This is a genomic window from Amycolatopsis sp. N2S4-7, from assembly GCF_058119595.1.
In genome coordinates this window covers 112,291-167,330 of the sequence record NZ_CP172299.1, presented here as the reverse complement: position 1 = coordinate 167,330, position 55,040 = coordinate 112,291, and the positions used below count along the sequence as shown (strand labels likewise).

Annotated in this window: 53 protein-coding genes and 1 pseudogene (1 of these 54 running past the window's edge); 22 read left to right on the top strand and 32 right to left on the bottom strand. The window is 73.0% G+C overall.

Going from position 1 to position 55,040, the window contains the following annotated elements:
* Nucleotides 1–13 precede the first annotated feature (13 nt).
* Both ACH54P_RS00840 and ACH54P_RS00835 read right to left on the bottom strand, forming a co-directional pair.
* The gene (locus tag ACH54P_RS00840) at nucleotides 14–1,360 is read right to left on the bottom strand and encodes a hypothetical protein (RefSeq protein ID WP_489910352.1); all 1,347 of its coding nucleotides are present in this window, start codon (nucleotides 1,358–1,360) and stop codon (nucleotides 14–16) included.
* 113 nt (nucleotides 1,361–1,473) lie between these two features.
* A complete protein-coding gene (locus ACH54P_RS00835) occupies nucleotides 1,474–2,124 on the bottom strand; it encodes a TetR/AcrR family transcriptional regulator (RefSeq protein WP_489910351.1) in 651 nt (216 codons plus the stop codon).
* Between the two features lie 44 nt (nucleotides 2,125–2,168).
* Between ACH54P_RS00835 and ACH54P_RS00830 the strand changes: the two genes are divergently transcribed.
* Nucleotides 2,169–2,993 carry an alpha/beta fold hydrolase gene (locus ACH54P_RS00830; RefSeq protein ID WP_489910350.1) on the top strand — a complete coding sequence of 275 codons (825 nt, stop codon included), beginning with the start codon at nucleotides 2,169–2,171 and terminating at the stop codon, nucleotides 2,991–2,993.
* Here ACH54P_RS00830 and ACH54P_RS00825 read toward each other — a convergent pair.
* The gene (locus ACH54P_RS00825; protein ID WP_489910349.1) at nucleotides 2,990–3,862 is read right to left on the bottom strand and encodes an LLM class F420-dependent oxidoreductase; all 873 of its coding nucleotides are present in this window, start codon (nucleotides 3,860–3,862) and stop codon (nucleotides 2,990–2,992) included. The two genes, ACH54P_RS00830 and ACH54P_RS00825, sit on opposite strands and share 4 nt — an antisense overlap.
* Nucleotides 3,863–4,049: 187 nt before the next feature.
* On the opposite strand from ACH54P_RS00825, the gene ACH54P_RS00820 reads away from it, so the two are divergent.
* Nucleotides 4,050–5,588 (top strand): hypothetical protein, encoded by a 1,539-nt coding sequence (locus ACH54P_RS00820; RefSeq protein WP_489910348.1) that lies wholly within the window; start codon nucleotides 4,050–4,052, stop codon nucleotides 5,586–5,588.
* 4 nt (nucleotides 5,589–5,592) lie between these two features.
* Here the strand turns inward: ACH54P_RS00820 and ACH54P_RS00815 are convergent, their stop codons facing one another.
* From ACH54P_RS00815 to manD, 6 genes are all read right to left on the bottom strand, one after another.
* Nucleotides 5,593–6,717, bottom strand: a complete 1,125-nt coding sequence (locus ACH54P_RS00815; protein ID WP_489910347.1) for an adenosylhomocysteinase — start codon at nucleotides 6,715–6,717, stop codon at nucleotides 5,593–5,595.
* Between the two features lie 114 nt (nucleotides 6,718–6,831).
* On the bottom strand, nucleotides 6,832–7,389 hold the full coding sequence (locus ACH54P_RS00810) for a PfkB family carbohydrate kinase (protein ID WP_489917077.1): 558 nt from the start codon (nucleotides 7,387–7,389) through the stop codon (nucleotides 6,832–6,834).
* Between the two features lie 32 nt (nucleotides 7,390–7,421).
* Nucleotides 7,422–8,543 (bottom strand): L-idonate 5-dehydrogenase, encoded by a 1,122-nt coding sequence (locus tag ACH54P_RS00805; protein WP_489910346.1) that lies wholly within the window; start codon nucleotides 8,541–8,543, stop codon nucleotides 7,422–7,424.
* Nucleotides 8,540–9,907 (bottom strand): MFS transporter, encoded by a 1,368-nt coding sequence (locus ACH54P_RS00800; protein WP_489910345.1) that lies wholly within the window; start codon nucleotides 9,905–9,907, stop codon nucleotides 8,540–8,542. Before ACH54P_RS00800 ends, ACH54P_RS00805 begins: the two co-directional genes overlap by 4 nt.
* 31 nt (nucleotides 9,908–9,938) lie before the next feature.
* Nucleotides 9,939–11,210: a mannitol dehydrogenase family protein gene (locus ACH54P_RS00795; protein ID WP_489910344.1), complete on the bottom strand. Its 1,272-nt coding sequence runs from the start codon at nucleotides 11,208–11,210 to the stop codon at nucleotides 9,939–9,941.
* A 5-nt stretch (nucleotides 11,211–11,215) separates the two neighbouring features.
* Nucleotides 11,216–12,424, bottom strand: coding sequence for a D-mannonate dehydratase ManD (manD, locus tag ACH54P_RS00790; protein WP_489910343.1), 1,209 nt, complete (start codon nucleotides 12,422–12,424; stop codon nucleotides 11,216–11,218).
* Between the two features lie 60 nt (nucleotides 12,425–12,484).
* Between manD and ACH54P_RS00785 the strand changes: the two genes are divergently transcribed.
* From ACH54P_RS00785 to ACH54P_RS00775, 3 genes are all read left to right on the top strand, one after another.
* A complete protein-coding gene (locus ACH54P_RS00785) occupies nucleotides 12,485–13,198 on the top strand; it encodes a GntR family transcriptional regulator (protein WP_489910342.1) in 714 nt (237 codons plus the stop codon).
* Between the two features lie 68 nt (nucleotides 13,199–13,266).
* Nucleotides 13,267–13,668 carry a hypothetical protein gene (locus ACH54P_RS00780; RefSeq protein WP_489910341.1) on the top strand — a complete coding sequence of 134 codons (402 nt, stop codon included), beginning with the start codon at nucleotides 13,267–13,269 and terminating at the stop codon, nucleotides 13,666–13,668.
* A gap of 27 nt (nucleotides 13,669–13,695) precedes the next feature.
* Complete coding sequence (locus tag ACH54P_RS00775) at nucleotides 13,696–14,694, top strand: choice-of-anchor D domain-containing protein (RefSeq protein ID WP_489910340.1); 999 nt, start codon at nucleotides 13,696–13,698, stop codon at nucleotides 14,692–14,694.
* A 15-nt stretch (nucleotides 14,695–14,709) separates the two neighbouring features.
* Here ACH54P_RS00775 and ACH54P_RS00770 read toward each other — a convergent pair whose 3' ends face one another.
* The 5 genes from ACH54P_RS00770 to ACH54P_RS00750 all read right to left on the bottom strand — a co-directional run bounded on the left by ACH54P_RS00770 (nucleotide 14,710) and on the right by ACH54P_RS00750 (nucleotide 20,368).
* Nucleotides 14,710–15,975, bottom strand: a complete 1,266-nt coding sequence (locus ACH54P_RS00770) for an alpha/beta hydrolase (protein WP_489910339.1) — start codon at nucleotides 15,973–15,975, stop codon at nucleotides 14,710–14,712.
* Between the two features lie 40 nt (nucleotides 15,976–16,015).
* On the bottom strand, nucleotides 16,016–16,243 hold the full coding sequence (locus ACH54P_RS00765; protein WP_489910338.1) for a hypothetical protein: 228 nt from the start codon (nucleotides 16,241–16,243) through the stop codon (nucleotides 16,016–16,018).
* Between the two features lie 77 nt (nucleotides 16,244–16,320).
* Entirely contained in the window at nucleotides 16,321–17,115 is a 795-nt protein-coding gene (locus ACH54P_RS00760) for a hypothetical protein (RefSeq protein ID WP_489910337.1), read from the bottom strand.
* A 176-nt stretch (nucleotides 17,116–17,291) separates the two neighbouring features.
* On the bottom strand, nucleotides 17,292–19,253 hold the full coding sequence (locus ACH54P_RS00755; protein ID WP_489910336.1) for a WD40 repeat domain-containing serine/threonine protein kinase: 1,962 nt from the start codon (nucleotides 19,251–19,253) through the stop codon (nucleotides 17,292–17,294).
* A gap of 119 nt (nucleotides 19,254–19,372) precedes the next feature.
* Complete coding sequence (locus tag ACH54P_RS00750) at nucleotides 19,373–20,368, bottom strand: glycoside hydrolase family 113 protein (RefSeq protein WP_489910335.1); 996 nt, start codon at nucleotides 20,366–20,368, stop codon at nucleotides 19,373–19,375.
* Nucleotides 20,369–20,427: 59 nt separating this feature from the next.
* Between ACH54P_RS00750 and ACH54P_RS00745 the strand changes: the two genes are divergently transcribed.
* Nucleotides 20,428–21,006: a TetR/AcrR family transcriptional regulator gene (locus ACH54P_RS00745; protein WP_489910334.1), complete on the top strand. Its 579-nt coding sequence runs from the start codon at nucleotides 20,428–20,430 to the stop codon at nucleotides 21,004–21,006.
* On the opposite strand, the gene ACH54P_RS00740 is transcribed toward ACH54P_RS00745, so the two are convergent.
* Complete coding sequence (locus ACH54P_RS00740; RefSeq protein ID WP_489910333.1) at nucleotides 20,982–21,761, bottom strand: helix-turn-helix transcriptional regulator; 780 nt, start codon at nucleotides 21,759–21,761, stop codon at nucleotides 20,982–20,984. The two genes, ACH54P_RS00745 and ACH54P_RS00740, sit on opposite strands and share 25 nt — an antisense overlap.
* 81 nt (nucleotides 21,762–21,842) lie before the next feature.
* Between ACH54P_RS00740 and ACH54P_RS00735 the strand changes: the two genes are divergently transcribed.
* Nucleotides 21,843–22,916: an alcohol dehydrogenase catalytic domain-containing protein gene (locus ACH54P_RS00735; protein ID WP_489910332.1), complete on the top strand. Its 1,074-nt coding sequence runs from the start codon at nucleotides 21,843–21,845 to the stop codon at nucleotides 22,914–22,916.
* Nucleotides 22,917–22,929: 13 nt separating this feature from the next.
* Entirely contained in the window at nucleotides 22,930–23,862 is a 933-nt protein-coding gene (locus tag ACH54P_RS00730; RefSeq protein WP_489910331.1) for a hypothetical protein, read from the top strand.
* On the opposite strand, the gene ACH54P_RS00725 is transcribed toward ACH54P_RS00730, so the two are convergent.
* Entirely contained in the window at nucleotides 23,814–24,992 is a 1,179-nt protein-coding gene (locus ACH54P_RS00725; protein ID WP_489910330.1) for a lipase family protein, read from the bottom strand. The two genes, ACH54P_RS00730 and ACH54P_RS00725, sit on opposite strands and share 49 nt — an antisense overlap.
* A 28-nt stretch (nucleotides 24,993–25,020) precedes the next feature.
* Nucleotides 25,021–26,583, bottom strand: coding sequence for a GMC oxidoreductase (locus ACH54P_RS00720; RefSeq protein WP_489910329.1), 1,563 nt, complete (start codon nucleotides 26,581–26,583; stop codon nucleotides 25,021–25,023).
* A gap of 107 nt (nucleotides 26,584–26,690) precedes the next feature.
* Here ACH54P_RS00720 and ACH54P_RS00715 point away from each other — a divergent pair, with 107 nt between their 5' ends.
* Nucleotides 26,691–27,263: a TetR family transcriptional regulator gene (locus ACH54P_RS00715; protein WP_489910328.1), complete on the top strand. Its 573-nt coding sequence runs from the start codon at nucleotides 26,691–26,693 to the stop codon at nucleotides 27,261–27,263.
* A gap of 277 nt (nucleotides 27,264–27,540) precedes the next feature.
* Here ACH54P_RS00715 and ACH54P_RS00710 read toward each other — a convergent pair whose 3' ends face one another.
* Complete coding sequence (locus ACH54P_RS00710; RefSeq protein WP_489910327.1) at nucleotides 27,541–28,428, bottom strand: LysR family transcriptional regulator; 888 nt, start codon at nucleotides 28,426–28,428, stop codon at nucleotides 27,541–27,543.
* A gap of 133 nt (nucleotides 28,429–28,561) precedes the next feature.
* Between ACH54P_RS00710 and ACH54P_RS00705 the strand changes: the two genes are divergently transcribed.
* The 4 genes from ACH54P_RS00705 (at nucleotide 28,562) to ACH54P_RS00690 (ending at nucleotide 34,268) form a co-directional block, all read left to right on the top strand.
* Nucleotides 28,562–29,473: an SDR family oxidoreductase gene (locus tag ACH54P_RS00705; protein ID WP_489910326.1), complete on the top strand. Its 912-nt coding sequence runs from the start codon at nucleotides 28,562–28,564 to the stop codon at nucleotides 29,471–29,473.
* Nucleotides 29,470–30,321, top strand: a complete 852-nt coding sequence (locus tag ACH54P_RS00700) for an LLM class flavin-dependent oxidoreductase (RefSeq protein ID WP_489910325.1) — start codon at nucleotides 29,470–29,472, stop codon at nucleotides 30,319–30,321. The genes ACH54P_RS00705 and ACH54P_RS00700 overlap by 4 nt, the downstream gene beginning before the upstream one ends.
* Before the next feature lie 293 nt (nucleotides 30,322–30,614).
* Nucleotides 30,615–33,758 carry a family 43 glycosylhydrolase gene (locus ACH54P_RS00695; protein WP_489910324.1) on the top strand — a complete coding sequence of 1,048 codons (3,144 nt, stop codon included), beginning with the start codon at nucleotides 30,615–30,617 and terminating at the stop codon, nucleotides 33,756–33,758.
* 171 nt (nucleotides 33,759–33,929) lie between these two features.
* Nucleotides 33,930–34,268 carry a hypothetical protein gene (locus tag ACH54P_RS00690; RefSeq protein ID WP_364454109.1) on the top strand — a complete coding sequence of 113 codons (339 nt, stop codon included), beginning with the start codon at nucleotides 33,930–33,932 and terminating at the stop codon, nucleotides 34,266–34,268.
* Between the two features lie 95 nt (nucleotides 34,269–34,363).
* Here the strand turns inward: ACH54P_RS00690 and ACH54P_RS00685 are convergent, their stop codons facing one another.
* The 5 genes from ACH54P_RS00685 to ACH54P_RS00665 all read right to left on the bottom strand — a co-directional run bounded on the left by ACH54P_RS00685 (nucleotide 34,364) and on the right by ACH54P_RS00665 (nucleotide 39,974).
* Entirely contained in the window at nucleotides 34,364–35,368 is a 1,005-nt protein-coding gene (locus ACH54P_RS00685; protein ID WP_489910323.1) for a hypothetical protein, read from the bottom strand.
* Nucleotides 35,355–37,529 (bottom strand): xanthine dehydrogenase family protein molybdopterin-binding subunit, encoded by a 2,175-nt coding sequence (locus tag ACH54P_RS00680; RefSeq protein WP_489910322.1) that lies wholly within the window; start codon nucleotides 37,527–37,529, stop codon nucleotides 35,355–35,357. Before ACH54P_RS00680 ends, ACH54P_RS00685 begins: the two co-directional genes overlap by 14 nt.
* A complete protein-coding gene (locus ACH54P_RS00675) occupies nucleotides 37,526–38,527 on the bottom strand; it encodes an FAD binding domain-containing protein (protein WP_489917075.1) in 1,002 nt (333 codons plus the stop codon). Before ACH54P_RS00675 ends, ACH54P_RS00680 begins: the two co-directional genes overlap by 4 nt.
* Nucleotides 38,524–39,009 (bottom strand): (2Fe-2S)-binding protein, encoded by a 486-nt coding sequence (locus ACH54P_RS00670; RefSeq protein ID WP_489910321.1) that lies wholly within the window; start codon nucleotides 39,007–39,009, stop codon nucleotides 38,524–38,526. The genes ACH54P_RS00675 and ACH54P_RS00670 overlap by 4 nt, the downstream gene beginning before the upstream one ends.
* 89 nt (nucleotides 39,010–39,098) lie before the next feature.
* Nucleotides 39,099–39,974 (bottom strand): helix-turn-helix domain-containing protein, encoded by an 876-nt coding sequence (locus ACH54P_RS00665; RefSeq protein WP_489910320.1) that lies wholly within the window; start codon nucleotides 39,972–39,974, stop codon nucleotides 39,099–39,101.
* Between the two features lie 118 nt (nucleotides 39,975–40,092).
* On the opposite strand from ACH54P_RS00665, the gene ACH54P_RS00660 reads away from it, so the two are divergent.
* From ACH54P_RS00660 to ACH54P_RS00650, 3 genes are all read left to right on the top strand, one after another.
* On the top strand, nucleotides 40,093–40,599 hold the full coding sequence (locus ACH54P_RS00660) for a MarR family winged helix-turn-helix transcriptional regulator (protein WP_489910319.1): 507 nt from the start codon (nucleotides 40,093–40,095) through the stop codon (nucleotides 40,597–40,599).
* A gap of 161 nt (nucleotides 40,600–40,760) precedes the next feature.
* A complete protein-coding gene (locus ACH54P_RS00655; RefSeq protein WP_489910318.1) occupies nucleotides 40,761–41,351 on the top strand; it encodes an RNA polymerase sigma factor in 591 nt (196 codons plus the stop codon).
* The gene (locus ACH54P_RS00650) at nucleotides 41,344–42,225 is read left to right on the top strand and encodes a CU044_5270 family protein (protein WP_489910317.1); all 882 of its coding nucleotides are present in this window, start codon (nucleotides 41,344–41,346) and stop codon (nucleotides 42,223–42,225) included. Before ACH54P_RS00655 ends, ACH54P_RS00650 begins: the two co-directional genes overlap by 8 nt.
* Before the next feature lie 19 nt (nucleotides 42,226–42,244).
* Here the strand turns inward: ACH54P_RS00650 and ACH54P_RS00645 are convergent, their stop codons facing one another.
* The 3 genes and pseudogenes from ACH54P_RS00645 to ACH54P_RS00635 form a co-directional block, all read right to left on the bottom strand.
* Entirely contained in the window at nucleotides 42,245–42,946 is a 702-nt protein-coding gene (locus ACH54P_RS00645) for a nitroreductase (protein WP_489910316.1), read from the bottom strand.
* A gap of 5 nt (nucleotides 42,947–42,951) precedes the next feature.
* Entirely contained in the window at nucleotides 42,952–43,461 is a 510-nt protein-coding gene (locus ACH54P_RS00640) for a DUF4863 family protein (protein ID WP_489910315.1), read from the bottom strand.
* 166 nt (nucleotides 43,462–43,627) lie between these two features.
* A pseudogene (locus ACH54P_RS00635) lies at nucleotides 43,628–43,942 on the bottom strand (arylamine N-acetyltransferase); the annotation flags it as partial.
* Between the two features lie 72 nt (nucleotides 43,943–44,014).
* On the opposite strand from ACH54P_RS00635, the gene ACH54P_RS00630 reads away from it, so the two are divergent.
* Both ACH54P_RS00630 and ACH54P_RS00625 read left to right on the top strand, forming a co-directional pair.
* Nucleotides 44,015–44,662 carry a TetR/AcrR family transcriptional regulator gene (locus ACH54P_RS00630; RefSeq protein WP_489910314.1) on the top strand — a complete coding sequence of 216 codons (648 nt, stop codon included), beginning with the start codon at nucleotides 44,015–44,017 and terminating at the stop codon, nucleotides 44,660–44,662.
* Between the two features lie 176 nt (nucleotides 44,663–44,838).
* On the top strand, nucleotides 44,839–45,705 hold the full coding sequence (locus tag ACH54P_RS00625; protein ID WP_489910313.1) for a S1 family peptidase: 867 nt from the start codon (nucleotides 44,839–44,841) through the stop codon (nucleotides 45,703–45,705).
* 42 nt (nucleotides 45,706–45,747) lie between these two features.
* Here ACH54P_RS00625 and ACH54P_RS00620 read toward each other — a convergent pair whose 3' ends face one another.
* Both ACH54P_RS00620 and ACH54P_RS00615 read right to left on the bottom strand, forming a co-directional pair.
* Complete coding sequence (locus ACH54P_RS00620) at nucleotides 45,748–49,431, bottom strand: CARDB domain-containing protein (RefSeq protein WP_489917073.1); 3,684 nt, start codon at nucleotides 49,429–49,431, stop codon at nucleotides 45,748–45,750.
* A gap of 171 nt (nucleotides 49,432–49,602) precedes the next feature.
* Entirely contained in the window at nucleotides 49,603–50,229 is a 627-nt protein-coding gene (locus tag ACH54P_RS00615) for a TetR/AcrR family transcriptional regulator (protein WP_489910312.1), read from the bottom strand.
* 94 nt (nucleotides 50,230–50,323) lie between these two features.
* Here ACH54P_RS00615 and ACH54P_RS00610 point away from each other — a divergent pair, with 94 nt between their 5' ends.
* Nucleotides 50,324–50,914 carry an SRPBCC family protein gene (locus tag ACH54P_RS00610; protein WP_489910311.1) on the top strand — a complete coding sequence of 197 codons (591 nt, stop codon included), beginning with the start codon at nucleotides 50,324–50,326 and terminating at the stop codon, nucleotides 50,912–50,914.
* 62 nt (nucleotides 50,915–50,976) lie between these two features.
* Nucleotides 50,977–51,306 carry a hypothetical protein gene (locus ACH54P_RS00605; RefSeq protein WP_489917071.1) on the top strand — a complete coding sequence of 110 codons (330 nt, stop codon included), beginning with the start codon at nucleotides 50,977–50,979 and terminating at the stop codon, nucleotides 51,304–51,306.
* On the opposite strand, the gene ACH54P_RS00600 is transcribed toward ACH54P_RS00605, so the two are convergent.
* Nucleotides 51,284–52,039, bottom strand: coding sequence for a ZIP family metal transporter (locus ACH54P_RS00600; RefSeq protein ID WP_489910310.1), 756 nt, complete (start codon nucleotides 52,037–52,039; stop codon nucleotides 51,284–51,286). The two genes, ACH54P_RS00605 and ACH54P_RS00600, sit on opposite strands and share 23 nt — an antisense overlap.
* Before the next feature lie 341 nt (nucleotides 52,040–52,380).
* Between ACH54P_RS00600 and ACH54P_RS00595 the strand changes: the two genes are divergently transcribed.
* Together ACH54P_RS00595 and ACH54P_RS00590 are read left to right on the top strand one after the other, a co-directional pair.
* Entirely contained in the window at nucleotides 52,381–53,871 is a 1,491-nt protein-coding gene (locus tag ACH54P_RS00595; protein WP_489910309.1) for a hypothetical protein, read from the top strand.
* 2 nt (nucleotides 53,872–53,873) lie between these two features.
* On the top strand, nucleotides 53,874–54,428 hold the full coding sequence (locus tag ACH54P_RS00590; RefSeq protein WP_489910308.1) for a hypothetical protein: 555 nt from the start codon (nucleotides 53,874–53,876) through the stop codon (nucleotides 54,426–54,428).
* On the opposite strand, the gene ACH54P_RS00585 is transcribed toward ACH54P_RS00590, so the two are convergent.
* The 3 genes in view from ACH54P_RS00585 to ACH54P_RS00575 are tightly spaced (at most 20 nt apart) and all read right to left on the bottom strand, a layout consistent with a single transcriptional unit that may run on beyond the window.
* Nucleotides 54,425–54,847 (bottom strand): VOC family protein, encoded by a 423-nt coding sequence (locus tag ACH54P_RS00585; protein ID WP_489910307.1) that lies wholly within the window; start codon nucleotides 54,845–54,847, stop codon nucleotides 54,425–54,427. The two genes, ACH54P_RS00590 and ACH54P_RS00585, sit on opposite strands and share 4 nt — an antisense overlap.
* Nucleotides 54,847–54,975 carry a hypothetical protein gene (locus ACH54P_RS00580; RefSeq protein WP_489910306.1) on the bottom strand — a complete coding sequence of 43 codons (129 nt, stop codon included), beginning with the start codon at nucleotides 54,973–54,975 and terminating at the stop codon, nucleotides 54,847–54,849. Before ACH54P_RS00580 ends, ACH54P_RS00585 begins: the two co-directional genes overlap by 1 nt.
* Before the next feature lie 20 nt (nucleotides 54,976–54,995).
* A protein-coding gene (locus ACH54P_RS00575; protein WP_489910305.1) for an SDR family oxidoreductase crosses the window boundary here: on the bottom strand, nucleotides 54,996–55,040 show its 3' portion. It continues 675 nt past the right edge of the window; 45 of the gene's 720 nt are visible here — the last part of the coding sequence; its start codon lies off the right edge, out of view; it ends in the stop codon at nucleotides 54,996–54,998.

The following is a 55,040-nucleotide window of genomic DNA, read 5'->3' as shown; positions in this document are numbered from 1 at the left end:
CCCCCTCCGGGTCTCACTTGCCCGCGGTGGCTGTCGCGGTCGCGCCCTCCGCCGCGGCGGCGACGCACTTCTCAGCGACGGCTGCGGCCGCCTGCTCGGCCGCGTCGGCCTTGTTCTTGCCCTTGGCCTTCTGCTGCTTCTCTTCCGTGGCCATGCCCTGCTGCTCCGCCATCGCGGCGGGGTCGGCGGCCGCCTGAGCGACGCACTCGAGGATGGCGCCGCAGTCCTGCTCGGCTACTTCGGCCTTGGCCGCGTCTTGCTGCTGGTCGGCCATGCCGTCCTGGTCAGCCGCGCCCTGCTCGGCGGCCATCCCGTTCTCGTCGGCCATGCCGTTCTCGGCGGCCATACCGTTCTGCTTGGCCATGCCGTTCTGGTCAGCCGCGCCCTGCTCGGCGGCCATCCCGTTCTCGTTGGCCATGCCGTTCTCGGCGGCCGCACCCTTCTGGGCGGCCTTGCCGTTCTGCTTGGCCTTGCCGTTCTGGTCGGCGGCCTCGTTCTCTTCGGCCTTGCCGTTCTGGTTCGCCATGCCGTTGGCATCGGCCACACCGGCGGCCTGGGCCAGGCATTCCTGGACCACCGCGCAGGCCTGGGCGGCAGCGTCGTTCTGGTCGGCCGCGTCCTGCTGGGCGGCCATGCCGTTCTCGGCCGCCTCACCCTTCTCCGCGGCCATGCCGTTCTCGTCGGCCGCGCCGTTTTCGGCGGCCATGCCCTTCTGCTGGGCCTTGCCGTTGCGGGCGCCGGATCCGTCCTGGTCGGCGGCTTCCTTCCGGGCCGCCGCACCCTGCTGGGCGGCCATGCCGTTCTGGTCGGCCATGCCGTTCTCGGCGGCCATCCCGTTCTCGGCGGCCATCCCGTTCTCAGCCATGCCGTTCTCAGCCTCGCCGTTCTCGGCCATGCCGTTCTGCTCGGCCTTACCGTTCTCGGCCTTGCCCTTCCGATCCGCGGCAACCTCCTGATCGGCCGCCGCCAGAGCCGCGCATTCCGCCGCCGCCGCGTTGACCGCTACCTCGCCGTCGCAACCCGCCGCCTCGCGGCGCTGCTGGATCTGGTCGACCACCGCCTGGCGGTTCGCGATGCGGGCCGCGGACTGGGCGTCCGGCGCCTGCTGCTGGCTCTTGATGAACGTGAGGTTGTTCTGCAGCGCCGTGTCCAGACCACCGCAGTTCTCCGTGGCCGCGTTGCTCGCCGGGCTGCTCAGGGCGATCGCCGTGGCGGTCGCCCCCGCGACTCCCAGCAGGGCCGCGAGCCCGATCGTCGCCGGTTTGCGGTGTCGTCCTGCCGTGCGCTTGTGGGGCATCAGCCCCTCCTCTCTGGTCGCCACCTCACCAGGGCACACGGCGCGGCGACCGAAGCGGTTCAACGGAAAAAGCCGGAATGTCCACTATGGACGGCGGCGGAATCGGGCGCGCGGCGCACCGGACCGGCGGTCCGCCGGTCCGGCCCCTGCCTACCAGGGCCCGTGTGATCCGGGGGTTAACCCACGCTCCCGGGACCGGCGAACAGCTGGTCGAGCCGGTAGTCGACGAGGGCGAACGCCCGCTCGGCGGTGTACGCCCCGACGAGGATCCCGGTGACGAGACCGGCAGCCATCGTCGCGAGGGCGTCGGCCTCGAGCGTCGCGTCCAGGTCCGGGTCGACGCGGTTTTTCCGCTGCGCCAGCCCGAGCTGCTCCGCCAGCCCGCGCACGAGGTGCGGGAGCAGCGCTTCCTGGTCCGGCTGCGGGCCGCCGCGGGTGACGTCGGCGGCGAAGTACGCGATCTGCACCGCGCAGAGCAGCCGGCTGCGTTCGTCGGACGGCAGCACGGCGGCCAGGTAGGCGCGCACGACCGCCCGTTCGTCGCCGGTTTCCAGCGCGCGGCCGACTTCGACGGTCCCTCGCTCGATGCCCAGCTCGACCATCCGCTGCCAGGCGAACCGCAGCATGTCGTCCTTGGCCGGGAAGTAGTACTGGACCAGGTTCATCGAGATCCCGGCTTCGGCGGCGACGGCACGCAGCGTCACCGCACCCAGCCCCGCGTGGGCGGCGATCCGGAACAGCGCCTCCGCGATCTCCCGTCGGCGTTGCTGGTGGTCGACGCGTTTCGGCACGTGATCACTCTGCCACAGCTCGACAGAATCGGACACCCACTGTTATCGTGCATCTGCACTATAAACCCTGGGGAGGGACGATGATCGGAGCGTTCAAGGACCACCGGGCCGAAACCCGCTACCTGGCCGCCTACGACGGGATCGCCGCGCGCTGGCCCGTGCCGGTGCTGGATCTGGACGTCGCGACGCGCTACGGGCCCACCCGCGTCCGGGCGAGCGGGCAGACGGGGCCGCCGGTGGTGCTGCTGCCGGGCCTGATGGGCACGTCGCTGTCGTGGTACCCGCACGTCGCGGACCTGGCCGCGCGCCACCGCGTGTACGCCGTCGACACGATCGGCGAACCCGGGCGCTCACGCCAGACCCGGCCGGTGCTGACCGGCGACGACTGCGCGAACTGGCTGAGCGACGTCCTCGACGCCCTCGGCCACGCGAAGTTCCTGCTCGCGGGGGTGTCCCGCGGCGGCTGGCTGGCGCTCAACCTGGCCGTCCGCACGCCGGACCGCATCGCGGGCGTGGTCGCGATCGAGCCGGCCGGCTTCGCGCTGATCGGGCGCGGCTTCCTCTGGTGGAGCCTGCGGGAGATCGCGACCTGGTTCGACCCCCGTCCCCGGGCGGCGGTGCGGCGCACGCTGCGCCCGCTGCTGTTCGGCGGGCTCACCTACCGCGCGCACCACCCGCCACAGCACGTGTTCACCGACGACGAGCTGCGCGCGGTGACCGTCCCGGTCCGGTTGCTCCTCGGCGAGCGCAGCGTGATCCACCCCGCGCGCGACGTCGAACAGCGCGTGCCGAAGCTCAACCCGCTGTTCGACGTCGAAGTCGTGCCGCGCACGACCCACGCCCTGCCGCTGCAGCGCCCGGAGCTGGTCACCGAGCGGATCCGGACCGCCGTGGTGGCCGGCTAGAGCTCGGCCAGCTGCGGCACGGCCGGGGCCATGCCCTCGATCCACGCGGCGGGCGCGCCCGTCGTCGGGGTGACGATCGCCGTCTGGACACCGAGCTTCGCGTAGCCGGCCATGCTGCGGACGAACTCGTCGCGGGTTTCCGGCGTCGGACGCGGGTTGTTGGCGAGGATCGTCTTGCGGATCGTGTCGTAGTCGCGGCCGACGTCGTCGCAGTGACGGCGCAGCACGTCCAGCTTGTGCGCGACGTCTTCGGGGGCGCTGCCGAAGAGGTTGCACGCGTCGCCGTACTGGGCGACCAGCCGCAGCGTCTTGCGTTCTCCCCCGCCGCCGACCAGGACCTTCGGCCGGCGGATCGGCTGCGGCGAGCAGAGCGTCTCGGCCAGCCGGTAGTGCTGGCCTTCGAACGGGCCGTTGTTTTCGGGGTCCCACATCTGCCCGCAGACGCGCAGGGTCTCCTCCAGCCGCTCGAACCGCTCGGCGATCGGCGGGAACGGCACGCCCATGCCGCGGTGCTCGCGCTCGAACCAGGCGGCGCCGACACCGAGCACCGCCCGCCCGCCCGAGAGGACGTCGAGCGTGGTGACGATCTTCGCGAGCAGCCCGGGGTGCCGGTAGGTCACGCCGGTGACGAGCAGGCCGAGGTCGAGCCGGGACGTGTGCGCGGCGAGGTAGCCGAGCGTGGTGTAGCCCTCGAGCATGTTGGACTCGGCGGGGAGGCCGGTCGGCTCGATCTGGAAGTAGTGGTCCATGAAGGACAGCCAGGTCGCCCCGGCCTCCTCCGCCGCGGCGCCCACCCGGGCGAGCTCACCGGCGATGGCGGTGGTCCCGCCGTCGATGTCGAAGATGGGGAGGTGGAAACCGAGTTCCATGAAGCGTGCTCCTGACGTGTGGTCGGCGTGCCCGCCACGGTAGGACCTGGAGCGGGCTCCAGGGCAAGTCCCGGATTACTCCGCACGCGTGAACGCCACCCCCGGACGGGTTCGCGCTGTAACCGGGCTTCGGGAACGGGCGACTACGACATACGGGACAACGCCGTTCCTCCGAAAGGCGGCAGCCATGGCCGAACCACGTGAACCTGTGTGGGATCCCACGCTGGGCGAAAAGGTGCCGCGCACCTGGAAGGAAACCGACCACCCGCCGCACCGCCTGGTCACGATCGGCGATTCATTGACGCACGGTTTCCAGAGCGGCGCCATCTTCCACACCGACGTTTCCTACCCGGCGATCATCGCCCACGAACTCGGCTGGCTGGACAGTTTCCGGTATCCCACCTACAACGGTTTCGGCGGTCTTCCGCTCAACGTCGAACTCCTGCTGCGGGAGCTCGAGCACGCGTGCGGCCGCGCCGTCGACTGGTGGGAGATCCCGCTCGCCCTCTACCGCGGGCGCCAGTTCCTGGACCAGGTGGAGGACTACTGGGAGCGGGGCCCCGGCGCGACGAGCTCGTCCCCGACGGCGATCAACCACAACCTCGCGGTGTACGGCTGGAATCTTCGGGACGCCCTCGACCTCGACGCCGCGACGCTCTCGGAAAACCTGGAGCAGCCGTCCGACAATTGGTTCAGCCCGGTCGAGAACAGCAGCGAGCGCGCCGCCCTGCGCGTCTACCCGTCCGGCAAAGCCAACGCGAACCTGACCCTCTTCGACGCCGCGGCCGCCCTCGGCGCCGAAACCGGCGGGGCCGAGGCCGGAATCGAAACCCTCGTGGTGTTCCTCGGCGCCAACAACGCCCTCCGCAGCGTCGTCGACCTCAAGGTCGTCTGGAGTGACACCGGGTACGACACGGTCGCCGGAGCCGGCCGGTACACCGTCTGGCGACCGGAACACTTCAAGGCGGAGCTCGCCCTGGTCGCCGGGAAGGTCCGCGAAATCAAGGCCCGTCACGTCATCTGGTGCACCGTGCCCCACGTGACGATCGTGCCCCTCGCCCGCGGGGTCGGCCCCAAGATCGCGCCCGGGTCCCGCTACTTCCCGTACTACACGCGCCCGTGGATCTCCGGCGACCGCTTCGACCCCACCCGCGACCCGCACATCACCGCCGACGAGGCTCGCGAGGTCGACTCCGCGATCGACGAGTACAACGACGAGATCACCAAAGTCGTTTACGAAGCCCGGACCGGTAAGAAGCCGCGTGACTGGTTCCTGCTCGACACCGCCGGTCTCCTCGACCGGCTCGCCCAGCGCCGCTACATCGAAGACCCGCTCGCCCGGCCGTCGTGGTGGAAGCCCTACGTCCTGCCCGCGGAACTGCGAGCCTGCACGCCTCCCCTGAGCTCGCAGTTCCTCAGCAGCGACGGCACCCGCCGCGACGGCGGCGGGCTGTTCTCCCTCGACGGCGTGCACCCGACCACCGTGGCCTACGGCATCCTGGCCCAGGAACTCATCAACGTCATGCGGCTCGCGGGCGTGGAGTTCAGGTCCGCCAACGGCGCGGTCCGGCCGGATCCGGTGCTGGTCGACTTCGACCGGCTGCTGCGCCGGGACACGCTGGTCAACACGCCACCGGCGATCATCGACTCGGGCCTGTCCATCCTGTCGTGGGCCGACGAGGCCCTCGACGTGCTCCGCCGGGCGATGACGTTCCACCGCACCTGACCCGCTAGCGCAGCCGGGCCACGAGGTCCGTCGCGATCCGGTGTTCCACGGGCGCCGGGACCGGCTGCACCTCGGCCGGCAGCCCGCCCGCGGCCACCGCCGCCAGGCTGCGGACCTGCAGCGTCAGCCCCAGGTCCATGGCCTGGATCGGGTTCCCGTTCGCCGCGGTCAGGTTCAGCATCCGGCCGCGGTCGAGGACGACGACCTCGCGGCCGTCCCCCAGGACGTGCCCGGTGCGACGGCCGGGCTCGCCGTACTCGACCGTGCGGGCGGTCGCCGCCTGCAGGGCGGCCGCGTCGATCTCCCACGCGAAGTGCCCGACCCCGGCGATGAGCGCGCCGTCGGGCAGGGCAGCCAGCTCGTCCGCGCCGACGACACCGGGAGCACCCGTCGCCGTGAAGACCGCCTGCGCGTCGGACAGCACCTCGACCGACGAGCCGATCCGGTGACCGTCCAAAATGGCCTGCAGCGCCCGCATGGGGTCGGTGTCGCACACCGCGACCCGCGCGCCGAGGCGGGACAGGGTGTCCGCGACGCCCTTGCCGCACGGCCCATAGCCGAGGACGGCCGCGCGCATCCCGGGCACCATCAGGTTGGTGGCGTTGAGGAAACCCTGCACGACGCTCTGGCCGACCCCGAACTCGTTCTCCACCAGCAGTTTCAGCCGCGAGTCGTTGATCACGACGACCGGGTGGCCGACGCGCGCTTCCCGGAGCCGCAGGCCGCCGGTGGTCGTCTCTTCGGTGCCGCCGAGGTAGCCCGCCGGCGTCCCGGACGCCAGCAGCGACAGCGTCAGGTCGGCGCCGTTGTCGAGCGTGAGGTCCGGCTCGCACTCGAGCACCGCGGCGACGTTCCGGGCGTGGCCGGCGTCGTCGTCGGCGCGCCGGGTGTGCACGACCACGCCGATGTCCCGCAGCGCGTCGGCGACGTCGTCGTGGGTGGTGCCGGGCGAGCCGGTCAGCGTGACCTCGACGCCGGCGCCGGCCAGCAGCGTGACCAGCGCCGCGGTCTTCGGCTCCACGTGCAGGCACATCGCCAGGCGGCGCCCGCTCAGCACGGGCGCGACCTCCTCGACGGCGGCGGCGGTCAGCGGCATGTGGTTGAGCGCCCACTGGGTGCTGGAAGACATGACCATCCTTACGGTTGAACGAAAAAGGGGTCCCGGAGCGGGGAACCGTCAACCGTGGAAGTCGCTGCGGTAGGAGTGATCGCCGAAGATCGCCCGTCCGCTCATGCCCCCAAGCTACCGCACGACGGCGAGGTCCGGCGCGGCCAGTTCGGCGCGGGTCGGGATGCCCTCCCAGTCGCCCGGCACCGTGCACACCGCCGTCCCGAGCGCGGTCGCCGTGGTCAGGCACTCGCCGAGGGAGCGGCCGGCGGCCAGCTCGGCCAGGTAGCCGCCGACGAAGGCGTCCCCGGCGCCGACCGTGTCGACGACCTCGACGGCCCGCGCCGGAACGTGGACCGGCTCGCCCCGGTGGACGGCGACCGCGCCCAGCTTGACCACCGCGGTGGCGGGCCCCAGCTCCGCCAGCCGGACGGCCAGGCCGGCGCCTTCGGCCACCGTCGAGTCGTCGGAGGCGGGCCAGCCACCGGTGAGCACCGGCTCCGCTTCCGCCGGACCGGCGAACACCAGGTCGGCGGCCGCCACCAGCCGCGCCAGCACCGGGGCCGCTGCCGCTTCGGACCACAGCGACCGGCGGTGGTTGACGTCGAACGAGACGAGCGTCCCGTGCGCGCGGACGACCGGGACCGCCCGCTCCACCGCGGCCAGCGGCCCCGGGCCGAGCGCGGGCGTGATGCCGGTGACGTGCAGGATCGCGGCCGAGGCGATCAGCGTCTCGTCGACGTCGTCCGGCGAGAGCCATGACCGGCTCGGTCGTCACGCTCGGCGAGACCATGGCCCTGCTGACCACACCGCCGGCCGGCCGGATCACCGGCGGCGCCGGACTCGCCGTCGGCATACCGGTCCGCCCCGATCCGCAGCAGCACCTTGCCGGGCCCGTCGGAAGCCGCTTCCAGTGCTTCCCCGGCCTGGTCCACGGCGAAGACTCGCGTGATCAGCGGCGTGACGTCGAGGCCGTCGCCCAGCGCCACCAGCGCGTCGTCGAGCTCACCGGCGAACCGGTACGACCCGGTCCACGTGATCTCGCGCGTGACGAGGGCGCCGAGCTCGGCCGGGGCGGGCTGCCCTGGCAGGTTGCCGACCTGCACGAGCGTGCCGCCGCGCGCGGTCGCCCGCAGGACGCCGCCCAGCGCGGCCGGGGCACCGGAAGCCTCGAAGACGATCTCGACGTCGTCCGGGAGCCGGTCACCGGCGCCGAGGTCCCGCACGTCGTCGGCGCCCATCGCGCGGGCGACGGCCAGGGGCGCGGCGGCGACGTCGGCCGCGACGACCGTGCGGGCACCCCGGTGCTTCGCGGCCGCCACGACCAGCGCGCCGATCGGCCCGGCGCCGTTGACCAGCACGTCGCGGCCGCGCACGTCGCCGGCGCGGTGGACGGCGTGCAGGGCCACGGCCAGCGGCTCGGCCAGCGCGCCTTCGCGCGTTCCGACCCCTTCGGGCAGCGCCCGGACCTGCGCGGCCCGGACCACCTTGAACTCGCAGAACGCGCCGTCGGTGTGCGGGTCGAAGGCCGCCGAGCCGAAGTAGCGCACCTGCCGGTGCAGGTTGGTGCGCCCGGCGAGCCGGGGCGGCAGGGGTTCGTCGCCGACGGCCTGCGCGGGGTGGACCGTGACCGGGCGCCCGTCGATCCGCCCGGCGACCTCGTGGCCCAGGACCAGGGGGTGCTTGAGCACCGCGGTGCCCGACGCGCCGTGGCGCCAGTAGGCCAGGTCGGAGCCGCAGATCCCGCCCCACTCGACGGCGAGGAGCACTTCGCCCGCCCCCGGCACCGGGGCCGGGACGTCGTCGACCCGCACGTCGCCGGGCCCGTGCACGACCACCGCCTTCACGCCGCGTCCTCCAGCCGGACCAGGTCGCGGCCGCGCATCTCCGGCGACAGGACCGTCGCCACGAGCGTGATCAGCGAATACACGACGAGCATCGCCGCGACGGGCCACCAGTGCCCGGTCGCCGCGGTGAGCGTCGCGGCGACCACCGGCCCGACGGCGGTGGCGAGGATGCCGCCGATCTCCTTGGCCAGCGCGAGCTGGGTGAACCGGGTGCGGGCGCCGAACAGCTCCGCCATCGCGACGCTCTCCAGCGAGAACAGGCCGAGCACGCCGACGTTGAGCGCGATGATCATCCCGACCTCCAGCGCGAGCGTGGTGCCGCTGGTGATGAGGAACATCAGCGGGAACGCGAGCGCGGCGGTCAGCAGGGTCAGCGCGAGGTACACCGGACGCCGTCCGAAGCGGTCGCCGAGCACGCCGACGAGCGGGACGGTGAGGAACCCGAGCAGGGAGCCGTAGACGATCGCGGTGGTCGGCACCGACTTGCTCACGGCGAGGGTCGTGGCGACGTAGCCGACGAGGAACGTCTGCACGACACCGGAGTTGCCCGCCTGCCCGAACCGCAGGCCGAGGGCGAGGAAGAACGCCTTGCCCTTGCGCTGGCGCAGTCCCGCTTCCAGGACACCGCGGTCTTCGAGCTCGGCGCGCGACAGCGCGACGCCGTCCACGACGTCCGGCCGTTCCTCGAAGACCGGGCTTTCCTTGAGGTTGCGGCGCAGCCACACGGCGAAGACCATCAGCACGAAGCTGAGCAGGAACGGCAGCCGCCAGCCCCAGGACAGCAGCTGCTCGTCCGACAGCACGCCGATGAGCAGGGCCCACAGCGCGGACGCGGCGAGCGTGCCGGAGTTGGTGCCCAGCGAAACCAGCGACGCGATCAGGCCGCGGCGGCGCACCGGCGCGTACTCGGCGAGCATCACGGTGGCGCCGGCGATCTCCGCGCCCGCGCCGAAGCCCTGGACCAGGCGCAGCGCCACGAGCAGGATCGGCGCGAGGATGCCGACGGCCTGGTACGTCGGGAGCGCGCCGATCAGCGTGGTGGACACACCCATCAGGGAGATGGTGATGAAGAGGACCTTCTTGCGGCCCAGCCGGTCGCCCATCCGTCCGAAGTAGATCGCGCCGGCGAGGCGGGCGACGTACCCGACGCCGTAGGTCGCCATCGCGGCGATCAGGCCGATGGCGGGGCTGACGTCCGGGAAGAAGATCTTGTTGAAGACGATGGCCGCGGCGAGGGAGTACAGCTGGAAGTCCATGAACTCCATGGCCGTGCCCAGCCAGCCGGACATCGCCGCGCGGACGAGGTCGCGGGTGGTGCGGTGCTGCTGCGGTTGCACGGCCACCGCCGGTGGGTTGTCCGTCATCACTGTGCTCCGTTGCTCGTGATCGGCAGGGTCAGAAGCCGACGCGCCCGGCCCGCAGGGCGGGCAGGTGGCGGGCGATCGCCTTCGGGAGGGTGTCGTCGTCGGGGGCGCCGATAAGGCGCAGCAGCCGCCGGACGGCTTCGACGTCGTCCGGCGCGCGCCAGCACGCGGCCAGCTCACCGGCGAGGGGGTCGGTCATGCCGGTGCCCGCGTCCGGCTCGGTGGCCCGCGCCCAGGCGGCCAGGGCGAGTTCCAGCGCGGGTTTGCTCTCGGCGTCGCGGAGGGTGCCGAACCAGCGTTCGGGCAGTTTCAGCGAGCCGTCGGAGCCGATCTGGCTCAGCAGGTGCCGGATGTCCGGGTTCCGGAACCGCTCGACGAGCTGATCGACGTACGCGCTGTGGTCGCCGGGCAGAACCGCGGCGGCTTCGGCGCCGAAGCGGCGGACGAACCGCTCGCCCCATGCGCTTTCCACGACTTCGGCGATCGTCTCGTGCCCGGCAGCGGACCCGAGGTAGGCCAGCGCGGAGTGCGTTCCGTTGAGCAGCCGCAGTTTCTGCTGCTGGAACGGCGTGACGTCGGGCACGACGTGGACGCCGTCCCACGGCGGGATTTCGGCGGCGAAGGCGTCCTCGAGAACCCATTGGCGGTACGGCTCCGCGAACACCGGCACGGCGTCGTCGAGACCGAGCGCTTCGGCGGCTCTCGCGCGGTGGTCCGGGGTGGTGGCCGGGACGATCCGATCGACCACGGTGGACGGGAACGCGACCGACTCCGCCAGCCACGTCAGCACCCGGTCGCGGTCGGGCCAGGCCGACCCGGCCACGAAGTCCGTCACGACCCGCTCCAGCACGCGGCCGTTGGCGGTCAGGTTGTCGCAGGACACGACGTTGACCGGCGCGCCACCGCGCCGGAACCGGCCGGCGAGGCCGGTGGCGAGTGCGCCGACGACCGGCCCGCCGCGGTAGCCCTTCTCCGTGACGGTGAGCGTCACGACCGTGACGTCCGGCGAGGCGAGCAGTTCGCCGACGCGCGCGGCGTCCGAGCCCAGGTGCAGCGCCTCGACGATCGAGCCGACGACGCGGGTCGTCGGGTCGGTGACCGAGTAGAGGCAGTCCTGGGCGCGCAGGGCGGTGACGACGGCCGTGGAGCGGGGCGCGACGGCCGCGATGCCCCACGGCTCCCCCGCGGCCTCGGTGTACACCGCCTGGTGGGCCCGGTGGAACGCGCCGAGTCCGAAGTGGACGATCCGCGGCCGGCGGCCGGCGCGCTCGATGTCCACTGTGGACGAGCCGAGTCGGGTCATGGTCGTCACCAGTCGTGGACGGAGCCGTCGAGGCGGCGCGCCACGGGCAGGTAACGGGGGTCGTAGGGGAACTTCTCGGCGGCCTCGTCGTCGTATTCGACGCCCAGGCCCGGTTCCTCGGACGGCAGCAGCATCCCGTCGGCGTAAGCGGGGCCGCCGTGGAAGACCTCGGCGGTCTCGTCGGCGTAGCCCATGTACTCCTGGATGCCGAAGTTCGGGACCGAGATGTCCACGTGCACCGCCGCGGCCAGGGTCACCGGGGAGAGGTCGGTCGCGCCGTGCGAGCCGGTCCGGACCTGGTAGAGCGCGGCGAGGTCGAAGATGCGGCGCAGGTGGCTGATCCCGCCGGCGTGCACGACGGTGGTGCGCACGTAGTCGATGAGCTGCTCGGTGATGAGGTGCTGGACGTCCCAGATGGAGCTGAGCACCTCGCCGACGGCGATCGGCGTGGTCGTGTGGCTGCGGATCAGCCGGAAGGCTTCCTGGTTTTCGGCGGGGGTCGGGTCCTCCATCCAGAAGAGGCGGCAGTCCTCGACGCTCTTGCCGAACCGGGCGGCCTCGATCGGGCTGAGCCGGTGGTGGACGTCGTGCAGCAGGTGGAAGCCGAAGCCGTAGCGTTCGCGGACGGCGTGGAGGTAGGTCGGCGCGAAGTCGAGGTAGGCCTCGGTGCTCCACGGCTGCTCGTCGGGCAGGGCGGTCGCGGCCGGTTCGTAGACCTTGCCGTGCCGGACGCCGTAGCTGCCCGCGATCCCGGGCACCGCCGCCTGCGCCCGGATCGCGCGGTAGCCGAGGTCGCGGAAGCGGGCGACGTCGTCGAGCAGCTCCGGGACGTCCTCGCCGCTGGCGTGGGAGTAGACGAGCACGCCGTCGCGGGCGCGGCCGCCGAGCAGCTGGTAGACGGGCAGGCCGGCGACCTTGCCCTTGATGTCCCACAGCGCGGTGTCGACGGCGGCGATGGCGGTCATGGTCACCGGCCCGCGGCGCCAGTACGCGCCCCGGTACAGGTACTGCCAGGTGTCCTCGATGCGGGCGGAGTCGCGGCCGATCAGCAGCGGGACGAGGTGGTCGCGCAGGTAGCTCGCGACGGCGAGCTCACGGCCGTTGAGGGTCGCGTCGCCCAGCCCCGTCACCCCGTCGGACGTCGTGATCCGCAGCGTGACGTAGTTGCGGCCCGGCGAGGCGACGAGCACCTCCGCGCGTTCGATCCTGCTCACCCGGCGTCCTCCTGTTCATCAGTGCTTGTATACAAGTGTCTGTCGGCTAGGATGTCAAGGGTGACCGAACGGAACAAGCGCGGGACGAACCGGCGCGCGGTGTACGAGACGCTGCGGCGCCGGGTGCTGACGCTGGAGCTGCCGCCCGGCGCGGCGTTGTCGGAGAACGAGCTGGCGGCGAGCCTGGGCGTCAGCCGGACCCCGGTGCGCGAAGGCCTGATCCTGCTGGCCGACGAGGGCCTGGTGCAGGTGTTCCCGCAGATCGGCTCGTTCGTCTCCCGCGTCGACCCGCAGCGCGTGGCGGACGCGCAGTTCCTGCGCGAAGCGGTGGAACTGGCGGCCCTCGACGACCTGCCGCCGGCTCTGGACGACGCCGTGGTCGAGGACCTGCTGGCCAACCTGGCGCGCCAGCAGCGCCCGGACATCGACCTCGAGGAGTTCTTCGCGCTGGACGAGGCGTTCCACCAGGGACTGCTGAAATTGAGCGGCCACGGCAACGCGTGGACGACGGTGGCGTCGGCGAAAGGCCACCTCGACCGGGCCCGCCGTCTCGGGCTCTACGACGCGCAGACCCCCGCGGAGTTCGCGACGCAGCACGTGGAGATCTTCGACGCGGTCCGCGAGGGTGACATCACGGTGGCCCGCACGGCGATGCGCAGGCACCTGCGCGCGGTGTTCGAGGACGTGGAGCGCATCCGGGCCCGGTCCCCGGAGCTGTTCAGCACGGACCCGACCTCGGTCCCCACGCGGCGCAATGTGGTCGTCTGGGAGTGACGCCGGCCGCCTCAGGGATTCACATCTCGCGAAGTCGACCGCATTTCGCTCATCACGATTCTCGCAGGTTGGAAATTATTGAGCAGGCCGCGGTTTCCGATTCAACACGTTGGCGGTTGACGGCGACATCCGAAGATATCATCCTCGAGTCGACCATTGTCGACACCTCGGCGGAGATCACCATGTCCGAAGTAGTCAGAACGAAGGAAGTGCGCCCCGGAGAGTGGCGCACCCTGGAATCCGGGTGGAACGTGAGTTTTTCCTGCATCTTCCGCGGCCCGGAAGGCGCCCGGGTGAAAGTCCGCTACGGCGACGGAAGATGGCTGGGCCGCAACAGTCAACTCCAGACTTTGGACGGCAACCCCCGGACTCTTTCGGTCGGTGGCGCAAGTTTTGCCTACGCCCGAGTTCAGCTGCGCGTCCGGGAGACGGTCGACGTCACCTACACCTATGTGCCGACCGGGCCGTGATCCCGTCGAGTCCCGTGGAGGGGACGGATGCGCATCAACACTCGAATCACCTTGGACACCGTCGAATTCCGCGCCACCCGGAACACAGGTCCGTTCCGCAACCAACGGGCCCAGCCGTACCTGTGGACCGTCTTCTTCAAGATCGACGACGACCGCGAGACCGGCGCGCCGGTCGCGACCGTGGCCGGGACTCCCGGAAGCCACGGCAACCTCGGAGTCGACTTTGTTCGGGCGCCGGCGTCCGTCGCGGTGCCGGACCGGGTCGGACGGTGGGAAACCACGTTGCGAGAACTTCCCCAGGCCGAGGGCACCATCAACGCCGAGGTGGGCGCGATCGTCGGCGTGATCGCGATCCTGATGGAGGAGGACCGCGTCACCGACGACGGCGCCGAAGCCGGACGCCGCGAACTGCTGTCCCAGGTACGGTATGCCATCGAAGGGATCGCGGCGAACCTCGCCACGGCCCTCAGCTTCGACGAAGCTGCCTTCACGGAACTGATCCGGTCCAGGGTCGAGTCGGCCATCCGGGCTCAGCAGAACATTCTCGAAAACCTGTGGTCCTGGTCGAATCCCGATGACCTCATCGGATCGAAGATCTGGTACTCGCTCCTGGCCGGGTTCGACGAAAATGCCCAAGAGATCACCGCCGACTGGGGCGATTCGTTCACGGCTTGGCGCCTGCGCGGCCACGCCGAAAAATTCACCCAGAGCCGACCTCGGCTGAACCGGACGTCGATCGATTTCGGGACGGCGCGTATCGGAGTACCCAGCCCGGCCAGCTTCACGATCACCAACTTCACTTCCCGTGATCTGGACCTGGACCTCCGACGCACCGGTTCGACCGCGTTCCACCTCGGCAGACCTCCTGCGCGCCTCCGTCAAGGTGACTCCACCACGGTCCGCGTCACGTTCGTCCCCACCGGGGCAGGCTCCCAGAGCGGCGCTGTCACGGTCAGCCGGCACGGATCCGCCGGTGTGTTCGGGACCGTCCAGGTCCACGGCAGAGCCGAAGGAATCGCCCCGTAGCCGCAGGGTGCCCGGTCAGCCGACGGCCGTCGCCAGGAAGGCGGCCACGTCCGGGTCCGTCGTCACCGGAACCCCCGCCGCGCGCAGGTGGTCCGCGAACTCCGCCGACTTGCGGCCCCCTTCGGCGAGGAGGAACGGGGGTGCGCCCGCGGCCGGGTACGTCAGCGGGCTCGCCGACCTCAGCGTGGCCGGGGAACGGCCCAGGGCCGTCAGCACCGAAGCGCGCGTGAGCGGGTCGAGGCCCGCCAGGTCGAAGTCGGCCGGGGCCGCCAGGGCCGCGACCGCGCGGACCGTGCTGTTCTCGGCCTCCCGCGCGACGCCGAGGAGTGCCGCCAGGGTGCCGCCCGCTCCGGTGCCCACCGCCGTGATCCGGGCCGGGTCGAGGTTCAGCTCCGCCGCGTGGGCCTTGAGGAACCGGACCGCGCAGCGGGCGTCCGCGAGGGGGGCCGGCCAGGGCGCCGCGGGGGCCAGGCGGTAGTCGATCGAGGCGACCGCGAACCCGCGGGCCGTCAGCGCGTCGCGCAGCGGGCCGAGCCGCGACCCGGCGAGCAGCGCGCCCGGGCCGGACGGCTTGCGGTTGCCCAGGACGAGCCCGCCGCCGTGCAGGAAGAGCGCCACCGGGGCGCCGCGGGCGTCCGGGCGCGGGCGGATGAGGTCCATGGCCAGGGGAATCCCGTCCGGGCGGCAGTATTCGACCGTGCTGCCGTCGAGCAGGGTCGAGGCCGGCTGACCGGTGACGTTGTCGCCGGCCGCGACGGTGCCCGCCGCGCCGGTCGCGAGCACCAGCAGGAGCACCGGGAACAGCACGATCCACGCCGCCACCCGCCGCGGCGCGGACGGCCTGGGGTGCGCCCGGCGCCGGGCCACGACCAGGAACCCGAACAGCGCGACGACCTGCAGCGCGGCGGCGGCGTGGTCGGTGAACCCGGCCACCGTGTCGGCCGGCTGCCAGGGGTCGAACCGCGTCAGCAGCCCGAGCGGCCGGCTGACCACCCACAGCGCGAGCGCCGCCGCCGCCGCGAAAGCACCGAAGTGCGCGGTCCTGCGGGTCGGCCACCCGAGCACCACGACGACGGCGAGGAGTTCGACGGCGGCCACCGCGCCGAACAACATCGCGTACAGCTGCCAGAGCCGCCAGAGCGCGGGCACCGCGGCCGCCGGGATCAGGGCGCCGCCGAGCGCGGCGAAAACGGCCGTGACCAGCAGCGGACCGCGCCGCAGCGGCGGCGGCACGGTTGTCGTCGGGCGATACGCCCCGCGCTGCCCGTCGACGACCTTCATGGCGCCAGTGTCACCCCGAACGCCCGGTCGCCGCCACGGCTCAGCCGGCGGCCCCCGCGAGCGCGTGGATGGCCGCGGTGACCCGGGCGGCCCACCCGAGCGCGGCGGCGGGCTCGTCCAGCCGGGCGCTGAAGACCCAGGCACTGGTCGCCTTCAGGTCCCGCTCGACGTCGCCGAGCGGCTGCTGGGTCTCCCGCATCGCCGCCTCGGACGGCGGTTCGCGGACCTCGCCTTCGACGCGGTGCACCGACAGCAGGTAGTGCGCCATGACGCTCCTCCTCGCGGGGCGGGCGGATCCCGCCGCTCGCCGCTTGTACGAACGCGCCCGCCCCGGATCGACACCGCCTACTTGCGCGAGGCCGAATAGTTCCGGAAGAGCAGGTACGTGTCGAGGATGTCGGACGAAGCGCTCTGGACCGAGCGGTAGATCCCCCACTTGGGGCGGACGTAGTCGCCCTGGTCGGGGATGTTCACCCCGCTCATCGCGCCCTGCGCGGCGACCGGCGCGCCGGACCCGGTGCCGTTCCGGATGACGCACGCCGCCTTCCCCTTCGAGCCCGGGGTGAACGTCCACTCGATGGTGATCCACTTGTCGCGCAGCGGCGCGAGGGCGGTGGCCGCGATGCTCGGCGAACCCGAGTTGGCGTAGGCACGGGCGTCGAGCATCTCCTTGCCACCGCTGCGGGTGAGGTCCAGGGTCACCCACGGACCGCCGTTGGTCGACGGCGTCTTGGTCTGGAAGATGTGGGTGAACTTGCTGGTGCCGTGCAGCGACGCCGGGATGTACATCTCGTAGGAGATCGTCCAGGTCTCGCCGTCGTGCATCTTGAGCGCGGTGCCGTTCTGCACCATGCCCTTCGACTCGGTGCGCTGGCGGTCGCCGCCGCCGGTGGTGTCGCGGTCGTCCTTCCAGATGTTGAAGCGGTAGTGGTCGCCCTCGACGACGACGTACTTGCGGTCGGGGTGGTGGTGGCCGCGGTCGGCCTCGATGCCCTCGAAGGCCTTCAGGCCGTCGGTGGCGGGGTTCGGGTGCCACAGCGGAGCCGCCTGGGCGGGCAGCGCCGTCCCGAGCACGATCGGGACGGCGAGGGCGGAGACGGCGAAGGAGCGGAGGGCCGTCCTGCGGGGGAATTCCGGCATCGTCGGTGTGTCCTTCCTGACGACGGTTCGGCAGGGGTGCACATCGGCCGGCGGAGGGCCCGGCGAAACCGGGCTGGACATCCGATGTCTTGCGCTTTGAAGTTAGAAGGGAGAGCGCTTTCTGTCAACGCTCGCCGAGAGGGCTCGAAATTCACCCACCCAGTCATCAGAGGACTTCACTCGATACGCCAGAGGGAGATCGCGGTCGAGCCCCGGGCCACGGAGACCCCGAGATGCCCGTCGGGGCCGAGCAGGACGCCGTCGAAGGGGCCGGTTCCGGGCAGCTTCGCCTCGCCCTTGAAGGTCACGGCGTCCTGCTCCGAGACGTCCCACAGCCCGATGCGGCCCGTGCTGTCGGCCACGGCGAGCCGGCGGCCCCCCGCGCCGAACGCGAGGTGACCGCCGGCGTACCCGTGCTTCAGCTCCGCGCCGGCGGCCTGCGGCCGGGCGGGGTCCGACGTCGTCCACAGCTGCAGCGAGTTCCACTTGCCGATCACGAAGCCCCGGCCGTCGGGGCGCGCCGCCAGTTCCGCGGTGTCGGCCTCGTCCGTGCTGCTGAGTGTCGTGACCCGCGCCGGCTTCGACACGTCCAGCACCAGCACCGGTCCGACGTCGTCCTGGGCGACCGTGAGGGTGCGCCCGCCGGCGCCGAACGCCATCGACCCGGCCGACGAGACGCCGGTCAGCTTCGTCAGGGGGCCGAGCTCCACCGCGTGGGCGGGGTCGGCGGTGTTCCACAGCTGCAGGTATCCCGAGCCGGAGACCGCGAGGGTCCGGCCGTCGGAGCCGAACGTCACGGCGTTGATGGCGCAGCACGACATCTTCAGCCGCGCGAGGGACACCGGGTGCGCCGGATCCGCCGTGTCCCAGAGCTCGACGGCGGCCTCGCCGGCGACGGCGGCCACCCGGCCGTCCGGGCGGAAGACGACCGGCCCCTCCGAGCCGCCCGGCCGCGGTATCCGGCCGGCGGCCGACGGATGGGCGGCGTCGGTCAGGTTCCAGAGCTGGACCGCCGTCCCGGCCCCGGTGACGAGCACGCGCCCGTCCGGGCTGAACGCCGCCGCCTGCGGGGTGTCCCTGGGGGTCAGCGAGACGGCGCCCGGCAGGGCGCCGAGCGCGACGGCCGTCGCCTGCGCGTCCGTCCGGTCCGGTAACGCCGACACGGCCCACACGACGACGAGCGCGACCACCAGCCCGGCGATCGTGAGCACCACCGGGAGGTTCATCTTCGAGGACGCGGCCGGCGTGACTGCCGTCTCCCGCACCGTGGTCTGCGGTTTCGGTTGCGGCACAGGGGTTCCGGCACGCGCGGACACCGCCTGCGGAACGGTGACACCGGGCCGCAGCAGCGCCAGGGCCTGCGCTCCCGTCAAGCGCTCGGCGGGGTCACGGACGAGACACCCGGCGATCACCCGCGCGAGCGGTCCCCCGCACGGCGGAGCCGGCAGATCGGCGTAGAGCACGGCGTGCAGGACGGCCGCGGCGGTGGCGCGGTCGAACGGGCCGTGTCCCGCGACGGCGTGGAACAGCGTCGCCCCCACCGACCACAGGTCCGCGGCCAGCGTGGGGTCTTCGCCGTGGAGGAGCTCGGGCGCCATGTAGCCGGCGGAGCCCATCGCCCCGTCCCGGGTCAGCCGGGTCTCGTCCACGGCGTGGGCGATGCCGAAGTCGACCAGCTTCACCCGGTCGCCGGGCAGGACCAGCATGTTGGCGGGCTTGACGTCCCGGTGCACCACGCCGGTCTCGTGCGCCGCGGCGAGCGCCTCGAGGATCCGCACCGCCAGGGCGGTGACCCTCTCCTCCGGCAGCGCCCCTTCGCGATCCAGCAGCTCCGCCAGGGACGGGGCGTCGACCAGTTCCATGACGACGTACACCGCGTCGTCGTCTTCGGTCGCGGGGAGGACGTCGTGGATGGCGACGACACCCGGGTGGCTGATCTGCCCGGCGGTGCGCGCCTCGCGGAGGGCGCGCCGGACGGCCAGGGCCCGGCCCTCGGCCGAGAGGCCGGGCGGTGGGCGCAGTTCCTTGACGGCCACGACCCGCCCGATCAGCTCGTCGGTCGCGCGCCACACCTTCCCGAAGCCGCCTTCGCCGAGCACCGAACCCAGCCGGTACCGCCCCCGGAGGACCTGCGCCATCACCTCTCCTCGCCCCACGCGTGGTCGCTCGCCGACGAGCAGGCCGGCTCCGGTGGAATTCCCGGCAGGACGTTAGCAGCCCACCGGGATCCCGGGAGGTGGTTGCGCGGAATACCGGCTCAGGCGTAGCACTCGGCCAGGGCGCCGAACGCCGCCTTCGGTTCCCACGGCACTCCCGGGTAGCTCTCCCCCGAACCCTCCTCCAGCACCTTCACCACGCCCCAGCTCGCGAGGTCCAGGTCCACCCGGGGATCGGCCCGGTGCACCAGGCCGTAGCAGACGAACGTGCACGCGAAAGCCGCGTCGACGCCCTCCGTCTCGAAGATCTCCAGCAGCTCCCGGAAGTAGCGCGCCTGCTCCTCTTCGTCGCGGACGTAGTCACCCTTCACCCGGACGGGGACATCGCCCTCGTACTCCAGGATTTCGCCGCAGCGGGCGCCGAGGTCGGCCGCGCCGCGGTAGGGGGTCACGCCGAACTCCGTGATGGCCACCGGCTTGCCCGCCGCGACCAGGCTCCGGACGCCCTCGCGGTAGAGGTGCTCGACCTCCTTCGAGCGGTGCGCGTCCACCGAGACGATGTCGAACGGCGCCCAGTCCACCCGCTCCAGCGGCACGGCCGCATACGTGACGCGGCCGCCGAACCGCGCCCGGACCGTCTCGACCGCCCGGGCCAGGAAGGCGTTGACCCGCTCCGGGAGCCCGGCCACGAGATCCCGCGACGCCAGCAGACCGGCCAGCCGTTCCTCGAGGCCGGAGCCGGGCAGGAAACCGTGGTTGAACAGGCTCAGTTCGGCGCCGGTGACGAACACGACCTCGGCACCCGCCACCCGGAGGCGTTCGGCCCGCGCCGCGCCGTCGGCGAGGAGCTCGAGGATCTCCTCCGGGGTGCGGTCCCACGGGAACGGCGAGAACCACACCTCCAGCCCCAGCGCGGCCGCCTCGCGGGCGGCGTGCTCGATCCGGTCCAGGTCGGTGCCGATCAGCCGCACCGCCGTGCAGTGCAGGTCGTCGCGGATGATCGTCAGCTCGCGGCGGACCAGGTCCGGGTCGAACGGGCGGTTGAACCGTCCGCCGTGCTCCAGGCCGGTGTCGTAGCCGATGCCCTTGGCGCGCATGCTTCCTCCTCATTAGGGTACGGACCGTACCGTACCCTAAATGCGCTACGCTGCGGCCCATGGCCGAGAAGACCCGGCGCCGCGGCGCCGAGCTGGAGGACGCGATCCTGCGCGCCGCCGCGGACGAGCTCGCCGAGGTCGGCTACCCCGGGCTGACCATGGAACGGGTCGCGCAGCGGGCCGGCACCAACAAGAACGCGCTCTACCGCCGCTGGCCGAACCGCGCCGCGCTCGGCGTCGCCGCCTACCGGCACCTGGCCGAGGACAGGCTGAAACCCCCCGACACGGGCGAGCTCCGCGAAGACGCCCTGGCGCTGCTGCGCGCGATCAACTGCGGCCAGTCCTCCCCCGCCGCCCGGATCCTCCGCGGCCTGCTGACCGGCGTCGGCGAAGAACCGGAGCTGCGGGAACAGCTGCACGAACAGGCCGCCGAAGGCGCCGCGGCGCCGTGGCTGGAGATCCTCGACCGGGCGATCGCCCGCGGCGAGGCGCGACCGGACGCCCGCACCCCGCGTGCCGCCACCGTCGCGCTCGTGCTGCTGCGCAACGAAATCCTCACGCGCGGACTGACCACAGCGGACGACGGCGTGCTCGTCGAGATCGTCGACGAGGTCTACCTGCCGCTGGTGGGCGCGTAGATCGTCAGGCGTAGTGCCGGATCCTCGGCGGCCTGGAAGGTCGCGTAGTCGAACTCCGCCCGCTCGGGCCGGTACAGCGTCTTCCGGCCGGGTCCGCTCCGGCCGACGTCGTGGCGGTCCCACCAGGTCGCGAACTCCGGGCAGCCCGCGCGCAGCCGCGCCGCCAGCCCGGTGAACGCCGGGTCGCCGGCCCACAGGTCGTGCACGGCGCGGAACTGCGCGACCGTGTGCTCGGCCTGCGCGGCCCAGCCGGCCCCGAAGAGCCGCCGGCCGCGCTCGCCGAGCAGCAGGAAGACCAGGACGTTCCGGTCGGCCTCCGGCACCGCGCCGAAATCGGTGAACAGCTCGGCCGCCGCGGCGTTCCAGGCCAGCACGTCCCAGCGGCGGCCGGTGACGTACGCGGGCTCGGTCAGGCCCTCGACGAGCCGCCGGGTGGCCCCGGGCACCCGCTCGCGGGCGAACGGGGTCCGGACCGGGTTCAGCGCCAGGGCGCGCAGGTGGGCGCGTTCGGCGTCGTCCAGCCGCAGGGCGTCCGCGAGCGCCTCGACCGTCGCGGACGACGGGCTGACCGTCCGGCCCTGCTCGAGCCGGATGTACCAGTCGATCCCGATACCGGCCAGTTCGGCGACCTCTTCGCGGCGCAGCCCGGGGGTCCGGCGACGGCGCCGGTCGGGCAACCCGAGCGCCGCCGGGCTCAGCCGCTCGCGCCGGGACCGCAGGAACTCGCCCAGCCCGGCCCGGACCGCCTCCGGCATCACGACCTCCGCCTGGCATCCGACAGTCCCAGGATGATACCAGGCCTGGCTAGGACGCCCCGGTTCTCCGACGATCGAGCCATGAGAGCCGCGATCCTCGAAGAATTCGGAACACCCCTGGCCGTGCGCGACGTCCCCGCCCCCGTCCTGGGCACGGGCGAGGTGCTGGTCGACGTCGTCGCCGCCCCGGTGCTGCCCTACGCGGCGGAGGTGTTCCGCGGCGAGCGGAACTACCTGCTGACGCTGCCGGTCGTCCCCGGCGCCGGCGCGATCGGCCGGGTGCGCGCCACCGGCCCGGACGCGACCCGCCTGGCACCCGGCGACTGGGTGCTGTGCGACCCCACGATCCGCTCCCGCGACGACGCGCTCACCCCCGACATCACCCTGCAGGGGCTGAGCGCGCGCGGCGAAGGCGGTGTGTTCCTGCAGCGCCACTTCGGCCACGGCTCGTACGCCGAGCAGGTCCTGGTCCCGACCGAGAACGCGATCCCGGTCGGCCCGCTCGATCCCGCCGAGGCCGGGCGGTGGACCGCCCTCAGCCTCTGCCTCGTGCCGTACGGCGGGCTCCTCGCGGCGGACCTGCGGCCGGGCGAGACCGTGCTGGTCAGCGGCGCCACCGGCAACTTCGGGAGCGCGGCGGTCGCGGTGGCGCTCGCCATGGGCGCGGCGTGCGTCGTCGCGCCGGGCCGGAACGAGGCCGCTCTCGAAGACCTGGAGCGGCGCTTCGGCGCCCGCGTCCGGACCGTGCGGCTCACCGGGGACGACGACACGGCCCGCCTCCGCCGGGCCGCCCCCGGGCCGATCGACGTCGTCCTCGACCTGCTGCCGCCGTCGGCGGGCACCGCGCCCGTGCGCGCGGCGGCGATGACGGTCCGCGAGTACGGCCGGGTGGTGCTGATGGGCGGGGTCGGCATGCTCGGCGGCGACGACCTCGCCCTCCCCTACCCGTGGCTCATGCGCAACAACATCACCCTGCGCGGCCAGTGGCTGTGCCCGCGGACGGCGAACGCGAGCCTGATCGCCCTCGCCCGCGCCGGGTTGCTCGACCTGGACCGGTTCACCGTCACCGAGTTCGGACTGGACGACATCGCGAGCGCCCTCGACCACGCGGCCGGCGGCGCGGCGCGGTTCGCCCTCACCGTGGTCCGCCCGTGAGTAACGTCGAAGCGTGACCCGACTCGCCCGCCACGACAAGATCGCCGCCGCCCTGGCCGAAGCGCCCGACGACCTCCTGGCGTCCGCGCGCCCGCTCGGCACCGGGATCGGCGGGTCGACCTGGCTGCTGCAGGTGGCCGGTGAACCCGTGTTCGTGAAGCGGGTCGCCCTCACCGACGTCGAGCTGCGGCACGAAGGGTCGACCGCCGACCTCTACGGGCTGCCGCCGTGGTCCCACTACGGGGTCGGCTCCGCAGGCGGCGGGGCCTGGCGCGAGCTGGCAGCGCACCTCGCGGCCACGGGCTGGGTCCGCGACGGGGAGTGCGCGAACTTCCCGCTCCTGCACCACTGGCGGATCCTGCCCGGGCTGCGGCGGCCCCGCACCGACATCGAGCCGGACGTCGCGTTCTGGCACGGCGATCCGGGCGTCCGGCGCCGGCTGGAAGCGCTCGCCGGAGCCACCACCGACCTCGTGCTGTTCCTGGAGTACGTGCCGAGCAACCTCGCTCAATGGCTCAGCGACAACCCCAGTGGCGTGGACCTGGCCCACCGTGACCTCCGCGAGCTCACCGACTTCCTGGCCGGCCAGGGCATCCAGCACTTCGACGCGCACTTCGAGAACATCGTCACCGACGGGGAACGGCTCTACCTCACCGACTTCGGGCTCGCGGTGCTCCCGGACTTCGCGCTGTCGGCGGCCGAGGCGGAGTTCCTCGCCGACCACTCCGCGCACGACCGGGCCTACGTGCTGACCCGGCTGCACAACTGGGCCGTCCGGCACGACCTCGACGACACCGGTCTCCACCGCTATTCCGCACTCGCCGAGGTCGTGAACGACTTCTACCTCGCACTCCACACCGAAAGCCGCAAGACGCCGTACCCCCGGGACGAAATCGCTCAGCAGCTGGAGCGCGCCGGCTTGCCCGCGAACCGGTCACCGAGGTAGTTGACGACGTCACCCGCGGCGAACACCATCGTCGTCACGTGCTCGCCGAGGTAGGTGCCCCACGTGACGTCCACGCCGGCCGCGCAGTACTCGCGGCGCAGGGTCTGCGCCTGCGCCGGCGGGATGATCTCGTCGGCGCTGCCGTGGAAGAGGAAGATCGGCGCCTTCGGCGGCCGGGCGCCCAGCTCGTTCTCGGCCAGCCGTGCCTGCCACTTCGCCGTGCCGAGCGGGTTCGACGTCGTGTAGTCGGCGATGTGCCCGAAGGCGTAGCCGAACACGGCGTCGACGCAGGCGTCCTGCTGCGTCTCGTACAGCGTGCGCCCCCGCTCGTTGAGGTAGGCGGGCAGGTCCAGCTCCGGGTAGGCCGCGTCCAGGCCCAGCGCCGACAGCAGCAGGAACCCGAAGCCGACGCCGCCGTCGAGGCTCTTCGCCACCACGTCGAGGTCCGCGGGCGTGCCGCCCGCCGTGATGCCGGCGACGATCAGCTCCGGCGCGTACGACGGCGCCAACTCGCCCGCCCACGCCGCTCCCCCGCCGCCCTGCGAGTAACCGGAGAACGCGACCGGCCCACCGGCCGCCAGGCCCGCCGCCGGCAGCCGGGTGGCCGCGCGGACGGCGTCGATCACCGTGTGGCCCTCCGACCGGCCGACGACGTAGGTGTGCAGGCCGGGCGTGCCGAGGCCCTCGTAGTCGGTGATCGCGACGGCCCAGCCGCGGCTCAGCATCGCGTCGATGAACAGCGGCTTTTCGTAGTCGGGCTGGAACTTCGACGGCGCGCAGCGGTCGCCGATGCCGCGGGTGCCGCCGGCCAGCGAGACGATCGGGCGCGGCCCGCCGCCGGCCCACGGCTTGGTGGGCACCAGGACCCGGCCGGACACGGCGATCGGGGTGTCCGTCGCGGACCTCGACCGGTACAGCACCAGGTAGCCCTTGGTACTGGCCGAATCCGGCAGCGGCCGCCACCAGACGACGTCGCCGTCGGCGCCCTCGGGCAGCGGGCTGGGCGGGGTGTAGAAGGCGTTGCCGGCCGGGCCCTGCGGCGGGTCCGCGGCGGCGGCGCTCGCGGACACCGTCGAAAGCAGGGTGGCGACGACGGCCGGCAAGACCGTCCAGACAGGACTTCTGCGCACGGGAACTCCTCGTCGAGTCCGGAAGGGATCAGAAGACGCGGTCGACGTCTTCGGCGATCAGGTGGTCCAGCGCGCGCTCGGCGACCGCGGCGATGGTCATCGACGGGTTGCAGGCGGCGGTCGTCCCCGGCATCAGGGCACCGTCGAGCACGTACAGGCCGCGGTGGCCGAGCACGCGGCCCTCGAGGTCGCAGACCGCGCCCATCGAAGCGCCGCCGAGCGGGTGCCAGGTGCTGGGTACCAGCGCGGTCGTGTCGAGCAGCACGCCGAAGGGGCCGGCGATGCGGGAGATGCGTTCGTGGATGCGCGCGCTGAGCTTCGCGTCGGCGTTCGAGGGCCAGCGCAGGACGGCGTCGTCCTTCGCGGCGTCGTAGACGAACCGGCCGCGGCCCTCGCTCACGCCGTACCCGACGAGCATCGTGGTCCGCAGGTCCGGCAGCGGCGGCAGGGACGCCTGGATGACGGTGTTGGCCGTGGCGGGGTCGTCCCACTCCTTGCTGCCGTAGACCACCGGGCCGCCCTGGGGCGCGCCGAAGTCGTCGGCGAGGTTCGTCCACGTGTAGATGCGGTCGCCGTTGGTGCCCCAGCCGGCGCCGAGCGCGTCGGGCAGGTCGGGGATGTCGCCCTTCGCGCCCGCCCGCATGAGCAGCCGGGTCGTGTTCGCCGTCCCGGCCGCCATGACGAGCGCCTTCGCGAGGAGCACCTTCTTCTCCAGCACGGTTCCGCCGGTGTCGATCCGGTCGACGCGGATCTCCCAGCGGCCGTCGGGCGCCAGCGCCACGTCGGTGACGTTGTGGAGGGTCGCCACCGTGCACCGGCCGGTCGCTTCGGCGGCCGCGAGGTAGGTGACGTCGACCGAGTGCTTGCCGCCGTTGTTCACCCCGAGTGCGCAGTCGCCGTTGGTGTAGGACGGTTTCAGCTCGCCGTCGAGTTCGCGCAGCGCGTAGTCCCAGTCGATCGGCATCGGGATCTTTTCGACGCCGTAGCCCGCGTTGCGGGCGTTGCGGGCGAAGATCCGCGCGGCCCGGTAGGGCTTGCTCTCGACGAGGGCGTCCGGCGCCGTGGCGATCCCGAGCATCGCGGCGACGCGCGGGTAGTACTCGGCGTCCATGCGCGCGTAGCCGAGCTGCTCGGGGAAGCAGGCGTGGAACAGCTCGGCCGTCGGCTGCAGCGTCATGCCCTGGTAGACCAGGGAACCGCCGCCGACCCCCGCGGCGCACATCATGCTCATGCCCTGGCCGCTCACCTGTTCCAGCAGCCCGGTGTAGCGCTCGAAGGGCGGTAGCGAAGGCAATCCCGGCAGCGCCGGTGCCGAGCCGAGCCAGAAGATCCGCTTGTCGGGCGCCGACGTCGGGTGCGGGAACGTCTCGGCGTCCGGCCCGCTCGGCCAGCGCCGCCCGCGTTCGAGCACCAGCACCGGCACCCCGGCCCGCGCGAGCCGCAGGGCGGTGACCCCGCCGCCGAACCCGGAGCCGATGACGACGACCCGGTGCTCCTCCCGGGTGCTCGGCACCCGGCCCGCGCCGAGCGCGGCGGCGCCGGCGACGGCGGCCGCGCCCCGCAGGACGGTACGGCGGTTCAGGGTGCGCATGGGCGGGCTCCTCCGGCGGCGATGGTGACCGAGGGTGACTGTAGGAACCCGAACCGAGAGATGGAACGGATTGCCGGTCTCACTACTCGCGAGTAAGGTTCGACGCCATGCGCGCTGGGCGACCGTCTTCGGCCGTGCCCCGGCGCGTCGACGCCCGCCGCAACCGCGAAGCGATCCTCCGCGCCGCGGACGAGGCGTTCAGCGAAGACGCCGACGTCGCGCTGGACGAAGTCGCCCGCCGCGCGGGCCTCGGCCGGGCGACGGTCTACCGGCACTTCCCCGACCGCACGGCGCTGGCCTTCGCCGTCGCCGCGCACCACCTCGCGGTGTTGAAGAACCGGGTGCGGGGCCAGGAGCCGTTCCGCGAGCTGCTGCGCACGGTGCTGGCGATGCAGGCCCGGCGGCGCCCGCTCGTCCGGTTGTTCCGCGAGCTCCCGGAACGCAGCCGGCGGCAGTACACCCAGACGCTGATCGCGTTGCTGCGCCCGGCGTTCGAGCGGGCCCAGCGCGAGGGCAGCGTGCGGGCGGACCTCGAACCGGCGGACCTGGCGCTGCTGTTCGAAATGCACGAGGCCGCACTGGTGGCGGGCCCGGCACCGCGGGAGCGATCGGAACCGGCGCAGCGGCTGGTGCGGGTCTTCCTGGACGGCCTCGCCGGAGCCCGCGACCCGGCGAACTGAGGCTTGTCGATCCGGCCGCCGAGGCGGCCACGGCCGCGTCCTGCACCTGCACGGCGGAACCGCCGGCGCTGCCCGCGGGCGTCACGACCGCGTCCGTCACGGTGACCGACGGCGGGACCACGCTCGCCGGGCCCGCAGGCCGGAGCCGCTGGGTGTTCTGGCACGACGGCGTCCCCAGCTGGTGCCCACGCCGAACAGGCTGGTCACCTCGACGGGATCAACGCGGCGCGGGACGCGGCCGGCGACATCGGTGGGCCTGTCCGTCCACAGCGGACGGTCAGCCCGGCGGCCCCGTCAGCAACGCCTCCGCGCACTTGCGGAACGCGGCCACCAACCGGCTCCGGTCGCCGGCGCGGGACGCCACCGCCACCTGGCTCGGCGAGACGTCCACCAGCGGCACCGTCGTCAGGTCCGGGCGGACGTTGGTGGCGTTCCCCGGCGCGGCGGGGATGATCGCCACCGCCTGGCCGCTCGCCACCAGCTCCAGCTTGTCCTCCACCGCGGTGATGAACGGGCCGTCCGGGGCCGGGCGGCCGTCGGGGCGGGGGTCGACGCGCCAGAACGCGTCCCACTCCGCGTCCGAGGCGCGCGGCAGGGGCTCGTCGGCGATGTCGTCGAGCGACACCGATTCCTTGCCCGCCAGGCGGTGGTCGCGCGGGATCAGGAGCACGCGGGGCTCGTCGTAGAGCACCGTCACGTGCAGGCCCGCCGCCGGGAACGGCAGCCGGAGCACCGCCGCGTCGACGCGGTGCTCCAGCAAGGCCGTGTGGGCGCCGCCCCAGTTCAGGTGCTGCGTGCGGACCTCGGCGCCGGGGTGGCGGCGGCGCAGCTCGCGCACCACCGGCGTGATGATCAGGTTCGCCGTGTACCCGACGGTGATCCGGCTGGGCCGGGCGACCGCCCGCGCGTGCGCGGCCGCCCCGGCCGCCGACCGCAGCACCTCGACGGCGAGCGGCAGGAACGCCTCGCCGGCTTCGGTGAGCCGGGTGCCCTGCGGCGTGCGGTCCAGCAGGCGCGCGCCCACCTGCTGCTCCAGCCGGTTGATCTGCCGGCTCAGCGACGACTGCGTCAGGTGCAGCTCGGCGGCGGCGCGGCCGAAGTGCCGGTGCTCGGCGACGACGGCGAAGCCGCGCACCAGGCGGAGATCGAGATCCGGTTCGGGCATGGCGCCAGCGTAGCGGCTCGACCTGCGGTGATGCACGAACCGCGTCACGCTTCGCGAAACATTCATTGGACCCGGCACCCTCGGCGCCGCCACGGTGGAAGGACCAGACCGTTCTTCCCAGGAGTACCCCACCATGCGTGTTTTCGTCACCGGCGCCACCGGCTTCATCGGCAGCGTCGTCGTCCGCGAGCTGCTCGACGCGGGTCACCAGGTCCTCGGCCTCGCCCGCTCGGACGCCTCCGCCGCGGCGCTCGAAGCCGCCGGGGCCGGCGTGCACCGCGGCTCGCTCGACGACCTCGAGAGCCTGCGGGCCGGCGCGGCCGGCTCCGACGGCGTCATCCACCTCGCCTTCAACCACGACATCGCCTTCACCCGGTTCGAAGCCGCGGCCCGGGAGGACCGGCGGGCGATCGAGGCACTGGGCGAAGCGCTCGCGGGTTCCGGGCGGCCCCTGGTCGTCACCTCCGGCACGGCCGGCGCCGCGCCCGGCCGGGTCGTGACCGAGGACATGACGCCCGACCCCGCGGCGATCACCTCGCCCCGCTTCGGCACCGAGACGGTGGCGCTCGCGTTCGCCGGCCGCGGTGTGCGGGTCTCGGTGCTGCGCCTGCCCCCGAGCGTCCACGGCCAAACCGACCAGGGCTTCGTGTCCTGGATCATCGACGTCGCCCGCGCGAAGGGCGTCTCGGCCTACCCCGGCGACGGCGCCCAACGCTGGCCCGCGGTCCACCGCCTCGACGCGGCGCGGCTGTTCCGCCTCGCCCTGGAAACGGCGTCCGCGGGAACGCGGCTGCACGCGATCGGCGACGAGGCCATCCCGGTCCGGCAGCTCGCCGAGGTGATCGGGCGCCACCTGGACGTGCCGGTGACGTCGATCCCGGCGGAAGCGGCGTACGACCACTTCGGGTTCGTGGGCGCCGTCCTCACGCTCGACATCCCGGCTTCGGCCGAGCGGACGCGCCAGGAGTTCGACTGGCGCCCCGAGCGGCCGGGGCTCGTCGAAGACCTCGAGGCCGGGCACTACTTCGAGGCGGGCGTGCGATGACGGACCTGGGACCGGTCGGCGTCTACCTGCCGATCTCGTTCACCGAGCTGCCTTCCGCCGCCGGTCAGCGGGAAACCGCGCAACGCCTCGAGCGCGCCGGGTACCGGACCGTCTGGACGAACGAGGTCGTCGGCGGGAAGGACGCCCTCGTGCAGCTGGCGCTCCTGCTGGCCGCGACCGAACGGCTGAAGTTCGGCACCGGCATCGCGAACGTCTGGGCCCGGGAACCGCAGACGCTGCACGCCGCCGCGGCCCAGCTCGCCGAGGCCTACCCGGGCCGGCTGGTGCTCGGCGTCGGGGCCGGCCACCCCGAGCAGGCCGCCGCCGTCGGCCGCGAGTACGGCAGTCCGCTGAAGACGGTGCGCGACTACGTGACCCGGATGGACGCGCAGACGTGGCCGGCCGCACCCGCGGCGGAGTACCCGCGCATCCTCGGCGCGAACGGGCCGAAGATGCTGGCGCTGGCCGCCGAGATCGCCGACGGCGCCTTCCCGGCGAACCAGCCGCCGTCGCTCACGGCCGAGGCCCGCGCGACGCTCGGCCCCGGCAAGCTGCTCGTGGCCGGCCTGTCCGTGGTCACCGGCGACGTCGAGGCGGCACGCGAGTCGGTGGCGGCGAGCCTCGGCCTGGAGTGGTACCGGAAATCGGTGCGGCGCCTGGGTTTCGCGCCGGACGACGTCGCCGGGATCACCGACGCGACGGTGGCCTACGGCGGCCCGGAGGCCATCGCGGCCAAGGTGCGCGAACACCTCACCGCGGGCGCGGACCACGTCGTCCTCCTGCCCCCGCCCACCACCGACGCCGCAGACCTGGAACGGCTCGCACCCGCGTTCGGCGGGCTCGGGTAGGCCGAACACGGCCCGGCATCGCCGCTCACGCAGCCGTCGGCCACCGCGCGCAGCTCCGGGGCCGAGCCGGGCACCGCTCCGCGCGCCGGTGCCCGTCGGCTTGACCTCGCCGGTGGTGCGGTCCGATGCCGGTCGAGTTCGTCTTCCGGCGAAGCTCGAGCGGGGCGAAGCCGCCCGCGACCCGCCTTCCGGCCCTTGACCCCTCGGCACCACAGACTTAGAGTCAGCGTGCTCCCCGGGATGTTAACGTTAACATCTTCCCGGCCCGACGCGCTCCGAAGGAACCGACAACGATGAAGTTGTTCTCCCCGCGCCGTTTCGGCGTCGTGCTGGCCGTCGTGGCCACGCTCGTCCCCCTCGGCCTCTCCCCCGGCGCCGGAGCGGCGTCGTCACCCGCCGCCGAAGCCGGCGTGCGTGCCGCCGCCGCCACGCTCTCCGTGCCCGGCGTCGACGACGTCCGCGGCAACCTCACCCTGCCCCCCACCACCCCCGACGGCGCCGGCGTCGCCTGGACGTCGTCCGCGCCCGCCGTGATCACGCCGACCGGTGAGGTCACCCGGCCGCCGACCGGCGCGGCGCCCGCGAAGGTCGTCCTGACCGCGAAGGTCAGCCTCGGCCGCGAGAGCACGACCCGGCGGTTCACCGCCACCGTCGTCCCCAAGCCGGCCCAGGAACCCCTGGCGGGCTACAGCTTCTTCTACTTCACCGGCGAAGGCACCTCCAACGGCGAGCAGATCTACTCGGCGCTCAGCAAGGGCAACGACCCGCTGAACTGGTCCGAGCTCAACAACGGCCAGCCGGTGCTCAAGTCGAGCCTCGGCGAACTGGGCGTGCGCGACCCGTTCATCCTGCGCTCCCCCGACGGCGACAAGTTCTACCTGCTCGCCACCGACCTGCGGATCTACGACGGCCGCGGGTGGGACGCCGCCCAGCGCAGCGGCAGCCGGTCGATCATGGTCTGGGAGTCCACCGACCTCGCGCACTGGTCGCGCCAGCGCAGTGTGCAGGTGTCCCCGCCCACCGCCGGGAACACCTGGGCCCCGGAAGCCTTCTGGGACGCCAAACGCGGGAACTACGTCGTCTACTGGGCGTCGAAGCTCTACGCGGAGAACGACCCGGACCACACCGGGGACACCTACAACCGGATGATGTACGCGACCACGCGCGACTTCGTCACCTTCAGCGCGCCCCAGGTGTGGATCGACCCGGGTTACTCGGTGATCGACTCGACGATCATCCAGGACAAGGGCACCTACTACCGGTTCACCAAGGACGAGCGCAACAACACGTCGTCGACGCCGTGCAGCAAGTTCATCACCGAGGAGAAGTCCACCGACCTGCTCGACCCGCACTACGCCTTCGTCGCCGACTGCCTCGGCAAGGCGACGGCGACCAGCCCCGGCCTCTCCGCGGGCGAAGGGCCGACCGGGTTCAAGTCCAACACCGAGAACAAGTGGTACCTGTTCATCGACGAATTCGGCGGCCGCGGCTACGTCCCGTTCGAGAGCACCGATCCCGCCTCCGGCAAGTGGACGATGTCGACCGGCGCGCACCTGCCCGCGTCGCCGCGGCACGGCACCGTCCTGCCGGTCACGCAGGCGGAGATGAACCGGCTCAGCGCTCCCCCGGCGCCCGCGAAGGCCGACCCGGACGGCCTCGTCGCGCACTGGCCGCTCGACGCGAAGGCCGGCCAGGTCGCCGTCGACGCCACCGGGCACGGCTACGACGGCGCCCTCGCCGGTGACGTCTCCTGGGCCGGCGGCTCGCTGGCCTTCGGCGGGAAGAACGGGCACGTCCAGCTGCCGAACAACCTGCTGACCGGCGCCGCCGCGGCGACGGTGTCGGCCGACGTCCTGGTCGATCCGAACCAGCAGACGCCGTACTTCCTGTGGGGCCTGGGCAACACGGCGAAGGACGGCACGGGGAGCGGCTACCTGTTCACCACCGGGGGCACCGCGAGCGGCGGCGTGCGCGGCGCCATCGCGACCGGGAACTGGACGACCGAGCAGGCGGCCGGAGCCGGCGGGCTTCCCCGCGGGGTCTGGAAGAACGTCGCCCTGACCGTCGGTGGCGGTGTCGAGGTGCTCTACGTGGACGGCGTCGAAGTCGCCCGCAACCCGAACGCCACCATCAAGCCGTCGGACCTCGGTGGCGGCGTCACGGCGGCGAACTACCTCGGCCGCTCGGTGTACGCGAGCGACAAGACCCTGACCGGCAGGATGAAGGACGTGCGGCTCTACAACCGGGCGCTGTCCGGCCCCGAGGTGGCCACCCTCCCGTCGAACAGCACCACGATCCGGTCGGTGCAGCTCGACGCGCTCAAGGTGCCCGCCGTCATCGACGCCGGGGCCGGGACGGTCGTCCTGCCCGTGCGGCCGGGCACCGACCTGCGCAGGCTCGCGCCGAAGTTCGGCCTGGCGCCGGGCGCGACCGTCAAGCCGGACAACGGGAAGACGGTCGACCTCAGCTCGCCGAAGCAGTTCACGGTCACCGGCGCGGGCGGCGACCGTCGCGTGTGGACGGTCGAGGCGCACGAGATGCGCAGCCCGGTGCTGCCGGGCTACCAGGCCGATCCGAACATCGTCGCGTTCGGCGACACGTACTACCTGTACCCGACCACCGACGGCTTCGACGGCTGGAGCGGCACGAAGTTCTCGGCGTGGTCGTCGAAGAACCTCGTCGACTGGAAGGACGAGGGGGTCATCCTCGACCTCGGCAAGGACGTCGCCTGGGCCGACAAGAACGCCTGGGCGCCGACGATCGCCGAGCACAACGGGAAGTACTATTTCTACTTCTGCGCCGAAGCCAAGATCGGCGTCGCGGTGAGCGACTCCCCGACCGGCCCGTTCGTCGACTCCGGCCGGCCCCTGATCGCGAAGAACCCGGACGGCGGCCAGGCGATCGACCCGGCGGTGTTCGTCGACCACACCGGGCAGCCGTACCTGTACTGGGGCAACGGGAACGCCTACGTCGTCCCGCTGAACGACGACATGGTGTCCTACGACCCGGCGAAGATCACCCGCCTCACCGGCCTCGACGGCTTCCGCGAGGGCCTGTTCATGGTCGAGCGGAAGGGCACGTACTACCTCAGCTGGTCGATCGACGACACCCGCAGCGAGGACTACCGCGTCGGGTACGCGACGGCGACGAGCCCGGCCGGGCCGTTCACCAACCGCGGCCTGATCCTGAGCAAGGACGCCCACCTCGGCGTCCTCGGCACCGGGCACAGCTCGATGCTGCGGGTCCCGGGCACCGACGACTGGTACCTGGCCTACCACCGCTTCGGCATGCCGGGCGGAGACGGGACGCACCGCGAAACGACGATCGACAAGCTGACCTTCCGTCCCGACGGCACGATCGCGCCGGTGACGCCGACCCTGGAAAGCGTGCGGCCGCAGCGGATCCCGCGGCCCTGCGGGGCGATCCGCTTCAGCTGACCCGGCGCACCCGTCCGTGACGGCCACCTCGGAGGACTCGCCGGGGTGGCCTTCCCGGCGTCACTTGATGCGGTGAGACGGAGATCACCAGCGCGCGCGTTTACCCCAGCTCGGCCCGGGTAAACGTCCTCCGTTCAGGTCTGTTCGCCGCTTCCGCCCAGGAGTCGTTTGATGACCAGCGTCCTGACCGACGGCCTCGAAAGCTCGCGCCCGGTCCCCGTGCCGCGCCGCCGTCCGGTTGCCTCCGACGCGCTCACCGAACTCGGCCGCCTCGCCGCGCTGGCCGAGCTCGCCCGGCGTTCTTCGCCGTCCCTCATGCACCACGCGATCCTCGCCGGCACCGCGCCCGCCACGGTGGCGGCGGCCGCGAAGATCGACGTCGCCGAGGCGCACATCCGCTGGCACGAGTGGGCCGACGCGGCGGTCGGCCGCGACGAGTACCTCCGCGTGCACACCGCGTTCGCCGAAGCCGTCATCGCCCGTCACGAAGCTTTCGAGGAAGACCTGTGAAGACCGAAGAGACGACGCTGGCCGACCTGGCCGCGCTGGGCCAGGCCGCGACCGAGCTGCTCGCCCAGATCACCGAGCAGCTGGCGACCGCCGCGTCACGACGCTGAAACCGGCCAGCGGCGCCAGACCGCCACGTGCAGGATCACCGCCAGGCTGAGCGCGTTCAACGTCGTGTGCGTCGTCCACCCGGCGACCAGCCGGTCCGGCACCCCGGTCCCGCGCGCCACCAGCGGGACGAGCCACAGCAGCGCCGCCGTCAGCAACGCCGCCAGCACCAGGACGGTGCCGCGGCCCGGCACCGGCGTCAGCCGGATCCCGGGCCAGGCCTCGAACAGCATCGCCACCACGAGCACCGACGCGATGACCGCGCCCGCGACCGGCGCGGTCCAGTCCCGCGGGAGCGCGAAGTAACCCGCCCAGGCGCAGGCGACGACCGCGGTGTGCGCCGACGCCAGCCGGACCGCGCGCCGCCGGATCCGGGCGAACGGCCAGCCGCGCAACGCCACGTACCAGACCATCTGCCCGGCACCCAGCACCGCGAACCACGCGCCGTAGTCCTCGCCCGGCACCAGGCCGGTCCCGACCAGGCCGCGGTACAGCGCCCACCCGGCGACCCAGCACACCGCCAGGGCGGCGACGCCCGGCCAGCGCACGCCCCGGCCCCGCAGCGGCCAGCCCTCACCGACCAGCGTCACCTGCAGCACCAGGGTGAAGATGCCCGCCGCGAGCGGCACGGAAGCCGCCCCGGTGACGGCCCGGCCGAGCAGCGTCAGCGCCGCTCCCCCCGCCACCACCAGCGCCGTGTCGGAGAGACCGGGCCAGCCGCCGCGCAGGAGGCTGCCCGGCCAGTCCTCCCACCAGAACGCGATCACCGCGACGATCGGCAGCGCGAACGTGACCGGCGGTCCGAGCACCTCCAGCGAGCGCGCCGGGCCACCGGCGCCCGCCGCGAGCAGCGCGGCCACCGGCAGGACGAACGCCAGGCCGAGCAGCCCTCGCCGGGGCTGCGCCCGGCGCGCGTCGGCCAGGGCTTCCGGGCTCAGCGCGTCCGGGCGGCAGACCGCCGGGCGGTCGTCGAGCTGCTGGTCAGAGGACGTCATCGACGCGGATCGGCAGCCGGTGGTGGCGCCGTCCGGTGGCGTGGTGGACGGCGTTCGCCACGGCCGCCGCGACGCCGACCATCGCGACCTCGCCGAGCCCCTTCACCCCGACCGGGTTGAACAGCAGGTCGGGCTCGTCCACGAAGTCGACGTCGATGCGGTGGACGTCGGCGTTGACCATGACCGGGTACTCCTCGAGCGTGGAGTTGAGGAAGCCGCCGAACCGGTCGTCGACGAGGCTCTCCTCGCGCAACGCCCCGCCGATGCCCCACACCACGCCGCCGCGGACCTGACTGGCGGCGGTGACCGGGCTGGCCACGCGCCCGCAGTCGACGACGCTGACGACCCGCGGGACCCGGATCCGGCACGTCGTCGGCTCCACGCGGACCTCGACGAAGTGCGCGACCCAGCTGAAAGTGCTGAATCCGGGGTAGACCGGCCCGGCGATGGCCAGGTGCCCGGACTTCGACCGGTCGACCACCTCGGGGGCCTGGCCGGCCGCGACCGTGGCCACCTCGACCTCCACCGGGTGCCCGGCGCGCCCGACGGCCGCGGCGACGTCGACGTCGCCGGTGTCCGCGGCGTTCAGGTGCTTGCGCAGCTCCCGCAGTCCCGAGTGGACGGCGGGCAGCGCGGTCGCGGTGCCCCACGAACCGGCCGTGAGGTGCTGCGGCGCGAAGCGGGTGTCGCCGACGCGGACCTCGACGTTCCCCACCGGGACGCCGAGGTCGCCGGCCACCAGCAGGGCGATCGCCGAGCGGATGCCCTGGCCCATTTCGTGGCCGTCGACGCCGACCGTCACGCAGCCGTCGGCGGTGGCGGTCAGGTGCGCGACGGCGGGCGCGGCGTGGCCCGGGTAGTTGCCCGCGGCGACGCCCCAGCCGATCAGCGAGCCGTCGTCGGCGCGCATCGAGCCGGGCACCGGGTCGCGGTCCGCCCAGCCGAACTTCTCCGCGCCGCGGCGGAGGCATTCGGCGAGGAAGCGGGTGGAGAACGGCCGTCCGGTCACCGGGTCGGTCATCGTGTCGTTGGCCAGCCGCAGCGCCACCGGGTCCTGGCCGGTGGCGTAGGCGAGCTCGTCGACGGCCGACTCGAACGCGAACATCGCCGAGCTTTCGAACGGCGCCCGCATGTACCCCGGGGTCTGGACGTCGGTCTGCACCAGGCGGTGCCGGCCGCGGAACGCCGGGAAGCCGTACAGGCGCGCGGTGACCTCGGTGTGCATCGCCGGGAACAGGTCGTGCCGGGAGGTCTGCTGGTCGACCTCGTGCACGGCGGCGAGGATCCTGCCGGACTCGTCGGCACCGAGGCGGACGCGGTGGCGGGTGGCCGGGCGGAAGCTGCCGTTGTGGAAGGTCTGGGTGCGGGCCAGCACGAGCTTGACCGGCCGGCCCAGGCGCCGCGCCACCAGTGCGAGGGGGCCCAGGTGCGGCTGGAGCGAGTTCTTCTGGCCGAAGCCCCCGCCGACGTACGGCGAGCGCACCTCGATGTGCGCCGGGTCGAGGCCGAGCTGCTGGGCGAGCCCGGCGCGGACCGCGGCCGCGTTCTGGGTGCCCTCGTGGACGACGAGCGTGTCGCCCCGCCACTCGACGACACCGCCGTTGAGCTCCATCGGGACCGCGTGCTGGGCCGCGTGCTCGTACGTGCCTTCGATCCGCACCGGGCTCGCGTCGACCGCCGCGTCGGCGTCGCCGACCTTGATGTCGGCGAGGAACGGCAGCGGGATCGCCTCTTCCTGCACGAGGGTGGTCGCGCCCTCGGCGTCCAGGTGGACGGCGAAGGGCTCGGTCTCGTACTCGGCGGTGACGAGCTCGGCGGCTTCGGTCGCGGCGACCAGGGTGTCCGCCACGACCAGGGCGATCGGCTGGCCGCGGTAGGCGATGTGGTCGTCCACCAGCGGCTGCAGGCTCTGGAAGGAGAAGCCGCCACCCATGATGAACCCGGGTCCGCCCAGCTCGTCGGCCTCGAACCGGGTCACGACGAGCAGGACGCCGGGCACGGCTTCCGCCGCGGAGGTGTCCACCCGGGACACCCGGCCGCGGGCGATGCGGGCCAGGGCGAGGGTCGCGTAGGCGACGCCGTCCGGGACGCGGTCGGTGCCGTAGGCGGCCCGGCCGGTGACCTTCTCGTAGGCGTCCACACGGCGCGTGTCGGCGGTCATCGGGTGGCTCTCTCCCCGGCCATGCGCACGGCGTCGGCGACGGTGCGGATGCCCAATTCGACTCGGAATCCGTTGTAGGTGCCCGGCCGCGCGCCGGCGAAGGCGATCTCGCCGGCGTGCCGGGCGGCCTCCGGCGTCAGCGGGCCACCGCGCAGGACGCGTTCGGCCTCCTCCGCCCGCCAGGGCCGGGTGGCGACGCCGCCGAGCGCGATCCGGCAGTCGCCGACGACGCCGTCTTCCACGGTCAGCGCGACCGCCGCCGACGCGAGGGCGAAGGCGTAGGACTCGCGGTCGCGGATCTTCAGGTAGACGGACCCGCGGCCCGCGGGCGTCGACGGCACCCGGATGCGCAGGAGCAGCTCGTCGGGGTCGAGGACGTGTTCGCGTGTCGGGTCGTCCCCCGGCTCGACGTGCAGGTCCTGCAACGGCACCGTGCGTTCCCCGCGCGGGCCGACGACGTCGACGACGGCGTCGAAGGCGAGCAGCGCGATCGCCCAGTCGCCCGGGTAGGTCGCGATGCAGGCGTCGCTGGTGCCGAGCAGGGCGTGGGTGCGGTCGTGGCCTTCGCGCGCCGCGCAGCCGCTGCCGGGTTCGCGCTTGTTGCACGGGAACTCCGGGCCGCCGCGGAAGTACCCGCACCGGGTGCGCTGCAGCAGGTTCCCGCCGACGGTGGCCATGTTGCGCAGCTGCTGGGACGCGGCGCGCCACAGCGATTCGGACAGGGCCGGGTAGCCGTCGCGGACGGCCGGGTGGTCGGCGACGTCGGCCATCCGGGCGCCGGCGCCGAAGGACAGCTCGTCGTCGCCGGCGTCGATGGTGGTCAGCTCGGGCAGCCGGTGCACGTCGACGACGGCGGGCGGGGTCTCGATGCCGAGCTTCATGAGGTCGTAGAGCGTCGTGCCGCCGGCGAGGACCTTGGTGCCGGGGACGGCGTCGCGGAGGGCGTCGACGGCATCGGCGAGGCTGCCGGGCGCGACGTAGGCGAAGGGACGCCTCAGCCCTCCTTGGTGGCTTCGGCGGCCTGCCGGACGGCGGCGACGATGCCGACGTAGGCACCGCAGCGGCAGAGGTTGCCGCTCAGGTACTCGCGGATCTGGTCGTCGTCGCCCGCGTGGCCCTCGGCGATGCAGGCGAGCCCGGACATGATCTGGCCGGGCGTGCAGTAGCCGCACTGGAGCGCGTCGTTGTCGACGAACGCCTGCTGCAGCGGGTGCAGCGCGCCGTCCGGGCCGGTGACGCCTTCGATGGTGGTGACGTCCTGCCCGGCGGCCTGCACGGCGGGGGTCAGGCAGGACACCACGCGCCGCCCGGCCAGGTGCACCGTGCAGGCACCGCAGTGGCCCTGGTCGCAGCCCTTCTTGGTGCCGGTCAGGCCGAGCCGTTCGCGCAGCACGTCGAGCAGCGACTCCCGCGGATCGAGCCGGAGCCGGACGGCTTCGCCGTTCACGGTCGCTTCGACGGTGGTTTCTGGAGTGGACACGCGGCGACGCTAACCCGCCCGCGGGCGGGGGCGCCTTCCCGTGGTTGCTGCCCGGGCCGCCGTTTATTGCGCCTGGTGCGCCGGGAGCCTCAGCCGCGTACGGCGAGCCGGTACGCCGACGGCGATTGTCCGATTTGGGCGCGAAAGGCCGAAGCGAACCGCGACGGCGTCGCGAAACCGCACACCTGGGCGATCTCCGTGACCGACAGGTCGCCCCGCTCCAGGTGGCGGCACGCCCGTTCGACGCGGATCCGCGTGAGGAAGCGGTACGGCGTCTGGCCGGTCGCCGTCTTGAACACGCGCAGGAAGTGGAACGGGCTCAGCTCCGCCGCGGCCGCCATGTCGGCCAGCGTCAGCGGGAGGTGGTGGTTCTCCCGGATGAACCGGACGGCCCGGCCGGTCCGCAGTTCCTCGCGGCCGGGCTCGCGCGACGGGGGCGCCACCGCGTGGCGGGTGAGCAGGTGGACCGCCAGGAACGTGGCCGCCGACTCGGCGTAGAGCTCGTCGGTGCCGGCGAGCGCCGCCGCCCCCAGCGCCTCGGCCACGGACGCCAGCACAGGGTCCTCGACGGAGAGGGCGTCCGGCCGGCCGAGCCGGTCCGCGTCCTTGCCCCACAGTTCGAGCGCGGTGCGGTCCATCAGGGCGCCGGGGAGGTGGACGTGCGTCGTCAGCGTGCGGCCGGGCCCGCGCCAGCGGATCCGGGTCGGGTGGCCGGGCGCGGTCAGGCCGATCGAGCCCGGGCCGTAGCCCGCCTGGTGCCACCGCGCGCCGTGCCGCGACTCGATCGTCGTGGTCCCCGCGCTGACCAGCACGATCGTCTGGTCGGTAGCGGGCGGCAGGTCGAGCTCGGCCTCTTCGGCGTTGTCCAGCAGCCGCACGAGCAGGGCGGACCAGCCGTTGTCCCGGCGGCTGCACAACCGCACCCGGGCAGCGGACCCCGGATCGAACGTCAACGCCTCGGACACGCGGCTCCATGGTCATCTCGGCCGGACTCCTGTCGACACTAACAGCGGACCCCGCCGCCGACGACGTCCCGAAATTCACCGCTTGGGTTCGAATTTGAACACCGGGTACGGTGGTGGCATGGGTCGTACGCGGTGGCTGAGTGCCGAGGAGAAGCGGGCCTGGACCGCGTTCCGCACCACCGCCACCCTGCTCCACCAGCGGCTGGACCAGCAGCTCAAGCGCGACGCCGGCCTGTCCCACCTGCAGTACGAGATCCTCGCCCGGCTGGGCGCGGCCCCGGAGCGGGAGCTGCGGATGGCCGAGCTGGCCTGCGCGGTGTCGAACTCCAAAAGCGGGGTGACCTACCAGATCGGCCGGCTGGAGCAGGCGGGCCACGTGCGCCGGCGCACCTGCGAGAGCGACGTCCGCGCCGTCTGGGCCGTGCTCACCGACGCGGGCGCGGACGTGCTGGAGCGGGCCACGCCCGGCCACGTCGCCCTGGTGCGCGAACTGCTCGTCGACGTCCTCACCCCGGACCAGCTGCACGCGCTGGCGGACGGGCTCGGCGAGGCGAACCACCGCATGCTGGCGGGCGAGGACTGCGTCGAGGCGAGCCCGCACCGCCGGGAGACGTCGCACCCGTAGCTCCCCGCGTTGTCCCGCGACGGATCGCCTTCCGCCAAGGCCGCGCCCCGGCGCACCCAGGTGACCTGTGTCACTTTCCCCGCCGATCCCCCGGGATTCCGGAACCCGTTCCGCGCCGCCCGCGAACAGCAGATGACACTGGCCGGAGCGAAAGGCGGGCGATGACCCCGGAAGACACCGATGCCGACGACGACGCGAGCGTGATCGCGCGGTCGCGGCGGGAGCCGAGCCTGTTCGCGGTCATCTTCGACCGCCACGCCCGGCACATCCACCGCTACCTGGTCCGGCGCCTCGGCGCGACCGCCGCGGACGACGTGCTCGCCGACACGTTCCTGGTCGCGTTCGACAAGCGGGAGAAGTTCGACCCGGCGCGGCCGGACGCCCGGCCGTGGCTCTACGGCATCGCCACGAACCTCGTCTCGCGGCAGCGGCGGGCGGAGGTGCGCGAACTGAAGCTCCGGCTGGCCATCGGGCCGCCGCCCGCCGAAGAAGGGCACGCCGACCGGGTCGCCGCCCAGGTCAGCGCCCAGGCCCTCGGCCGGGACCTCGATCGCGCCCTGGCCGCGCTGCGGCCCCGCGAGCGGGACGTCCTGCTGCTCGTCGCCGCGGAAGGGCTCGGCTACCAGGAGGTCGCCGAAGCACTGGCCATCCCCGTCGGCACCGTGAAATCGCGGCTCAACCGGGCCCGCGGCCGCGTCCGCGCCGAACTCGGCGCCCTCGACCTCGTGAAGGAGACCTCCGGCCATGGATGAACTGGACCTGATCCGCGAACGCGCGGAAACCGTCGGCTTCGCGTCGGCGGACGACCTCGCCCCGGCCCGGGAGCGGCTGCTGGCCGCGGCGCGCGGGGAACGCCCGCACCGGTCCCGGCGGTGGTTCTGGGCGGCCGGGGCCACGACGGTCGGGCTGGCCGCGGCGATCACCGCGGTCGTCGCGCTCGCCCCGGCCGACCGGATCGGGGTCGGCGCCGGCGTCGCGAACGCCGATCCGGTCAAGGTGCTGACCGAAGCGGCGAGCGCGGCGCTCAAGGAACCGGCCGGGCCGCCCCGCCCGGACCAGTTCCTCTACGTGAAGACCGAGTTCACGGGCTACCCCCCTCGCGAGGTGTGGCTCTCGGTCGACGGCACCCGGGACGGCCTGATCGACACCACCAAGACGGCCGGCTGCCTCCACGGCAAGGCCCGCGTCTACGGCGCCAACGACCCGCGCAACGAAGGCACGCTCGAGGACTGCCGGCCGTCTCCCGCCTACCTGCCGGACCTGCCGAAGACCGCCGACGCGATGTTCGCCTACCTCGACGCCACCCACAGCGGCAACGACGGCGACTTCAACGCCATGGGCAAGGACGTCATCGACCTCGCCAACGAGCACGTCCTCCCGCCCGCGTCCTACGCGGCCCTGTTCGCGGCGGCGGCGAAGGTGCCCGGCCTGACCGCGCTCGACCACGCCACCGACGGCATCGGCCGCACCGGGGTCGGCATCACCTGGCCGGTCGGCCCGGGCGCGTCGTCGGAGGCGAAGCCGGTCGTGCTCGTCTTCGACGCCACCACCCACCAGTTCCTGGGCACGAACAGCGGCGCGCGGACCGTGAAGGCCTTCGTCGACCAGGTGGGGCAGCGGCCCTGACGGCCCGGCCCGCCGGGACTCACGCCGGGTCCCGGCGGGCGAGACCGTCGTAGAAGGACGCGAACGACGCCACCGGCTCGCGGGTGGTGCGGTGGGTGCTGAGCCGGTGCTCCTCGTCGGCGTAGCCGAGCGCGACGCCGCAGACGATCACGTGGTCGTCCGCCACCCGCACGTGCCGGCGCAGCACCGGGTGGAAGTCGATCAGCGACGCCTGCGCGCACGTGTGCAGCCCGGCTCCGCGCGCGGCCAGCATCAGCGCCTGCAGGAACAGGCCCGCGTCGACCAGGGCGCCCTGCAGCGGAAGCCGGCTGACCGTGAGGACGATGCCGACCGGCGCGCCGAAGAAGTCGTAGTTGCGCCGGTGGTGGCCGAGGCGGCCGGCGGTGTCGTCCGCCGCGATGCCGAGCGTGTCCCGGTAGAGGCCCTCGCCGAACCGGCGGCGGCGCGAGCGGAACGGCTCGCGCCACTGGTCCGCGCCGGGCTGGTACGGGAACTCCCCCACCGCCCGGCGTCCTTCGTCGTGGGCGCACAACAGGTCCTGGGTCAGCGCGCGCTTCGCCGCGCCGGTCAGCACGTGCACCTGCCACGGCTGGCTGTTCGAGTTGCTGGCCGAGCGGGCCGCCAGGTCCAGGAGCCGCTCGATCTCCGCGCGCGGCACCGGATCCGGCCGGAACGCCCGGCAGCTGCGCCGGCTGAGCAGCGCCTCCTCGATGGTGGTCACGGGCTTCAGTCGACGGGCGGGGTGATGTCGTAGGAGATCCGGCCCGCGGGCAGGTAGAACAGCGCGATCAGGGCGCCGCCCTTGACCTCCGGGTAGTGGTGGCTGCCCGGCCCCGGCGCGGTCCAGCCCGGCCCGCTCCAGCCGCGCGGCCCCCTCAGCTTCGCGTCCGGGTCCAGCGGCACGACGAGGTTGAGCTCGCCGTAGGGGTGCTGGTGGTACTGCCCGCGGTAGGGCTCGACGCTGTCCATGTAGACGGCCGTGACGCTGAAGTAGTTGAGGACGTCACGGGGCTCGGCGATGCGGCTGCGCCGGTACTTCGGGCCGTCCACCTCGATGTTCGCCGCCCAGCCCTCGCGGACGCCGTCGGTGATCATGCGGGCCAGGTCTTCGTACAGCGGGCTGCCCGGGCCGTGGTGCTCGTTGAGCCACGTCTCCAGTTCCCCGCCCGCGGTCCGGTTCTTGACGTCGTCGAGGAACGGGATGCTCCGGTCGATCAGCTCCTGGGCGGTGGTCATCGTCGGCTCCTTCCGAAGGGGTTGACCCGAAGATAGGACGGTGTTTCATTACAGTCAAGTATCGTAACTTAACTGGCATTCCTTCCGTGGCCCGGGCACGCGGTCGAGCGTGATCCCGAAGTGCTCGCGGCACGCGGCGAGGACGGCCTCGCCGGTGGTCCAGCGGCGGCCCGAGCCCGCCGTCGCGGCGCAGCACCCGTGCCCCGAGCAACCGGACGTCGTAGCCGAGCCCGCACAGGAGGACGGCGAAGGCGCCGTTGAGCTCGCCGCAGAGACCGCCGCGTCGCCGCGGCACGATCTTGGCCGGCAGCGCGGGCTCCGCCGGGTCGGCGGGCCGGCCCAGGCAGCCGTCCAGGTTCTCGAACGGGACGTGCTCGAGGTGGCGGCGCTGCAGCGTCCGCAGCGCGTCGATGCCGGGCACCCCGGACGGGGCCGCACCGATCCGGCGGCGGTACTCCTCGGGGCCCGAGCCGACTCCCATTACGTTACAAGTACTGGACGTAACCGTGCACGTAACAGCCTCTGGTCGTAACGGATCGGCTAGGCTCCGGCCATGGCCCGAGCCCGCGAAGCGACCGACGAGGACGACGGAGCCGGGCCGCGCCCCGGCGGGCGCCCCCGTGACGCCGCGCTCGACGAAGCGATCATCCTGGCCACCCGGGAGCGCCTCGTCCGCGACGGCTACTCGCTCATGACCATCGGCGACATCGCGGCGGACGCGAAGGTCAGCCGGCCCACGCTCTACCGGCGGTGGAGCACCAAGTTCGAACTGGTCGTCGACGCGCTGGACTACGGTTTCCGCAAGCAGCGCGCCATGTACGCGGTGGACCTGAGCCGGATGGAGCCGCGCGAAGCGTTCACCGAAGCCGTTCGCCGCCTGGACCCCGCGTACTTCAACCCGGACGCCATGGTGCTCATGGGCAACTTCGCCGGCGAGGCGATCCGCACGCCGGAACTGCTCGGCATCCTGCGCGAGCACGCCGTCGAACCGCGGGTCACGCTGATCGAAAACGTGCTGTCCCAGCTGCAGGAGAGCGGCGCGGTGCAGGAGGACATCGACCGGCACACGATCGCGACCATGTGCTTCGGCAGCTACTTCGGCGCCTTCTACCGGGGCGAGAGCAAGGACGACATCCCCGAAGCGGTCGTCTCGGTGCTGTGGCCGGCGATCGCGAAGAAGGTCACGCGCCGACGCCGCTGAGTTCCGACAACCGGACCTCCTAAAGCGCGTCGTCCGCGCGCGCCCGCCGTCGCTCCCGGCGAAGCCGCGGAGTTTCGCGTGCTTTCCGCCCTTCTGACCGGCACAGACGCCGCCCCGGGGCCGATAACCCGCGCCGTCACGCAACCATTCGGGGCTCTCGCCCGTGCATTAAGAGTGTGAGGACGACTTCGGATCGACGGCGGCTGTTCCGGGCCCGGGCGGTGGCGGTCGCGGTGCTGGTGGGGGCCGGCGGCGCGTACGCCCACGTCGCCACCGGCGGATCGGCCACGGACCCCGTGCTGGCCGCGTCACCCGGCGGGCACAGCCTGCCCGACACCGACCCGGGGACCACTGCCCCGGCCACGACGGCCAAGCCGGCGCCCAGCCCGGTCCTGCCCTTCAACGCGAAACTGACGTCCGACGACATTCCGGTCGCGGGCGGCGGCGTGCGCAGCGGCGCCTGCAGCGGCGCGCTGGTCGCGCCCCAGTGGGTCGTCACCGCCGGGCACTGCTTCCACAACCTCAAGGACGCCCGGATCGGCGGACGGCCGCCGTACACGATGACGGTGACCGTCGGCCGGCTGAAGGACAGCGATCCCGGCGGGCACACCGCCGAGGTCGTCGACGTCCGGCAGTCGCCGGTCAACGACCTGGCGGTGGCGAGGCTGAGCACCACGGTCGAAGACATCGCCCCGGTGACGCTCGCCGGGAAGCGCCCCGCGGTCGGCGAACAGCTGCAGTTCGCCGGCTGGGGCTCGCTCTCGGCGACCGTTCTCGGCCCCTCCGACCACCTCAAACGCGGCCGGTTCAAGGTTTCCGGCATCGGCGAGACCACCCTGGAAGCCCTGCCGGTCGGCACCCGCACCGTCGAGAACGGCCCGTGCCCGGAAGACTCGGGCGGCCCGTTCTTCCTCTCGGACGACGACCACACGGCCACGCTGGTGGCCATCGTGAACACCGGACCGCCGTGCCCGCAGCCCGGCGCCGAGACGATCGCGCGGGTCGACGTCGTCGCCGACTGGATCCGCGAGCAGACGGGGTGACCCCCGTGCGGCGACGCCGGGCGCCGCCGCACGGGACCCGGGTCACCGCGCGCCGCGGCGGCCCGCCGCCACCACCGCCGGCACCGGCGCGCCGGTGATCACGAACTGCGAACCCGGCTCGACCACCACGCTCCCCGTCGAGGAGTTCGTGATCGTCACGTTCGTCAGCTTCGCACTGCCGCGGGCACCGCTCATCGCCAGGATGCCGGCCCCGTTGTTCGACCTGTCGATCTTGACGTTCGTGACGGCGACGTCCGGCATGGCGCCGCCGCCCGTCTTGAACTGGATGCCGTCGTAGGTCGAGTCGTGGATCTCGGTGTCCCGCAGGGTGACGCCGGTGATGTCCTTGCCCTGCGCGAAGAACGTGATCGCACCGAACTTCTGCTGCTCGCCCCAGAACACGCCGCCGCAGCGGTACAGGGCGTTGTTCGCGATCAGCGTCTGCCCGGAGAACGGCAGCGGGTCGTGGTCGGTCGCCAGCATGATGCCCGGGTAGTTCATCGTGTCGGAGACGAGGTTGTTCTCGATCCGGTTGCCGTAGCCGCCGTAGACGGCGATCCCGTTGGCGCGCCAGGGCAGCTGGATCGTGTTGTTGGCGAACACGTTGTCGTGGGCGATGTCCACCGACGGGTCCTTCACGTACTGGTTCGCCCACACCGCGAGCGAGTCGTCCCCGGTGGTGCGGAACGACGAGTCGAACACCCGTGAGTTCCGGCTGCCGTTCGTGAAGTTGATGCCGTCGGCGTAGGTGTCGCGGATCCGCATGCCGCTGAACTCGAGCCCGTCGGCCGGGCCCCACAGCGCCGGGACGTTGCTGTAGTCCCGGCCGACCCACACGCCGACGTTGGCGTGCTCGATCCAGACGTTCGCGATCTTCGTGCCGGTGCCGAACCGGCCGTTGAGGCCGACGCCGCCTTCGGCGTTGCCGTCACCGCCGCGGATCCGGCCGGACCCGAAGATCGCGATGTCGGAGATCCGCGTGTTCTTGTCGATGTCGAACCCGAAGTTCCCCTCGTGCGGGTGGTTGATGCCACCCGCGTCCTGGGGCTGGATCAGCGAGTACAGCTGCGAGCGCCACATGCCGGCGCCGCGGATCGTGACGTCGGAGATGCCGACCTGGTTGTACTGGCCGCCGCCGTTGGGCACGGCCGGGTTGTCGGTCAGGATCTTCGCCTCCTGCCGCCACTGTCCCTCCGGGATCCACACGCAGGCGATGACGCCGTTCTGGTCGTCGGTGACCGCGCGCTGGATCGCCGCCGCGTCGTCGGCGCCGTCGTTCGGCACGGCGCCGTACTCGGTGATCGACGTGCACTCGGCCGGCTTCGGCAACGCCGGCGCGACCTGCTCCAGATCGACCAGGTCGAGGACGTAGAAGGCCGCGTTGTCGCCGTTGTCCCGCTGCAGCTTGAACTTCGTGCCCGGCGGGTAGGACTGCGCCAGCAGCGCGTGCGACTCGTCGAACAGCCGCCGCGCGTCGCCCTGCGGGGTGTTCGTCAGGCCTTCGGGGTCGTCGGTGGTGCCGTAGAGCCAGCTGTGCTTCGACGACAGCGTCAGCTTCTGCGCGAAGACGCCGTTGACGTACAGGCTGAGCGTGTAGTCCTGTCCCCCGCCGCCCGGAGCGTCCGGCACCGAGTTGCGGACGACGAGGGAGTTCGCCTGGTTCGTCGAGGTGACCTCCACGTACTGGCCCTGGCTCGCCAGCCGCACCGACTTGCGGCCCGAGGACTCGGTCGCGAAGTTCGTGTGCCCGAACGTGCGCAGCGGGTCGGCCTCCAGCAGCTGGCCCTGGTACTGCGCGGTTTCCGCCTCGTATTCGACGTACGGCACCGCCGCGCCGCGGCCGACCACGATCGTCCTCGAGAGCGCGTTGTTGGTTTCGTTGGTCTCCGCGACGCCGCCGGTCGCGTCGGCCGTCGCCGTCAGGGTCGCGCCACCGCTGGTGGCGGTCCACGTGCCCGCGATCGGCACGTTCGCCGTGGCGCCGGCCGCGAGCGGGCCGGTCGCGCCGGTCAGCGTGGTGCCGCCGGCGACCAGCCGGGTCACCGAGGCGTCCGCGCCGCTCGTGCCGCGGTTGTGCACCGCGACGGTGAACGACACCGCCGCGCCGGCCGCCGGGTTCGGCGGGTTCGCCGTGATGCCGGTGACTTCGAGGTCCGGCCCCGGTGCCTGCGCGATGACCAGTGGAGCCGGCGAAGTGAAGGTGTTGTTGGTGTCGTTCTGCTCGACCACCGCGTTGGCTGGGTCGACCGTGGCGGTCACGCTGTAGGTGCCCTGCGGCCGGGTCCCCGCGTTCACCGTCACCGTGGTCGACGCGCCCGCGGCGAGCGCGCCGACAGCCGCGTTGCCGACGACCGCGCCGCCGAGACCGACGTTCACGGTCGTGGCGCCCGCGGTGGCGGTGCCCGCGTTCTTCACGGTCGCCGAGACCGCGACCTGGCTGGTTTCGGTCGGGTTCGCCGGGGTCCAGGTCGTGCCGGTGACGACCAGGTCCGGGTTCGGCGCCGGCGTCCCCAGCACCTGCAGCTCCGCGACCTGCCCGCCCGGCGCGCCGGAGTTGGCGAAGAACTGCAGCCGCACGTCCGCGGCCCGCCCGCCGACCGGGACGGTCACCGTGTTCTGGTTGGCGGCCGGGTCGAAGCGGTAGTCGGCCCTGGCCTTCAGCGAGGTGAACGCGGTGGCGCCCTGGTTCCGGCCGAGGACTTCGAAGTTCTGCGTCCGCGCGCCCCAGACCGGGTCCGGGGCGAGCTTGACGACGACCGAGTCGAGGTCCGCGTCGGCGCCGAGCTTCACCGTGAGCGTGTTCGGGTAGCCGGCAGCGGATTCCCAATAGGTGCCGGTGTTGCCGTCGTTGGCGTTCGCGGCGGCGAAGGTGCCGGCTGCCGAGGAGGCCTCGATCGGCTTGCCCGCGGCGAGGTTCTGCCCGGCGGTGGTCCCGGCGCGCACGACGTGGCCGCTGTCGGCGGATTCGTGACCGGCCGCGTCCCTGGCCCGCACGAAGTACTCGATCCGCGGGCCCGCGGGCGGGGTCTCGGTGAACGTGGTGGCGGTGGTCGTGGTGACGGGCGTGCCGTCGCGGTAGACGGTGTAGCCGGTGACGCCGACGTCGTCGGTCGACGCCGACCACGTCAGCCGGACCTGGCCGGCGCCGGGCTCGGTCAGCGCGAGGTTCGCGGGCGCGGTCGGCGCCTGCGTGTCACCGGTGTCCGGCCCGTACAGCTCGAACTCCGCCAGCTGCGCCGCGGGCCACCGCGTGTTGGCCGTGATGCTCAGCCGCACGTACCGGGTCGACGCGGTCACCGGGATCGTGACGGTGTTGCCGCTGGGGGCGAACGCGTAGCCGCTGGCCCCGGCGAGGTCGGTGAACGCCGTGCCGTCGGTGCTGCCGCGCACGGCCAGCGTCTGGGTGCGGGCCTCCCAGGGCGCGGGGAGCTTCAGCACGATCCGCGAGAGGGCCTTGACCGACCCGAGGTCGGCCTGGATCCACTGCGGGAACGCGTTGTTCGCGGATTCCCAGTAGGTCTCCTGGTTCCCGTCGACGGCGTTCGCGACGGGGTAGCCGGGCAGCGCGCTGCTCGCCGACACGGCGCGCGTCAACGGCACTTCCGCGAGCGCGGCCGCCGGGGTGTCGGCGGCCCGGGGTGGCGCACCGGCGGCGGAGGCGAGGGAGACGCCGGTGACCGAGAGTCCCGCGGCGAGGAAACCGGCGAGGAGCCGGGGCAAGCGCATACGTGTCATGACGTCTTCTCTTCGTCGAGAGCGGCAGGGGAGGGAGCGCGAGCCCCACGAGGATGCAACAACGAGGAGACGACATGCAAGAACTTGACATGAATCAGAAATTTTTCGACTCTGCGTCAGGACGCGCTGAACCGCCACCGGACTCGCGCGCTTCGGCGGGGATCAGTCCCAGGAGAGCGCGGTCAGCTCTTCGTCGATGAGCAGGTCGGGATCGAACTTCATGCCCGCGAAGTGACCGGCCAGCTCGAGGGACAGCACGCCGTGGAGGCGGGTCCAGAACGCCAGCGCGCGGTGCAGCGCCCAGGTCGGTTGCTGCCCGCCCGCCCAGTCGCGGTGGGTCTCGAGGTGGACGTCGAACGGCGTCGGCGGCCGCTCCCCCGGCAGCTCCGCGCACGCCTCGACGAGCACCGCCATGACCTCGGACGAGATCGCGGTGGTGTCCTCGGGAGCGTGGTAGCCGGGGACGGGCGTGCCGTAGATGAGGAAGTACCGCTGCGGGTCGCTGCGCGCCCAGTCCCGGATGACCTGCGCGAGCGCGGCCAAGCCCGAGCCGCGGGCGGCCCGGACGGCGTCGGCGAGGCTGCGGTAGGCGTCGCGGATGAGCGCGGTGATCAGCTCGTCCCGGCTCGCGAAGTACCGGTACAGCGCGGGGCCGCTCATGCCGACCTGCTTGGCGATGGCGTTGAGCGACAGCGCTGGGACCCCCGCGGCGGCGATCTGCTCCCACGCGTGGCGCTTGATCTCCTCGCGCACCTGGGCCCGGTAGCGCTCCCGCGGGGTCTCGTTCACGGTTAGAGGCTATCACTTTTCCTATTGACACTCACGCGGGCGTGGTTATAGCTTCTAACTATCACGATAGGCGCTCACTTCCGAGGAGAGACCCATGATCCGGTTGCGTTCCGCCCTGCTCGCCCTTCCCCTGACCGCCGGGCTTCTGAGCGTCGGCGCTCCGGCGCAGGCCGCCACCCTGACCTGCGGCGGAGCGGGAATCGACCCTGCCGCTCAGCTCCACCACCGGACCGAGACGCTGATCAAGGCGCCGCCCGGCGCGGTCTGGAAGCGGCACACCGACGTCGCGGACTGGCCTTCGTGGCAGACCGCCGTCACCACCGCGAAACGGCTGGACCCCGGACCGCTGCGGCCGGGCTCCCGGTTCCGGTGGACCACCCCGGCGCCGCCCACGCCCACGACACCGGCGACGACCCTGGTCATCACCTCGACCGTCCACCAGGTCCAGCCGGGCCGGTGCATCCGCTGGACCGGCCCGGCGATCGGCGACGGGCTCCGCATCGACCGGGGCGTGCACGTCTGGACCTTCACGCCCGTGCGCGACGGCGTCCTGGTCCGCACCGAAGAGAGCTGGACGGGCGAGCAGATCGAAGCCGACCCGGCCACGGCGATCCGGTACCTGGCCCCCGGGCTCGACGCGTGGCTGGCGGACCTGAAGGCCACCGCCGAAGCCCGCCCGTGCTGAGCCCCGAGGAGCACACCATGACCGCAGCCATCGGCCCGCCCCCGCACCCCAAGGAGCACGTCATGACCGCCCCCGCCGTTCGCCGGACCTCGGCCGCCGTGCTCGTCGCCGCCTGGGCCGTTCCCGTCATGGTTCTCGGTCAGTTCGCCGTCCTGACCGGGATTCCCATCGCCGTCGTGCTCGTCGGTGCCCTGCGCCGATCCGCGTCCCTCCGCTGGTGGGCCTTCGGTCTCACCGCCGGGTACGCCGCCCTGCTCGGCGCCTGGCTGCTCGGGCCCGGCGACGCGCCCAGCCTCTCGAAGTCCCTGAGTCCCGTCGCCACCGCGCTCTTCGCCGCGGCCGGGGTCGCCGTCGCGGTGGCCGCCACCGTCAGCCGCCGGCGTGCTCGATGACGAACGCCGTCAGGAAACCGAGGGTGGCGAGCAGGCCCGTGTACAGCTCGGTGCGTTCGAACGCCTCGGGGATCATCGTGTCGGCGATCATGGCCAGGATCGCCCCCGCGGCCACCGCCGTGATCGCGGCGATCGTCGCCGGGGACGCCGTGCGCAGGGTCAGGTTGCCGAGCAGGGCGGCGATCCCGCTGGCGACCGCGATGCCGGTCCACACGCCGAACACGTAACGCGCGCTGCGGCCGGCGGCCTTCATGCCCGCCGCGCTGGAGAGTCCCTCCGGGACGTTCGAGATGAACACCGCCGCCAGCACCGTGAGCCCGATGCCCCCGCCGCCGAGCAGGGAAACGCCGAGCACGACCGACTCCGGGACGCCGTCGAGCAGGGCGCCGACGGCGATGGCCGCGCCACTGCCCGAAGTGTCCTGTTCGGACGGCTGCTGGCCGCCGGAACGCTTGCGGTGCCGGGCTCCCCGGCGCGCGAGGAGCACGTTGATCGCGACGTACACGACCGCGCCACCGAGGAACCCGCCCGCGGTCGGCCCGAGCCCGCCGGAGCGCTGGGCCTCGTCGACCAGGTCGAAGGCCAGCGCGGAGATCAGCACCCCGGCGCCGAACGCCATGATCCCCGCGACGACCCGCCGCGACACGCGCACGCCCCACGCGACGGCGGCGCCCAGCACCAGCGCGGCCCCGCCGAGGAGGCCCCACAACCCCGCTTCCACCCACTGCGGCACGAAAAAGCCACCCTCCGCCGACGTCACGATCCACCGGGGACTACCCACCCGCGCCCTCGTGGACACCTCCGGGAATCGATTCGACCACGCGCACCAGGTCCCGCTGCTCCTCGACCTCTGCGCGGACACTCCCGGCGCCGCGCCGGCCGGATTTCTCCGCGCCCTCGGCGGCCGCCCGCTCGCTGAGCGACCGGCCCTCGCGGCCCGGCCGCCTGCGGACGGCCGAAAGCCTCCGGCCGGCTCGGCGCTCAAGTCGGCGCAATCATCCGGCGAGCCGGGGTTTCCCCGCCCGGCAGCCGCCGCCTAGGGTGATCACGCGGCGCAGAGGAGGGCTGGGGCGGATGGACGAAGCGCGGGCGATTTCCCTGGTGGTGCGGTGGATCCGGGACCACGGCCTGGACTACCCCACCGAAGGGCTCGAGGCCGATCGCTTCGATCACGGCTGGAGCGTGTACGCGCCGGTGGAGGTCGACGAGAGCGACCCGATGGCCTTCCTGCAACTGCCGGTCGGGCGGTCGGTGTTCCTGGTCGGCGACTCCGGGCGCCTCGAAGAGGTGTCGTCGTCCGTGCCCCCGCAGGAAGCGCTCGACCGGTTCGCCCGCAACGAGCCGAAGCCGGACGAAACGCCCGGCGAGCCCGACGAGGCCGCCTTCATGGCCGAGTTCGCCCGGGCGTTCCACGAAGCCGCCGCGGACGGCCCACCCGTGATCAGCGGGTTCCACCAGGTCGGGCCGGGTGACGAGCGGACCGCCGCCGAGGCGTCGGACCTGATCGAGCCGATCGTGCAGGAACTGGCCCGGCTCGGGCCGCCCGGCTGGGACCGGCTCGCGGCCGAGTTCTCGATGACCGTCTCCGCCGAGGTCGCCCGGCTGCGGTTCTGGATCGGCCACCGGTCCGGACTCGTCCCGGTGCCGCAGGCGGTCGCCGGGCTGGTCCGCCGCCAGCGGGACGTCGCGGCGCGGATGCCGGCCGGGCCGTGGTGGCGGCTGCTGCTGACCGTCACCGGCGACGGCGGGACGACCGTCGACTACGACTACGGCGACGAACCGTTCCCCGACGACCAGCTCCTGGCCCCCGAGCACTACCGCGACGACCTGGCCGCCCATCCCCGGCGGCACCTGCCCGTCTGGCTGGCCGGCTACGTCGCCGGACCCGCCGCGCAAGGCCGCGACCCGCGCCGGGCCGCGCTCGAGGCGGCCGCCGACCTCCACGGGCGCCGCTTCGCCGTCGCCGCTCCCGGCGTCCCCGCCCTCGGCGACCTCTGGACGCGCTGGGCGGTGCTTTCGGCGGCCTACACCGGCGCCGGATCGGAGTGGGGACCCCGGATCCGCCCCGGCTACGCGTGGTACGAGAACGAGCACCGCAGCGGGTCCACGCTGTACCTGCTGCCCGGCGGCCGCGCGGTGCTCTCGGGCGGGAAGTGGAACTCCCCGCTGCTCGACGCCGCCTACAACGGCGGACGGCCGCTCCCCGATCTCTGGACGGGGTCCCCGGCCTGGGTCAACGACAGCGTCCTCAACACCCGCAACCGCAACGGCCTGCTGAGTTTCTGCTTCTGGTGGGCGGGCGACCAATGGCGCCGGGGCGCGACGGACACCTCCGGCGAGCTCGACGCGCCCGTGCCGCCGATCGGGACCGCCGAGGAAACGGTCCGGGCGATGACGAGCCAGACCGGGCCCGGCACCGCGGACCGCTGCCGCCACCTGCTCGAAGCGGCGGCCCGCCACGCCGCCACCCCCGGTGACGTCGCGGCGGTGTTCGCCGGCCGGCCGGACGCCGACGTCCACACCGCGGCCGACCAGCTCAGCCTCGCCGGGCTGCTGGCCCGCTGACCGTGGACGTCACCTTCGCCGAAGACCACATCTGCTTCCGGCGGTACCCGTTCCCCGGCGCCACGGTCCACCCGGCCGGGGTCGTCCCGGCCGGCCGGATCCGCGACGCCGACTGGCGCGCCACGCCCCCGGAGATCCGGACCACCCGCGGCGAGACGCTGTTCGTGCCCCACGGCGACGGGCCCGAGCTCGAGAAGTTCTGCCACCGCACCGGAATCGCTCTCGAGCAGCGGCGCGACACCTGGGCGGACCTGCTCGAGCCGTTCCTCGACACGGAGCTGGGCGCCGACGCCGAACGCGCCACCGACGCCCGGCTCCACGAAGCCGGGTTCGCCCCGGCCGAGGTGGCGGGCATCCGCCGCCGGCTCACCCGGCTGATGACCGCCTACAACTTCGACAGCATGCTGTGGGAGTGGGCCTACCTCGGCCTGTTCGACCTGCTGAAGGCGGTGAACGGCCCGCTCGTCGAACCCGGCATCCGCGCGACGGCCGGTGATCCGGCGAAGTTCTACGCGTGGGCCATGGAAATCGCCGACCGCGCGCCGCGTCCCGCCTAGCGGTGACCGCGCTCCTGGACGATCCACGTGTTGCCGTCCGGGTCGGCGAAGCCGAAGAAGCTCGCGTAGTCGCGGCGTCCGGGATCCACGCCGGGCACGAAATCGCCTTGCCAGTCGACGGACTTCTTGTGCCGCACCGCACTCACCGCCACTCCGCGGCCCGCCAGCTCGCGGTGCGCCGCTTCGATGTCGGCGACCACCAGGTAACCGTTACGGACCGAACCGGGCGCCGCGTCGGTCAGGCCGGTCCCCAGCTGGACCGAGGCGGCCGACCCCGGCGGGGTCAGCTGGACGACGCGGAACGCGCCGGTGGGCCGGTAGTCGACGTCCAGGGTGAAGCCCACCTGCTCGGTGTAGAACCGGGCGGCGCGGTCGACGTCGGTGACCGGCAGGGTGACGACCTCGAGGCGGAAGTCCATCACGCACGCTCCCGGCGCCGCGGCCGGCGGGCCGCCCTGGCGGGCCGCCGCGGGACGTAGATCGCCGGGACCGGACCGAAGTCCGGGGTGACGCCCCCGGCCGGGGGCACGTTCTTGCGGTACTCCATCACAACTCCGTCCACAGTGGTCAGATGAGGGGTTCGCCGCCGTCGACGCCGAGCGAGGCACCGGT

What these genes read in the sequence shown, in the direction of transcription:
- ACH54P_RS00795 (WP_489910344.1), bottom strand. Translation starts at nt 11,210, where the DNA reads ATGACCCGACTCGGCTCGTCCACAGTGGACATCGAGCGCGCCGGCCGC.
- ACH54P_RS00765 (WP_489910338.1), bottom strand. Translation starts at nt 16,243, where the DNA reads ATGGCGCACTACCTGCTGTCGGTGCACCGCGTCGAAGGCGAGGTCCGC.
- ACH54P_RS00750 (WP_489910335.1), bottom strand. Translation starts at nt 20,368, where the DNA reads ATGCGCGCCAAGGGCATCGGCTACGACACCGGCCTGGAGCACGGCGGA.
- ACH54P_RS00715 (WP_489910328.1), top strand. Translation starts at nt 26,691, where the DNA reads ATGCGCGCTGGGCGACCGTCTTCGGCCGTGCCCCGGCGCGTCGACGCC.
- ACH54P_RS00680 (WP_489910322.1), bottom strand. Translation starts at nt 37,529, where the DNA reads ATGACCGCCGACACGCGCCGTGTGGACGCCTACGAGAAGGTCACCGGC.
- ACH54P_RS00630 (WP_489910314.1), top strand. Translation starts at nt 44,015, where the DNA reads ATGGCCCGAGCCCGCGAAGCGACCGACGAGGACGACGGAGCCGGGCCG.
- ACH54P_RS00820 (WP_489910348.1), top strand. Translation starts at nt 4,050, where the DNA reads ATGGCCGAACCACGTGAACCTGTGTGGGATCCCACGCTGGGCGAAAAG.
- ACH54P_RS00655 (WP_489910318.1), top strand. Translation starts at nt 40,761, where the DNA reads ATGACCCCGGAAGACACCGATGCCGACGACGACGCGAGCGTGATCGCG.
- ACH54P_RS00800 (WP_489910345.1), bottom strand. Translation starts at nt 9,907, where the DNA reads ATGACGGACAACCCACCGGCGGTGGCCGTGCAACCGCAGCAGCACCGC.
- ACH54P_RS00585 (WP_489910307.1), bottom strand. Translation starts at nt 54,847, where the DNA reads ATGGACTTCCGCCTCGAGGTCGTCACCCTGCCGGTCACCGACGTCGAC.
- ACH54P_RS00775 (WP_489910340.1), top strand. Translation starts at nt 13,696, where the DNA reads ATGCGCATCAACACTCGAATCACCTTGGACACCGTCGAATTCCGCGCC.
- ACH54P_RS00720 (WP_489910329.1), bottom strand. Translation starts at nt 26,583, where the DNA reads ATGCGCACCCTGAACCGCCGTACCGTCCTGCGGGGCGCGGCCGCCGTC.
- ACH54P_RS00760 (WP_489910337.1), bottom strand. Translation starts at nt 17,115, where the DNA reads ATGCCGGAATTCCCCCGCAGGACGGCCCTCCGCTCCTTCGCCGTCTCC.
- ACH54P_RS00660 (WP_489910319.1), top strand. Translation starts at nt 40,093, where the DNA reads ATGGGTCGTACGCGGTGGCTGAGTGCCGAGGAGAAGCGGGCCTGGACC.
- ACH54P_RS00755 (WP_489910336.1), bottom strand. Translation starts at nt 19,253, where the DNA reads ATGGCGCAGGTCCTCCGGGGGCGGTACCGGCTGGGTTCGGTGCTCGGC.
- ACH54P_RS00690 (WP_364454109.1), top strand. Translation starts at nt 33,930, where the DNA reads ATGACCAGCGTCCTGACCGACGGCCTCGAAAGCTCGCGCCCGGTCCCC.
- ACH54P_RS00825 (WP_489910349.1), bottom strand. Translation starts at nt 3,862, where the DNA reads ATGGAACTCGGTTTCCACCTCCCCATCTTCGACATCGACGGCGGGACC.
- ACH54P_RS00650 (WP_489910317.1), top strand. Translation starts at nt 41,344, where the DNA reads ATGGATGAACTGGACCTGATCCGCGAACGCGCGGAAACCGTCGGCTTC.
- ACH54P_RS00605 (WP_489917071.1), top strand. Translation starts at nt 50,977, where the DNA reads ATGACCGCCCCCGCCGTTCGCCGGACCTCGGCCGCCGTGCTCGTCGCC.
- ACH54P_RS00815 (WP_489910347.1), bottom strand. Translation starts at nt 6,717, where the DNA reads ATGTCTTCCAGCACCCAGTGGGCGCTCAACCACATGCCGCTGACCGCC.
- ACH54P_RS00710 (WP_489910327.1), bottom strand. Translation starts at nt 28,428, where the DNA reads ATGCCCGAACCGGATCTCGATCTCCGCCTGGTGCGCGGCTTCGCCGTC.
- ACH54P_RS00695 (WP_489910324.1), top strand. Translation starts at nt 30,615, where the DNA reads ATGAAGTTGTTCTCCCCGCGCCGTTTCGGCGTCGTGCTGGCCGTCGTG.
- ACH54P_RS00620 (WP_489917073.1), bottom strand. Translation starts at nt 49,431, where the DNA reads ATGCGCTTGCCCCGGCTCCTCGCCGGTTTCCTCGCCGCGGGACTCTCG.
- ACH54P_RS00830 (WP_489910350.1), top strand. Translation starts at nt 2,169, where the DNA reads ATGATCGGAGCGTTCAAGGACCACCGGGCCGAAACCCGCTACCTGGCC.
- ACH54P_RS00735 (WP_489910332.1), top strand. Translation starts at nt 21,843, where the DNA reads ATGAGAGCCGCGATCCTCGAAGAATTCGGAACACCCCTGGCCGTGCGC.
- ACH54P_RS00770 (WP_489910339.1), bottom strand. Translation starts at nt 15,975, where the DNA reads ATGAAGGTCGTCGACGGGCAGCGCGGGGCGTATCGCCCGACGACAACC.
- ACH54P_RS00705 (WP_489910326.1), top strand. Translation starts at nt 28,562, where the DNA reads ATGCGTGTTTTCGTCACCGGCGCCACCGGCTTCATCGGCAGCGTCGTC.
- ACH54P_RS00640 (WP_489910315.1), bottom strand. Translation starts at nt 43,461, where the DNA reads ATGACCACCGCCCAGGAGCTGATCGACCGGAGCATCCCGTTCCTCGAC.
- ACH54P_RS00740 (WP_489910333.1), bottom strand. Translation starts at nt 21,761, where the DNA reads ATGCCGGAGGCGGTCCGGGCCGGGCTGGGCGAGTTCCTGCGGTCCCGG.
- ACH54P_RS00595 (WP_489910309.1), top strand. Translation starts at nt 52,381, where the DNA reads ATGGACGAAGCGCGGGCGATTTCCCTGGTGGTGCGGTGGATCCGGGAC.
- ACH54P_RS00700 (WP_489910325.1), top strand. Translation starts at nt 29,470, where the DNA reads ATGACGGACCTGGGACCGGTCGGCGTCTACCTGCCGATCTCGTTCACC.
- ACH54P_RS00685 (WP_489910323.1), bottom strand. Translation starts at nt 35,368, where the DNA reads ATGACGTCCTCTGACCAGCAGCTCGACGACCGCCCGGCGGTCTGCCGC.
- ACH54P_RS00580 (WP_489910306.1), bottom strand. Translation starts at nt 54,975, where the DNA reads ATGGAGTACCGCAAGAACGTGCCCCCGGCCGGGGGCGTCACCCCGGAC.
- ACH54P_RS00745 (WP_489910334.1), top strand. Translation starts at nt 20,428, where the DNA reads ATGGCCGAGAAGACCCGGCGCCGCGGCGCCGAGCTGGAGGACGCGATC.
- ACH54P_RS00610 (WP_489910311.1), top strand. Translation starts at nt 50,324, where the DNA reads ATGATCCGGTTGCGTTCCGCCCTGCTCGCCCTTCCCCTGACCGCCGGG.